A 57,671-nucleotide genomic window follows, 5' to 3' on the forward strand; every position below is an offset into this window, starting at 1 on the left:
GCCCCCCGCCGACCGGCCGCCCACCCACCGGCCGCCCCCCGACCGGGCTCCCGCCGACGACCTGCCGGCCGACGGGTCGACCGGCCGGCACGCCGTCGGCGCTCCCGGTGTGACGCAGCCGGGCGGCGCGTCTTCCGGTCCTCACCCGCCGCGGCAGAGCCGTGGCCGATAGTCTCGCGGCATGTCGGAGCACTCAGCGAACCCCTCAACGGCCGCCGCGACCGGTCGTTCCCGTGCGGTCAAGGCCGTGATCCCGGCCGCCGGCCTGGCCACCCGGTTCCTGCCGGCCACGAAGGCGGTGCCCAAGGAGCTGCTGCCGGTGATCGACCGGCCGGTGCTCCAGTACATCGTCGAGGAGGCCGCCCAGGCCGGCATCGGTGACGTGCTGCTGATCACCGGGCGGGGCAAGACGTCGATGGTGGACCACTTCGACCGTCGCCCCGACCTGGAGGCCCGGCTGGAGGCCAAGGGTGACGCGGAGCGGCTGGCCGCGGTGAAGCGCCCCAGCGAGCTGGCCGAGATCTACACCTGCCGGCAGCCGGAGCAGCTCGGCCTGGGCCACGCCGTCGGGTACGCCGAGTCGCACGTCGGCGACCAGCCCTTCGCGGTGCTCCTCGGCGACGAGTTCGTCAAGCCGTCCGAGCCGCTGCTGCCGGCCATGTTGGAACTCCAGGCCCGCACCGGCGGCGTGGTGCTGGCCTTCTTCGAGGTCGACCCGGCCGAGACCAAGCGGTACGGCATCGCCTCCGTCGAGCCGGCCGAGGCCGAGCTGACCGACATCGGCGAGGTCGTCAGGGTCACCGGCATGGTCGAGAAGCCCCGGCCGGAGGACGCCCCGAGCAACCTGGCCGTCCTCGGCCGGTACGTCCTGCCGGGGCGGATCTTCGACGCGATCCGGCGTACCGAGCCGGGCAGCGGTGGCGAGATCCAGCTCACCGACGCGATGGAGCTGCTGCGCAGCGAGGGCGTGCCGGTGCACGCGATCGTCTACCGGGGCACCCGCTACGACACCGGCATGCCGCTGGGCTACCTCCAGACAGTCGTGCAGATCGCCGCCGAGCGGGAGGACCTCGGCGGTGAGTTCCGCGCCTGGCTGACCGAGTTCGTCAACCACGGCGACCAGACCGTCACCGCGGCGATCCTCGACGGGGTACGTGACGCGGCGGGCGGCTCCCGTACATGACCTCGACGGCCGACGCCGAGGCGGCCGCGAACGAGTTGACGCCGCTCGCCGACTACCTGGGCAGCGTGCTGCGCAGGTTGCGCGCGCTGCCTCCGCTCGACCTCGACCTCACCCAGGCGTACGGCAACGTCCTCGCCTCGGACGTCGTCGCCCCGCACTCGTTCCCCGCCTTCGACCAGGCGGCGGTGGACGGGTACGCCGCGCGCTGGGAGGACCTCGTCGGGTACGGCCCGGTCCCCTCGCAGGGGCCGGGCCGTCCGGTACGCCTCAACGTGGTCGGCGACCTGGGCGCGGCGAGTTGGCGTCCGGTCCGGCTCACCCCCGGCTCGTGCTTCTCGGTGGCCGCCGGTGCGCCGATGCCGATCGCCGCCGACGTGGTGGTGCCGGTGGAGTGGACCGATCAGGGCATGGCCGCGGTGGAGATCTTCCGCACCCCCAAGCGCGGGTACGGCGTCCGCCGCGCCGGTGAGGAGTTGCCCGCCGGCACGGTGCTCGCCCGGGCCGGCACGTACGTCGCCCCGGCGCTGGTGGCCGTCTTCGCCGCCACCGGCATCGGGCACGTGGTGGTGCGGCCCAGCCCCCGGGTGGTCATCGTGGCCACCGGTGACGAACTGGTCGACGTGGGCCGGGGCAGCCAGCCCGGTCAGGTGGTGGACGCCAACTCGCACGCGTTGACCGCCGCCGCCGCCGAGGTGGGCGCGTTGGCGTACCGGGTGGGGATCTGCGACGACGACCCGGAGGGGTTGCGCGGCCTGCTGGAGGACCAGACCCTGCGGGCCGATCTGATCATCACCACCGGCGGCACCGGCACCGGCCCCGGCGACATGGTCCGGCGCATCCTCTCCCGCCGGGAGGGCGGCCGGGCCGGTCCGGTGACGTTCACCGATGTGGCGCTGTACCCCGGCACGGCCCTCGGGTTCGGTACCGTCGGCGCCGAGGAGGTGCCGGTGGTGTGTCTTCCCGGTGAGCCCGGTGCGGCGTTGATCGGTTTCGAGGTGCTGGCCCGGCCGGCGATCCAGTTGCTGGCCGGCGCGGAGCCGGTGTTCCGGCCGAGCGTCCGGGCGCACCTGCTGGAGACCATCTCGTCGCCCGGCGGGCTGCGGGAGTTCCGGCCCGCGCACGTGGCCGAGCGGCGCGGCGGGGGCTACACGGTGCAGCCGCTCAGCGGTGGGCCGTACACCCTGTCCGGGCTGGCCGAGGCGAACGGCCTGATGGTGCTGGGCGAGCGGGTGACCACCGCGGCGGCCGGCTCCACCGTGGACGTGCTGCTGCTGGACCGGCGGCGGTGAGCCGGTCCGGGCGTGCCGACGCCCCGGGCGCGGACGGGAGGTCGGCGCGGTGAGCTGGTTCGGGCGGGCACCGGGGTGGCCGGTGGTGCTGATGGACGGTGCGGTGGTGCTGCGGCCGTACCGTCGTTCCGACGCCGGCGCCTGGTCGTCGGTGCGCCAGGCGAACCGGGCCTGGCTGGCACCCTGGGAGTCGCACCTGCCCGGCAGTTGGGACGAGACGAACTCGCCTGCCGCGTTCCGCTACGTGCACGCCGACCAGCGGCGCTCGGCGCGTACCGGTGAGGGGATGCCGTTCGCGGTCTGCCTGCGTGAGGACGGCCAGGAGCGGCTGGTGGGGCACCTGAACGTGGGCAGCATCGTGCGGCGGGCGTTCTGCTCCGGGTACGTCGGCTACTGGGTGGACTCCCGGGTGGCCGGGCGCGGGGTGATCCCCACCGCGATGGCGCTCGCCGTCGACCACGCGTTCGGCCCGGGTGGGCTGCACCGGGTCGAGGTGAACATCCGGCCGGAGAACAAGCCGTCCCGGCGGGTGGTGGAGAAGCTGGGCTTCCGCGAGGAGGCGTACCACGTGCGCTACATGCACATCGACGGGGCCTGGCGGGACCACATCGGATACGCGATGACCAGCGAGGAGGTGGCCGCCGAGGGCGGCCTGCTGGCCCGCTGGCACCGGATGTGTCACGACCTCGGGTGAGCCGTCCCACGCATGGGATGCGGCGCGGCGTGTCGGCATCCCGGTCGGTGGCCCGTAACCTCAAGTAACTGCAAGCTGCGGCAAGCGCTGCCCGGCCGCAGGATCTGCGCCCAGGGCGAGATTTCGGGGAAGATCCTGCTGTCGACCGGCGGTTGCCCCGAATTCGGTGACGGGAGGGGTGAGGGTGCCGACCTCGGTGCTCCTCGCCGTCCTCGCCGCCGCCGGTCTGCTCGCCCTCGCGCCGGCCCTGGTCCGTCGGTACGACGCCACCGAGCGGCTGGTGGCGGAGCGGGCGCAGTCGACGGCGCGGGTGCTCCAGCGCCGCCGGCGGCGTCGTACTGTCCCCGGCCGGCGGCCGGTCAACCAGCCCCGGGCGCTCGTCGTCACCCTGGCCGAGGACGCCGCCACCGGGAACCTCGGTGTCCCCGTCGCCGCGCCGCCGGCCCCCGCCCGCCGCGCCGCCCCGTCCGCCAAACGCCGTTCGGGTCGCCTGCGGGCCGTGCCGCCCGCCGCCCGGCAGGCCCGCCGCCGCCCACCCCGGCACCACACCCCGGCCGTCTACCGGCGGCGTCGGGTGCTCGCCGCGCTGCTGCTGCTCAACTTCGTCGAGCTGGTCGGCGTGATCGTGGTCAGCCCCGGCTTCTGGATCAGCTTCTCGGTCACCGCCGCACTGCTGGTGGTGTACGTCGTACACCTGCGGCGGCGGGCGCTGGCCGAGCGGCGTCGGCGGCGGCTGCGCGCCCGGGAGGCCGCCTGGCTGGCCGCCCGACAGGCCGAGGTACGCCGGGAGCAGGCCCGTCGGGCGGCGGCCCGCCGGGAGGCGCAACGCCGTCTCGCCGCGCAACGCGAGGCGGTACGCCGTACCGCGATGGGCCTGGACCGGCCGTCCGACCTGCCGGCGGCGGCCAGCGGGGGCGGCTCGGTGTCCTACCGCCGCTCCGGCGGCCTGCGTGGCCGCCCCTACCAGTCCGGCCGCGATCCCCGCTGACCCTGGGTCCGCACCCTCCGCCCCGCCTGCCCGCCCGGCTCGGGTCGGTGGCGCTCCTTGATCGACTCATCGGGGCCGAAAGGGTGCCACCGGGGCGGTCGGACACCGCAACCCGGGTGCACCGGGGCGGCGGAGCAGGTGGCCCGCGCGGCGGGAGGGGTGATTCGCCCGGGGGGCGGATGGGCTGTTAGTCTTGGCGCCGGCCCGCCCGGTGAAAGCCGGGTGGGACCGAAGCCGGTTTCACCCGGCGGAGGGGCTGTGGCGCAGTCTGGTAGCGCACCTCGTTCGCATCGAGGGGGTCTGGGGTTCGAATCCCCACAGCTCCACACCGACAAGGCCCCGGCCGGCAACCTGCCGGCCGGGGCCTTGACTATCTCCCACGAGCATCCGGGGCGAGCACGCTCGCCGGATGGGACGGACCACTACGCCTGGGCGGTATGCCGGACGGACGGGTCGCCGCCGGCCAGCAGTTCGGCCGCCGCCGTCCACGCGCTGAGGTCCGCGCCTCTCGCGTCCGGCTGGGTCGGAGCCAGCAGCGGAACGACGAGGCTGCGCCCGTTCCGGACTGCCGGATGACGGCGGGCGGCGGCAGTCAGGCTGCGGTCCGAACTGCCGTCGAGCAGGACGAGGCCGGGACGATGACCCTGCTCGTCGAGCAGCGACTTGAGTGCGGGCCAGAAGAGGACCGGCAGCATGAGCTGATCTGCCCAGAAGGAGGGGTCGGCCGCCTGCGACGGGCTGACCGGCGCGGCCGTCCGGCTGGAGATCAGCGTGGAGTGCGGCGCGTTCAGCCGCAGCGCTCCCAGTTCGCGGCGGAACTGCGCCGCGGTATGCCTCATGACAGGGCTGTGGAAGGCATGACTGGATCGCAGGCGACGGAAGGAAAAATCGGCCGCAAGAAGTGACGACGCCGTTCTCCGCAGGGCCGGCTCGGGGCCGGCCAGTACGCAGTGCCGTGGCCCGTTGACCGCCGCGAGGGCGACACCGGGCTCGAACGGCTCGGGCAGCTCGTCGGGCGCCGCAGCGACCGCCAGCATGCCGCCGCGGCCGTCGGGGTGCAGAGTTCGCGAGCGTGCGGCCAGCAGCCGGACGAGATCCTCGGGTGGGAAGACGCCCGCCAGGCAGGCGGCTGCCAGTTCTCCCGCGCTGTGCCCGAGCAGCACGTCCGGACCACCGGCCAGGCCGCGCACCGCCGTGCCGAGGGCATATCCGACGATGAGCAGCAGCGCCTGGGCGACCCCCACGTCGTCCAGCGCCGGATTCGGGGCGGCGCGCTGCCATTCCACGGCGAGCCTGGCGCCTTCGGAGTCAAGCGACCGGAACAGGCCGTCCGTGCACGCGGTGAATGCCGGGTGCCGACCGTACAACTCGACGCCCATCCCCTCCCGTTGTGCCCCCTGACCGGGCAACAACAGAACTGTTCTGCGATCTGTCATGAGGACTCCCGAGTGATTGTTTCAGCGGTGCCGCCGGGCACTCCCGCGGAGCGGGGCGGTCGGCGGCGGGCCCGGCCTCCGCCCTGCGGCGCGGTGCGAAGGGCCGCGTCCGGGCAACGGTCAGGAGATCGACATGCCGCCATCGATGGACAGCACCTGGCCGGTCATGTAGTCGGCGTCCAGCAGCAGCGTGATGCCCTGGGCCACCTCGTCGGGGGTGGCCATGCGGCTGAACGCGGTCCGGGCCATGAGCGTGGCACGGGACCGCGCCGGGATGTCCTCGGTCATCGCGGTGGCCATCAGGCCCGGTGACAGCGCGTTGACGGTGATCTGGAATCGTCCGCACTCCAGGGCCAGACTCCGGGTCATGCCCAGCACCCCGGCCTTGGCCGCGGAGTACGCTGTCTGGCCCCGGCTGCCGATGAGGCCGGCGGGCGAGACGACGTTGATGATCCGGCCCCAGCGCGCGCGCATCATGTCCGGAAGCACCGCGCGGCAGGTGTGGAACGTGCCGAGCAGATTGACCGCAACGGTGCGGGTCCAGTCGTCGACGGCCTGGGTGGCCATGAAGCCGTCGTGACGGACCGCACCGGCGTTGACGAGCACGCTGATGCCGCCCAGTTCGGCGCGCACCCGGCCGGCCATGTCCTGCGTGACGGCCCAGTCGGCGACGTCCGCCTGTACGACGGTGCTGGGCCCGCTGAGCTCGGCCGCGAGCTTGTGTGCCCGGTCCGCGCCGGTGGTGTAGTGCAGGGCCAGCCGGTAGCCGCGGCGGTCGAGCACGTGCGCCACGGCGGCACCGAGCCCTCCCGAGGCGCCGATTATCAGGGCGACGCGGCCCTCGGTGCCCGGTTCGGCGGCGGGTTGGATGTCGTCGGCCATGTGCCGGTCCTCCTCAGCGTGAGCGGGCTGTCGTGCCCGCCGACCATCCGCAGCCGGTGCCGGCCGCCGCGCCCGGGGTCGGGGCACGGGTGCGGCGGCCGGCACCGCTCACCAGGTGAGCGGCATCTCGGCCGGACCGAACGCCTGGATCGAGTGGTACTTGTACGTCAGCTCCGACTCCGGTACCGCCAGCGCGAGGGTGGGAGCCCGCTCGAACAGCATCGTGATGACGATGTCCATCAGTTCCGGCACCAGGCGGTTCGCCGGGCACTGGTGCGGCCCGTGACCGAACGTCAGGTGCCGGGTCGTCTTCTCCCGCATGAGATCGAGCTTGTTGGGATACGGGCACAACTCCGGATCACGGTTGACGGGCAGGGTCGGCACCACGACGCCGTCGCCGGCCCTGACCAGGGTGTCGCCGATCCGCACGTCCTCCACGGCCAGCCGCATCGGCGTGCCGTCGTTGACCGAGTAGAACCGGAGCATCTCGTCGATCGCCAACCGCAACTTGTTCGGGTCGGCGAGCAGGGTCGCCCGCTCCTGCGGGTGGGTCAGCAGGGTCAGTACGCCCAGCGTGAGCATCGTGGACGTCGAGTTGTGGATGCCCTGGGCGTTGGACAGCATCAGCGGCGCGAGCCTGAACCAGTCGACCTCGCCGTGCTTGTCGAGCTCGCGCTGGATCAGGCGGCTCATCAGATCGTCGCCGAGGTTCTCGGCCTTCTCCTTCAGCACGTCCTCCGCGTGCTGGTTCAGGCGTGCGGCCGACGCCTTCTCCTCCTCCTCGGTGGCGGTCTGCATCAGCAGGTGCCAGACGTTCTCCCGCATCTTGCGCTGCTCGGCCTGGGGGATGCCCAGGAAGATCTCCTGTAGACGCCAGGCGATCGGGTACGCCAGCTCCGTGACCATGTCGACCGGTTTGTCGGTCCGGGCCAGGTACTCGTCGACCTTCTCGCTCACCGCCTCGCGCAGCCGTGGCAACAGCCGGGTGAGTCCTTCCGGCGAGAATTCCTGAATGACCGGCTTCTTCTGCTCCACGTGCTCCGGCCCGTCCAGGTTGATCATGAAGGGCGCGCAGTACTTCAGCTTGTTCAGCGAGTTCGGTGTCATCTTGGGGAAGTCGTCGCTCATCTTGTCCGAGCTGAATCGCGGATCGGACAGGACGAACCGCGCGTAGTCTGGCCGCACCACCATCCAGGCCAGCTTCCCGGTCGGCAGGGTGACCCGGCCGATTCCTCGTTCACGCAGCGTCTCGTACTCGGGCGGGAGTTCGCCCGGGAGCTTTCGCCGGATGGGGTGGGTCGGTAGTTCGGTCATTCTCACACCTCTGCAGCCCAGTAGTAGAAACGAGTGGCCAACGAGTTGCCTGTCGGGTCGTATGGCGGGATGAGCTGCGTGAGGTCGTCGACGAGCTGGAGGAAACGGGGATCCCCCTCCGTCCACACCGCACTGATCACCTTGACGGGATCGGGCTCCGCGAAGTCCTGGATGTGCAGGTAGATGCCACGCCACAGATAGATCTGGCGACGCAGCGTCCCCATGGTCAGGGGAATGTCAGTCGCATCGGACTCGGCGAACAGCCGTGCCACCTCGGCGTTGTGCTCCCGCCGCTGGGTGTTCACGATCACCGCGCTGTACGTCTTTTCGAGATTCTCCAGCTGCTCGGTCGGCCACACGTAGAAGCGCTCGGCCGTCGGCTGATCGATCGGGCCGTCCCAGTCCTCCGTCCCGGCATGGTCGCCGAAGTAGGCCGAGAGGCTCTCGTTCAGCCGGGCGCACTGCGGTTCGGTGGTCGCCACCTGGTACGCCTCGGCGGAGTCCGCGACATCCCAGTCCTGCATGTGTACGTAGATGTCGGAGTAGAAGAAGACCTGCCGCCGGCGTAGCCGGGGAAGCCCGATGGCCGCCTTGCCGTCGAACTCCTGAAGGATCTTGGTAACGGCGGCGACGTCATCACTATCGAATCTACCGACAGTGACAATGTTCGGCATATGCCTCTCCTCGCGGTAGGCGGGCTGAATGTCTTGCCGCGTCACGGACCCTCGCAGGGCTCGTACCGAGGTCGCGCCGAGCTTGCGCCACCGCCTTCGACGCCGAATCGACTTCTGGTCAACTCGACGGGTCCTCGAATCCCGGTCGAGCGGCGACGGACACCGTTGAGCTGATCGATCCGGACCCCTACGACGCTTGTGAGGTGTCTCGCCGTGTCAGACAACCAGCAGGAGATCGACTCTCGCGTGATTGTCGACGTCGCCCGTGAAACGGCATTCGACCTTGTCGCCGATGTCGGACGCTGGCCGCAGTTCCACCCGTCGGCGGTGCACGCGGAAGTGCTCCACAGCAACGACAAGGGCGACCTGATCCAGTACTGGGCGCTGGTCAGCGACTCCGCCGTCCGCACCTGGCGGGCGGTACGCCGAGTCGACCGGCCGGGACACCGCATCACGCTCACGCACCTGGACGCGGAGTCCCCCGCCAGCGGGATCCGCGCCGAATGGGTGTTCACCGAACTGGCACCGCATCGCACCGAGGTCGTGCTGCGCCACCACATCGACGCACAGGCCGAGGCCGATCTCGGCCCGCTCCTGGAGCAGATCACCAAGGACAGTGGTGAACAACTCGACACCCTGCGCGACACGGCGGCGCGGCTCACCGAGTTGGACGAACTGGTCGTGTCCTTCACCGATCCGTTGTTCGTCGCCGGTGCCGTCGAGGACGCGTACGACTATCTCTACCGGGCGGATCTGTGGCCCGAGCGCATCCCGCACGTCGTGGGACTCACCCTCACCGAGGAGGTCCCGGACGTCCAGTTCTTCGACATGGAGACGAAGGGCCCGGACGGCAGCACGCACACCGTCCGCTCGGTGCGGATCTGCCTGCCGCCGAAGCTCATCGTCTACAAGCAGATCTCGCTGCCTGCGATGCTCGACGCGCACACCGGCCACTGGAAGTTCACCGAGGTCCCCGAGGGCGTCATCGCCGAGGCCCGGCACACCAGCACGATCAAACCTTCGGCGCTGTCACTGCTCGGCGCGGGGACGACGATCGGTCACGCGCGCCGGTACCTGCGGCGGCTGCTGAGCGGCAACAGCATGAGCAACCTGACTCTCGCCAAGGCGTTCGCGGAGGGACGCGCCGGCTTCTGAAGCGGTCGCTCGTACGTGTCAACAGACAACCGTGTGTCGGGAGGGCCAATGGCCGAGAAGGTGACCGCCAGAGGCGGAGGAATATGGGCAGCGGCCGATCTGCTGACCCCGATGGCGATCCGGGTGGCCGCGACCCTGCGGCTGGCCGACCACATAGTCGCCGGCCTGCGGACGACCGAGGCGCTCGCCGAGGCGGTGCGAGCCGACCGGGATGTCCTGCGGCGGCTGCTGGACCACCTGTCGGTCGCCGGAGTGCTGTCGAGTACGGCGACCGGTGTCTACGACGTGACCGAGATGGGTCGGTACCTGTGTGACGGGCACCCCGAGGAGATGCGGTCCGTGCTCGATGTCGAGGGGGCCATCGGTCACGCCGAGCTGAGCCTCGTCCACCTGCTGCACACGGTCCGCACCGGCGAGCCCACCTTCCCCCAGCAGTACGGGCAGACGTTCTGGGACGACCTGTCGGTCAACGACGAGCGTGCCGAGTCGTTCGACGCGCAGATGGGCGCCAGGCTGGCGACCCACGCGCCGGCCGTCGCCGCAGGATACGACTGGGGCAGACTTCGTCGTCTCGTTGATGTCGGTGGCGGGGACGGCAGCATGTTGATGACCATCCTGCAGGCCCACCCGGGGCTCAGTGGGACAGTCGTCGATCTGCCCGGAGCCGCGCGTCGGGCCGCCAAGGCGATCGCCGCCGCTGGGCTCGACCATCGGGCCGACGTCGTGGCGGGCAGCTTCTTCGACGAGCTTCCGGCCGGCGCGGACGGCTATCTGCTGTCCAGCATCCTGCACAACTGGAACGACGAGGCGGCTGCCCGGATCGTGCGCCGGTGCGCCGAGGCGGCATCCTCTGCCGGCAGCGTGTTCGTGGTGGACTACTTCACCGGGCAGAACGAGCTGACGGCGGGCGATCTGCGCATGCTCTGCTACTTCGGCGGCAGACAGCACACCCTTGAGCAGTTGGGCGAGCTGGCGGCACCCACGGGCCTGGAGATCATCTCTGTTCTGCCGGCCGGCCGGATGTCGATCGTGGAGCTCCGGGCGGGGTCGTCGAACGCTCATGCCCGGTGACCCGCCCGCCGCGGTCATGCACCGTGCGACACCGGACGGGCTTCGTCAACCCTCGGCGGACGTCGAGTACCGGACCTCGATGCCACCCAGGATGATCGCCAATCCGGTCTCGAACTGTTCGTCGGCCTCGGCGATCTCCGTCGACTCGGTCATCCGGCTCAGATAGGGGAACTGGCCGGTCGCGAGCAGGGACACCAGATACGGCTTCATGCGCATCCGCCACCCGTGACGGTCGACGCCGGACTGGTGGGTGTTCGCCCGATCGGTCAGCTCGGCCTGGACGGTGCCGCTGACCCACGAGTAGATCAGGTTCATCACGTCGGTCGAGTCTTCGATGTTCAGACCGCAGCCGGCGAGAACACCGAGATCACGTTCCATGCCGCGCAGAAAGTTGGGGCCGATGATCGGGCGGGTGGCGAGGAGTGGGGCCAGCCAGGGGTGTCGCAGGAAGGTCTTCCGCCTGCGGCGGGCCAGCACGGTCAGGTCGGCGCGGAGGTCGCCGGTCGGCTCCTGCGGCTCGAAGATGGCCGCCTCGTCGATCATCACCGCCCACAGGTCTTCCCTGGTGGGAAGGTATCGATAGAGGGTCATCGCGCCGGTGCCGAGCTTCTTCGCGATGTTCCGCATCGAGGCGGCTTCCAGGCCTTCGGCATCCGCGATCGAGATCGCCACCATGGCGATCTCCTCACGGCTGTGCGACGGAGCCGGGCCACGCGTCGGTTTCTCCGGTCGCATCCAGACAATGGGTTTGGGGTCCGACACGGCACAAGGGTACGCGTGATCGTCGGCAGCCGCGTCATTGCCAGTTGCGTACGTCGTACCCAGTAGCTACTTTTATCCGCGTACGCCGTACTCGGTAGGGGAGAGGGGCCATGGAGGAAGCGATCATCCACACACAGGACCTCCGCAAGCGGTACGGGGATGTCGAGGCGCTGACCGGGCTCGACCTGGCGATCCCGCCGAACATGGTCTACGGCCTGCTCGGCCCGAACGGCGCCGGCAAGAGCACCTGCGTCCGCATCCTGAGCACACTGACCAGACCCACATCGGGAACGGCCGTGGTCGCGGGATTCGACGTGGCACAGGACCCGGGCAGCGTCCGGAAAGTGATCGGGCTGACCGGTCAGGACACCACGCTCGACGAGAAACTGACCGGCCGGGAGAACCTGCGGATCTTTGGCCGCCTGTCGCGGCTGGGCGTGCGGGGGGCGAGGAAACGCGCGGACGACCTGCTGGAACGATTCGGTCTCGCCGCTGCCGGTGACCGGCTGACCGCCAGTTACTCCGGTGGCATGCGTCGCCGGCTGGACCTGATCGCGAGCCTGTTGCGGGCTCCCGCGGTGCTGTTTCTCGACGAGCCCACCACCGGCCTCGACGTCCGGAGCCGCATGGAGATCTGGCAGACCGTGCGCGAGCTCGTCGTCGACGGCACCACGGTCCTGCTCACCAGCCAGTATCTGGAGGAGGTGGACCAGTTGGCCGCCTCCGTCGGCGTGATCGACCACGGTCACGTGGTGGCCGAAGGCACCCCGGCCGCGCTCAAGTCGCAGATCGGTAGCCACATCGAGGTCGTGGTGCAGTCCGAGGGCCACGTGGCGAATGCCATGGCGGTGCTGGAGCGGCTCACCGGCCGCCGGCCGGAGGCCGACGGATCGCACGTCGTGGTGGCCGCGGTGCATCCGGTGCCGACCCTGCCCCAGATCGTGCGGGAACTCGACAACGCCGGTGCGCTGGTACGCGACGTCGGGGTCCGCGAGCCGAGCCTCGACGACGTGTTCCTCGCCGTGACGGGCAAGCCCGTCAGCCCGGTGCAGCGGGCCGGTGACCTGGAGGCGGTGGCATGACCGTTCTCGCCGACGGCTGGGTGCTGACCCAGCGGAACCTGCTGCGGCTGCGGCACGAGCCCGGAACCCTGATCACCATCATGCTGATGCCGACGGTGTTCGTGCTGCTGTTCGGATTCGTGTTCGGCAGTTCGATCGGCATCACGGGCTCCTCGAACTACCGCGAGTACATGATGCCCGGGCTGTTCGTACTGGGCAGCGGAACCGCGTTGTCCTCGGCGATGGTGGATGTCGCGATGGACCAGGCACGCGGGGCGATGGACCGGCTCCGCTCCCTGCCGACCAACCGGGTGGCCATGCCGCTCGGGCAGAGCGGCGCCGAGGCCTTCATCGGCGCCTACGGCCTGGCGGTCATGATGTTGACCGGGTTGATCGTCGGCTGGAGGGCGCACGACGGCCTCGCGAAGGCGTTGCTCGCCATCGGCCTGCTGCTGCTGTTCCGATACACCCTGGCGTGGGTCGGCACCTATCTGGGACTGGCGATCCGTTCCGCAACGACGGCGGCGGCACTGGCGCCGCTGACGCTGCCGCTCACCATGGTTTCCAACGCGTTCGTACCCACCGCCAGGATGCCGGACTGGCTCCGGCTGATCTGTGAGTGGAACCCGCTCAGCGCACTGGCGACGGCGACCCGGACGTTGTTCGGCAATCCCGTTGCCGTGGATCCGGGTGCCGCGTGGCCACTGCACCATCCGGTCATCGCGAGCCTGCTGTGGGCCGGACTGCTGTTGGCGATCTTTGTGCCGCTCTCGGCGTTCCGTTTCGCCCGAGCGGGCCTGTAGACCAGTCGTCGGGTGCTGCCGACGCACGAAGTTAGCCCCACCAGTGGGATCAACGGACCGGTCCAATCGAAGAAGGGGACGTCATGCGTGTCACTATTGTCGGGGGCGGCACCGTCGGGCTCTGCACCGCGGTCTTTCTCGCCCGCCAGGGGGTCTCGGTCCACGTTCTGGAGCGCCGGGGCGAGGTCAACGACCATCCGAGGGCGTTCGGCCTCACCGACCGGTCGGCGGAGATCCTGCGGGAGGCCGGCTTCGAGCTGAACACGGCGGAATTCGCCCGGGGCCTGATGTCGGGGCCCAGCCTGGCCGCCCTCACCACCGTCACCACCAAGTTCGAGCGACCGGAGATCGGCCCGGCGAAGCTGGGCAGTTGTCCGCAGGACCTGGTCGACCGGGCCGCCGTGACGCTGCTGCGCGACCTGGGCAGCCAGGTGGACTTCGACAGCGAGGTGGTCGCTGTCACGCCGGACGCCGAGGTCACCACCGCGGACGGCCGGGTGATCACGGGAGACTACGTCATCGGCGCCGACGGCATCCGCAGCAAGGTCCGGGAGCTGCTCGGCATCGGCGTCACCGGCCCGGGAGCGATCAGCAAGTCGCACATGCTCAACGTGTTGTTCCGCGCCGACCTGCCTGTCCCGCCACTGTCCATGACGTTCCTGCGCAACGAGCGGGCGTCCGGGATCCTGTACCGGGTCGACGAACACGGCCGGTGGATCTTCCACATCCCCAACGGCGACCCCAAGACCCCCGCCGAGCAGATCCGGCAGCAGATCAGGGATGCGACCGGTGTGCCCGACATCGAGCCGGAGATCATCAGCCAGTTGCCGTGGTCGTCGACGGCGCACGTGGCCGACGTGTTCCGGCAGGGCAGGTACTTCCTCGTCGGGGATGCGGCCCACGCGGTGCCGCCGGTCGGTGGCTTCGGCCTCAACATGGGTATCGCCGACGGCCACAACCTGGCATGGAAGATGGCCGCCGGAGGCGACGCCCTGCTTGACACCTACGAAGCCGAGCGTCGGCCGGTCGCGCTCTTCAGCATGCGGCAGAGCGTGATCCGCTCGGAGAACCACAATCTGCACTGGAACAATGATCCGGCCCTGGCCGCCGAGCGTGCCGCCGTCGGTATGGCGGGGATCATGATCCCCGTGGTCGGCTATCGGTACGACTCCGCCGCGGTGATCGACCCGGAACCGTTGACGGACATGGAGAATCTCGTCCTCGACGGCGCTCCGGGCAGCCGCCTGCCACACATCTGGCTGCCCGACGGCCGGTCCACGGTCGATCTGGTGAACGGCTTCACCCTGCTGACCGGGACGGCGGCCGGCCACTGGCTCGACGCCGCATCGAAGCTGGGCATCACGGCCCACGCGGTCGAGGGGTGGGCCGCAGCCGCCTCCATCAAGGAGGACGGCGCCGTGCTGATCCGGCCCGACGGGTTCGTCGGCTGGCGCACGGTGACCACCCGGGCAGCCGCCTCCAGCGAACAGCAGCTGCGGGAGGCGCGCGACCGGATCCTGTGCCGGCCGGTTCCGAGCGACATCGCCCAGGGAGTCTGACCCCCGCAGCGCTCCCGGCACCTCGGACCCGGCCCGCGGCCGGCACCGGCCCAGCCGGTGCCGGCCGCATGCTGTCCGGCAGCGGGACGACCGCGGGCGACGGTCCCCTGGTTCTAACCGGACACGAACTCCTCTCGAACCGGCGACGCCAAGCTGAGCGCACTACATCGTCTTCCTGGCTGTCCGCGTGCCCCTCCGGCATCGCACGGCGGGCCGGACCGTCGCGGTGACGGACTGAGCAGGAAGCAGAGGGGACAAGTCATGGACTTCGGCGCGGATCCCTATCCCGAGTACGCAAAACTGCGCGCGGACGAGCCGGTCCGGCCTGTTCTGGAGGGCAAGGGCCTGTACGGATTGCTGGTCACCCGGTACGAGGACGTACGGATGCTGCTCGGCGATCCCCGGATGAGCAAGGACCCACGCAACGCGCCACTCGACTGGCAGGAAGCGGGCAGGGGACGTCCGTTGGAGGACCGGACCGGGCTGGGCACCCACCTGCTCACCACCGACGCTCCCGAGCACACGCGACTGCGCCGGTTGGTCTCGACCGCGTTCACCGCTCGCCGCGTCGAGGGTCTGCGGGGCCAGGTGCAGCAGATCGTCGACGGGCTGCTCGACGAGATCGAGCCACGCGGCCGGGTCGACCTGGTCACCGAGTTCGCGTTTCCCATGGCGATCACGGTGATCTGCGCCCTGCTGGGCGTGCCGGTGGCGGACCAGCAGATGTTCCGCCAGTGGACCAAGGATTTCCGCAAGTGGACGAACGACAAGGACACCGCTGCGACCGACGGCGGCAACGCGCGTCCGGTCGGACTGCGCGACCTCCTCGGGTACCTCACCGAGCTCGTCGAGAAGCGCCGCAGTGAGCCGGCCGACGGTCTGGTCGACGCGCTGATCGCCGCCCAGGACGACGGCGACCGGCTGAACGAGACCGAGTTGCTGTCGATGATGTCCCTGTTGCTGATCGGTGGCTTCGAGACGACCGTCAACCTGGTCGGGAACGGCATGCTGGCCCTGCTGCGCAACCCCGACCAGCTGGCGCTGCTGCGGGCGAAGCCGGAACTCGTGGACTCGGCCCTGGAGGAGATGCTCCGGTACGACGGTTCGTTCGAGACGGCGACCTGGCGGTTTCCCCTCGAGCCCATCGAGGTCGCCGGTACCCGCATCGAGAAGGGCTATCCGGTGCTGCTGTCCCTGGCCTCGGCGAACCGGGACCAGGCGAAGTTCGCCGGGGCGGACAACTTCGACGTGGCCCGCTCCGACACCGGGCACGTGGCGTTCGGACGCGGCGCGCACTTCTGCCTCGGCGCCCCGCTGGCCAGGCTGGAAGGCCGGATCGCGTTCGACGCGTTGTTGCGCCGGCTGCCCAACCTCGCCCTGGCCGTACCGCCCGAGCAGTTGCGGTGGCAGCGCAGCCTCACGATCCGGGGACTCGAATCACTGCCCGTGACCTTCGATGCCTGACCTCCGACATCAGGAAAGAGGCTCCCATGCCACATGCTGTGCGCGCGAACGGTGAGCGTACGACGAACCGACGGGTCGCCATCACCGGCATGGGCGTTCGTGCCCCGGGCGGCGGAAACAACAAGGAGTTCTGGCAGCTGATCTCGTCCGGCACGTCGGCCGTCCGTACCATCTCACTGTTCGACCCGTCCGGGTTCCGCTCCCGGATCGCGGGCGAGTGCGACTTCGACCCGGTGGCGGAGGGGTTGTCCGCGAAGGAGATCCGCCGGCTGGACCGCAGTGCGCAACTCGCCGTCGCCGCGACCCGGGAAGCGATCGCGGACGCCGACCTCGACGTCGGGACGATCGACCCGTACCGCACCGGAACCTCGATCGGCAGCGCCATCGGCGGCACGATGAGCCTGGACCGCGAGTACAACGTGATGTCCGACGGTGGCCGCGAGTGGCTTCTCGACCACGGGTACGCGATACCGCACCTGTTCAACTATCTCGTCCCGACCTCGATCGCTGCCGACGTGGCCCGTGAGGCCGGTGCCTGCGGTCCGGTCGCGCTGGTCTCCACGGGATGCACGGCGGGCATCGAGTCGGTGTCCCACGCGGCGCAACTGATCCGGGAGGGCGCGGCCGACGTGATGCTGGCCGGTGGCACGGACGCGCCCATCTCCCCGGTGTGTGTCGCCTCCTTCGATGCGATCAAGGCGACGACCCCGCGCAACGACGATCCCGCCACCGCGTCCCGGCCGTTCGACCGGACCCGCAACGGGTTCGTGCTTGCCGAGGGCTGCGCGATCCTGGTGCTGGAGGAGTGGGAGCACGCCACCGCGCGCGGCGCACACATCTACGCGGAGATCGCCGGCTGGGGTGTGCGGTCGAACGGGTTCCACATGACCGGGCTCCGGCCCGAGGGCACCGAGATGGCCGAGGCCATCGACGTGGCGCTGCGGATGGCCCGTCGCACTCCTGACCAGGTCGACTACGTGAACGCGCATGGCTCCAGCACGAAGCAGAACGACCGGCACGAGACCGACGCGTTCAAACGCAGCCTGGGCGACCACGTGTACCGGACCCCGGTGAGTTCGATCAAGTCGATGATCGGCCACTCGCTGGGCGCCATCGGGTCGGTCGAGATCGCCGTGTGCGCGATGGCCATCGAGACCGGGCTGATCCCGCCGACGGCCAACCTGCACGAGCCGGACCCGGAGCTGGGCCTCGACTACGTCCCGTTGCGAGCACGGCCGGCGGATCTGCGGACGGTGCTGAAGGTGGGCAGCGGGTTCGGCGGCTTCCAGAGCGCGATGGTGCTGACGAAGGCGGACGTCGGTGAGTGAGACGAGCCCGCTGCCGGAGCGCAGCCGCGCGGTGATCACCGGTATCGGCGTGGTCGCGCCGAACGGATTCGACACCGACGAGTACTGGGACGCCCTGCTGCACGGGCGGAGCGGCATCGAACGGGTGACCCGGTTCGATCCGGCGCAGTACCCGGTCCAGCTGGCGGGCGAAGTGGCCGGCTACGACGTGCGCGAGCACATCCCCGGGCGGCTCGTGCCGCAGACCGACCAGGCCACCCGGCTGGCGTTGATCGCGGCGGACGGCGCGATCAGCGACTCGGCCCTCGACCTGGCCGCCGTACGGGCCGACCGGGTCGGCATCGTCACCGGCATCTCCGCCGGTGGCCTCGAATTCAGCCAACGGGAGCTGGCGAAACTGTGGAACCTCGGCAGCGAGCACGTGAGCGCCTATCTCTCGTTCTCCTGGTTCTACGCGGTGAACACGGGACAACTCTCCATCCGGCACCGGATGCTCGGCTCCGGCGGCGTCCTGACCGGGCAGACGGCGGGGTTGGACTCCATCGCCCAGGCCCGCCGGTACGTGGCCGACGGCATGTCCGTCGTGATGTGCGGCGCGGCCGAGAGCACGCTGTGCCCGCTGGGCTGGGTGATCGAGCTGACCACCGGCCGGATGAGCACGGCGGTCGATCCGGCACGGGCCTACCTGCCGTTCGACGCCGCCGCATCGGGCTATCTGCTCGGTGAAGGGGGTGCCATGCTCCTCGTCGAGGAGGCCGGGCACGCCGCTGCCCGGGGTGCCCGGTCCTACGGCGAGATCGCCGGGTACGCCACCACCTTCGACCCTGATCCCGCGTCCGGACGAGAACCAGGACTGCGTCGGGCCATCGAGCTGGCGCTGTCGGACGCCGACATGAGCCCGGCCGACGTCGACGTGGTGTTCGCGGACGCGGCAGGCGTGGCCGACCTCGACCGTGCCGAGGCCGCCGCCGTCACCGGCGTGTTCGGTCCCCGGGCGGTTCCGGTCACCGCGCCCAAGACGATGACCGGCCGGTTGTATTCCGGGAGCCCGGCGCTCGACGTGGCCACCGCGTCGCTGAGCATCCGGCACGGCGTCATCCCACCCACGATCAACGTGACCGAACCGGTCGGGTCCGATCAACTCGACCTAGTGGTCGGGCAGCCGAGGGAGACGACGGTGACCAGTGCCGTGGTGCTGGCCCGAGGCGGGGGCATCAACTCCGTCATGGTGCTGACCGCACCCTGAGGGTGTCCCCTTCCGGATCCGGTCCCGGGTCCGGAAGGGGACGGGCCGCGGTCCGGCCCGCTCTGTCCGACGTCGTCTCGCTCACGGCCGGGCGACGATTTCCACGACCCCGGCGGTCCAGGTGAAGCCGACACCGACGCCGGCCAGCATGCAGGTCTGGCCGGGCTCGAGAACACCTTCGGCGACGAGGTGGGCCAGCCCGGCGAACTGGTCGCCCGCGCCCAGGTGTCCGACCCGCCGGCCCCAGGACCAGGTGGAGCGCTGCGGGTCGATGCCGAACGGCCCGAAGTACTGCGCTCGCATCCGGGTCCGGCCCAGGTTCGGCAGCAGGAACCAGTCGATGTCGCCGAACTTCACGTCCGCCTGCGCGCAGGCCCGGTCGAAGGCATCACGCTGACCCGCCGCGATGCGGTTGAGCAGGCCCTCCACCCCGAACTCGCGCGCCAGCGAGTCGTTGCTCAGGTCGACCGGCGACCGGTCGGCCAGCGGCGCGTCGCTGAACCGGTCCCCCCGGCTACCGTGCTCCAGGCCGCTGTCGGACACCGAGTCGAGCCCGCGGAGCCTGGCGAACCCGGTACGGGTGGACAGCACCACAGCGGTGGCGCCGTCACCGCAGACGGTCCCCGGATCGCTGTGCCACCGGTCGAAGCCGGGCAGGGAGAACCGGTCGGCCGTGGTGATCAGGGCAGCCGTCCGACCACCGGCCCCCAGGTATCCGGCCGCCAGTTGGAGAGCCATCATGCCGCCGTTGGACATCTGGCGTACCTCGACGGCCGGATACGAACCGCCGCCGCAGTGCCGCTGGATGTAGGACGCCGACGGCCACATGTCGTGACCCTGGTGGTACGCGCAGGCGTGCAGCAGCAGTTGGAGATCCTCCGGCCCCACCCCGGCCCGGTGGAGGGCATCCCGCGCGGCCAGCACGGCCATCTCCGGTGCGGACCTGTCCGTCGAGACACAGACCGACTCGATGCCGGTGTTCCACACCCGGGCCCGGTCGGCGAGGCCGGCCAGTTCCGCCTCGTCGAGCGTCATGCGCCCTGGCAGCCACGAACTCGCGGCGGCGATGTAGAGCTCGTCGCTCATCGTCGTCCTCCTCCGGATCGGATCAGTTGCCCGTATCCGACGAGGATCGTCATGGCCGGCCCAGGCTCGATCGAGGCCCAGGCGAAGCCCTGCCGGTCTGCCTGCGGTGTAGACGGTGTCCGTCGGGGCCGAACGTGCCCGCCGTCGATCGGAACTCGACCCGGTGTCTAAGTCCTCCGGCGATGTTGATTGCCACAGCATGAGCCGAAGGGGGCAATGATGGTGGCGTTCACCCAGGCGGACTTGGTCGAGTACTTGCGGCGGGCGGCGGGCGACGACGACGGGCTCGACCTGGACGGCGACATCGCCGAGACCACGCTCGCCGATCTCGGCTACGACTCGATCTCGATCGTCGAGATGACGCTCCTGATCGAGCGTGAGCTCAAGATCAGCCTGCCGGAGGACCGGGCCAACAAGGACACGACGCCCAGGGAGTTCGTCGAGCTGGTCAACGAGTTGCTGCCCGCGTCGATCTAGAGCGCTGCCGGTGCGTCACGACAGCGTCGGGGTGGCCTCCGGGTTCCGCGTCGTGCGTGGGCCGGGCGGTCCGCGCGGCGGGGCCGAAGCCGCGACCCGGCGCGGGCCGTCACGAGCCACCGGGCGCGCCGTAGCCGTGGGCCCGGTCGCGAACGAACCCGTAGGGAGAAGCTATGTACCGCACGGATCACGAGCAACGTTTCGACAACGACTCGGTGGCAGCTCCCGAGCAGCTGAGCCTGCTCGCCGAGATCCTCAACCGGGAGACGTTCTCCATCCTGGGCGAGGTGGTGGGGGTGGGCCACGGATGGCGCTGCTGGGAGGTGGGTGCCGGGGACGGCTCCGTCGCCCGCTGGCTGGCCGCCCGGGTGGGAACATCCGGACACGTGGTCGCCAGTGACCTCAAGCCCCAGCACGTGCCCCGCCATCCACGTATCGAGGCGATCAGTCACGACCTCACCAGGGACCCGTGGCCGGAGCCGAAGTTCGACCTGATCCACGCGCGGTTGGTGCTGATGCACGTCGCCGACAGGGACGCGGTCGCGACGAGGCTGGCCACGCAGCTGCGGCCCGGCGGAGCGCTGGTGCTCACCGACTGGTACTGCGGGTGCGCCACCGAGGGACTCTTCGCGTCACCCGTCGACGAGTACACGGCTCGTATCTTCCAGGCCTATCACGATGCCGTGCACAAGCTCGCCGACCAGACCGGCATGGACTTCGGCTGGGCGGCGCGCACGCCGGAGGTGCTGGCGGCCGCCGGCTACGAGGATGTCACCGTACGGGACTATCGGGCGCCGGGACAGGGCGGGTCGCCGACCGCCCGGCTCGCTCGGCTGCACAGCGACATGCTGGAGCCGTTCCTGTTGAGCCAGACCGCTCTGACGGCTGCCGACCTTGACGTGATCAAGGAGAGGCTGCTGGACCCGGCTTTCGAAATGATCACCAATCACACGTACACCACCGTCGTCCGGGTCCCGAAGTGAGAGCGGGACGGGACCGCCCGGATCGTCGGGACTCCGGGCGGATCTGCCGCTGAACGCCCGAGGCGTCGTACGACGCGACGCGTCATGCACCGCGATCCCGGCGAGCGTCGGCGGCACCCCCGGTGGCGGTCGTCGCTCCGGTGCCGTGTCCGGCGTGCCCGGCGGGGAGTGCGGCCCGGCGAGGCGGACGGCGACCCGCATCCCGCTCTCGACCGAGCCTCAGACGATCACCGATCCGGCCCGTCGCTTGCTCCAGTTGATGGGAGATCAATTCAGACTGATAAATTTAAGATTCCACGGCCAAGTGCTGTGCGGCGGCTTCTGCCTGTTCGCGGGCGGTGGGGGCCGGGATGGCCGGTCACCCCCGTTGCCTGCCGCCTTCTCCTTGTCCTATCCCGCCTTGTCAGGATGGCGGGCTACGTCTTACGGTGTTAATACGTCAGCCGGCATGCGGGGGTTTCAATGTCTCGTCTTGTGATGGCAAGTGGGGAACGTCGCTCAAGCCGGGATCAGGTCATGCGGCCCAACAGCAATTCCCAGCTACGTATAGTTCTGATCTTTGATCATGCGCTGTTGCGGGAGCTGGTGCGTGAGGCGCTCGAGGGTGAGCCGGATATAGCGGTGGTCGAGGACACCGCCAGCTGCCCCTCCGGCATCATGACCTGCAAGGTCGAGCAGCCTGACGTCGTGCTGCTGGACGTGCCCAGCAGGTTGGTGGCCGAGGCCGTGCGTGGCATCCGTTCGGCCTCGCCGGCCACCAGGATCCTGCTGGTCAGCCGGCGCGACGATCCCGTGCTCGTGCGCCAGATGCTCGACAGCGGTGTCCGCGGCTTCCTGACCGAGTCGGTGAGCCGGCGCGACCTGGTGGCCAGCATCCGTACGGTCTGCGCCGACGACATCCGGGTCGTGCTGCACGTGTCCGCGGGTGCGCTGACCTCCATAGCCTCGGCGCCGAGCTGCACGAAGGCGCTCACCAAGCGGGAGCTGGAGATCCTCTCCCTGGTGAGCATGGCCATGAGCAACCGGCAGATCTCCCGGCAGCTCGCCATCGCCGAGGGCACGGTGAAGCGCCACCTCGGGATCATCTTCACGAAGCTGGAGGCGCGTTCCCGGCTCGAAGCGGTCAACAAGGCAGTCTCCATCGGGCTCATCGCCGGTGCCGCATAAGCCCCGACCGGCCATGCGGCGCCGGCCCGGGCAATGCCCGAGGTCGCGTACATTAAATTCTCGCTAGTAGCGCATTAGTGGCTGCCAAGAGTCCCGGAAAGGCGGGGCGTCATCGGGTTGTAGCCCTTTGCGGGCGCTGGTCTAATTGCGGTGAGGGGAACATTCGTCTCCTTGTTCCGGGGTGATTTCCGGAAATAGCTGGGCCACACCAACGGAGGTTCACAGACTGTGGTAAGCCTGAATGGCAAGACTGCCCTCGTGACCGGCGCTCGGACCGGCATCGGCTTCGGCATCGCCACCGCGCTGGTCGAGCGGGGCGCGAATGTGGTCATCACCTCACGGAGTGAGGACAAGCTGCGTACGGCGGCCGCCGAGCTGGGCGACGACAGAGCCCTCGGCATCGCGGGCGACGCCCACGATCCCGAGCATCAGCGGGCCGCGGTGGCGGCGGCGATCGAGCGGTTCGGGTCGCTCGACCTCCTGGTGAACAACGTCGGCGGAACGGAGCGGGACGGTCGTCGTCTGGTCGACACCGACGTGGCGGCCTACCGGCGCACCATCGACCTCAACCTGACGACCGCGCTGACCTGGGTGCAGGCGGCCTGGCACGGCTGGCTCGGTGAGCACGGCGGCGCCATCGTCAACATCTCGTCGATCGCCAGCAAGCTCGCCGTTCCCGACGGCACCTCGTACGGGACGGCCAAGGCCGCGGTCAACCACTTCACCCGGCAGATGGCAAACGAACTCGCGCCCGGGGTGCGGGTGAACTGTGTCGAGGCCGGCACCGTGCTCACCGATTTCACCAGGCCGAACGTCGAGGGTCGCGAGGAGAAGGTGGTCGGCTCGGTCCCGCTGAAGCGCATCGGCAAGCCCGCTGACGTCGGTGCCGCCGTGGCCTTCCTGCTCTCCGACGACGCGTCCTGGGTCACCGGGCACACCCTGGTCGTCGACGGCGGCCGGCTGCTCCACAACAGGTAGTACGGGCGCACCTCCCCGTACCCGTAGCAGGGCGTCGGCGCCGGATCGACGACCGCCTCCCCGGCGGTCGGCGGTCCGGCGCTGACGTCCCCCACGCGGCTCACCGGCTGACCGGCTCCGCCCAGGCCCGCTCCAACGCCTCACCGTCCGACCAGGAGTCGCGTCCGGCAAGGATCTCCTGATGCAGCTGTTGCAACACGTCCGACGGTTCGAGGCCGAGTTCGGTCGACAACGTCTTGCGGAGATGCTGGTACGCGACAAGTGACTCGTTGCGTCGGCCACTCGAAGCCAGCGCCTTGATCAGCTGAGCGTGGTACCACTCGTTGAACGGGTTGGTGACCAGGATGGCCTTCAGCTCGCCGACGAGTTCCCGGTGCCGGCCCAGCATCGCGTCGGCCTGGATCCGCAGTTCGACGGTGTGCGTCCGCTGTTCCATGAGATGGACGATGTGCGCCTGGATCGACGGTCCGGGCTTCACGTCGGCGAGCGCGGGTCCCGACCAGAGGGCGAGCGCCTGCCGTAACAACCGCCCCGCCGTGGCCGGGTCGCCGGCGGCGAGCGCGGTGCGCCCCTCCGCGGACAGCCGGAGGAACGCCTCCAGGTCGAGCTGGTCCGGCGCCACCCGGAGGATGTAGCCGGCGCCGGACGTGGCGAGCAGCTGCTCGGGCGTGTCGTCTGGAACTCCGGGTTGGAACTGACGCCGCAGTTGATAGATGTACGTCTGCGCGGTGGGGACGGCGCTCTTGGGCGGCTTGTCACCCCACAGCTCGTCGATGATGGCGTCGAGCATGACGATGCTGTTCGCGCGCAGGAGTAGTTGCGCCAGCACGCGTCGCACCATCGGCGCGGTCGGCGTGCAGTCGCCCCGCTCGTTGGTGGCGGTGAGTCGGCCGAGTACCTGAAATCGCATCACGGACAAACGCCTCCACATGACAATTGGCGGAACGGCCTCGAACCAGACTCTGCCGACCCCCGTGAGCGTCGAGCAATGCTTCGACGCGAAGGTCCCATGTGGATGACCACTTCGGGTCGCGCCGAGTGCAACTTTCTGCGCATTGCCATGGACGCCGACACTGCGTACGGCGCTATCCAGTAAGTCCCCTGAAGCAGAGGAAGAGGCGCTGTCATGCCAGAGAAGTCCGAAGAATTGGCTGGTCAGGACCTCGTCGCGGTAGTTGGTCTGGCTTGCCGTCTGCCGGGGGCACGGTCACCCGAGGAGTACTGGGAGCTGCTTGCGGCCGGTCGGGAGGCCGTCGCCGAGGTCCCCGTGGACCGCGCCGCACAGGTGGACGCGTCGATCGACAGAGCTGGATTGATCGACGGCGTCGCGGACTTCGACGCGGGCTTCTTCGGAGTGTCACCCCGTGAGGCCACCGCGATGGACCCGCGGCAGCGACTCATGCTGGAGCTGGCATGGGAAGCCCTCGAACGAGCGGGGATCGACCCGTCGGCGGTGCGCGGGCACCGGGCGGGTGTCTTCCTCGGGGCGATGGGGGACGACTACGCGGGACTGGTGCACGACCAGGGCCCGGGGGCGATCGACAGCTTCACCCTCTCCGCGCTGCAACGCGGAATCCTCGCCAACCGGATCTCGTTCTTCCTCGGGCTGTCCGGCCCGAGTCTGGTCGTGGACTCGGCACAGTCCTCGGCCCTGGTCGCCGTGTACCAGGCATCCGAGAGCGTGCGTCGAGGCGAGTCGGCGTGGGCGCTCGCCGGCGGCGTGAACCTCATTCTCGCACCGCAGTCGACGGCGATCGCGGGCGAGTTCGGTGCGTTGTCGCCCGATGGCCGGTGCTACACCTTCGACGCGCGCGCCAACGGCTACGCACGCGGCGAGGGCGGCGGCATGGTGGTGCTCATGCGGCTGGCGGACGCCGTCGCGTACGGCCTCGACGTGGCGTGTGTGATTCGCGGCGGTGCCGTGAACAACGACGGCGGTGGCGAGCAGCTGACCACGCCGAGCCGTTCCGGGCAGGAGGAGGTGCTGCGGGCGGCCCTCACCGCCGCGGGAACGGACGCCGCCGAGGTGAGTTACGTGGAACTGCACGGCACCGGTACGCCGGTGGGGGACCGGGTGGAGGCGGCGGCGCTGTCCTCGGTCTTCGCCCCCCGTGAGCGGCCGCTCGTGGTGGGGTCGGCGAAGACGAACATCGGGCATCTGGAGGGGGCGGCGGGGATCGCCGGCCTCATCAAGGCGACGCTGTCCGTCCGACACGCCCAACTGCCGGCGAGTCTGAACTTCGTCACTCCGCCGGACGACCTCCCGCTCGGTGAGATGGGCATCGAGGTGGCCACCGAGCTGCGCGCGTGGCCGGGCGACGGGCCCCGGGTCGCCGGCGTGTCGTCGTTCGGCATGGGCGGGACCAACTGCCACCTGGTGCTCGCGCAGGCCCCCGATCCGTCGCCGGTCGTGGGTGACCGTCCCGGGGCGGCGGGCCTCATCCCGTGGTTGGTGTCCGGCGGATCCCCGGAGGCGTTGCGCGCCCAGGCGGAGAGCCTGGACGGTTACGTCGCGGAACCGGACGCCCCGACGCCGCTCGACGTCGGGTTCTCGCTGGCGACCACCCGCGCCGCACTCACACACCGCGCCGTCGTGATCGGTGCCGATGCGGCCGAGCTGCGCGCCGGTCTGAACGCGCTGGCAACGAACAGGCCGGCGTCCGACGTCGTGTCCGGCGTGGTGGTGGAGGGCGGCACGGCGTTCATGTTCACCGGCCAGGGTGCCCAACGTGCCGGTATGGGCCATGAGTTGCACGCCGGGTTCCCGGTGTTCGCCGAGTCCTTCGACGCGGTGTGCGCGGAGCTGGATCCGTTGCTGGGCCTCGGGCTGCGGGAACTCGTCTGGTCCGGCGCTGATCTGCTGGGGCAGACCAGGTACACCCAGGCAGCGCTGTTCGCACTGGAGACGGCGCTGGCCCGGCTGGTGGAGTCGTACGGAGTCCGCCCGACGCACCTGATCGGTCATTCGATCGGTGAGATCACCGCCGCGCACGTCGCGGGCGTGCTGTCGCTGTCCGATGCCTGCACGCTCGTCGCGGCTCGCGGACGGTTGATGCAGGCGGTGCCGTCCGGCGGGGTGATGGTGGCCGTCAACGCCGGCGAGGACGACGTACGGGCGCTGCTGTCGGGACCGGGCGTGAGCATCGCCGCGGTCAACGGGTCCGGCTCGGTCGTGATCTCCGGCGACCCCGGCCCGGTGCTCGCGTTGGCGGAAGCCCTGCGTGCCGCTGGTGTGAAGACCCGGCGGCTGAGGGTCAGCCATGCGTTCCACTCGCACCATCTCGACGGGATCCTGGACGAGTTCGCCGACGCCATCCGGGCGCTGGACTTCCGTGCCCCGCTGATCCCGGTCATCTCGAACCTCACCGGGCGGATCGCCACCACCGAGGAGCTGACCGACCCGGCCTACTGGGCACGTCAGATCCGTGGCACCGTCCGATTCGCCGACGGCATCCGCACCCTGCACGGGGCGGGAGTCTCCCGATACCTCGAACTCGGCCCCGACCCGGTGCTCACCGGAATGGCTCGGGAGAGCCTCGCCGGGCCGACGTCGGTTGCGGTGTCCACCCTGCGCGTCGGCCAGCCGGAGGCCCGCACCCTGCTGAGGGCGCTCGGCCGGATGCACGCCGCGGGAGCAAGGGTGGACTGGAACACCCTGCTGGCCGGTGGCCGCAGGGTCGCGCTGCCCACCTATGCCTTCCAGCGTCGCCGCTACTGGATCGGCGAAGCGCGCGACAACTCACCCGTCGCCGCGCCGGCACATGCCCGGGACGGCCTGCTCGACCTCGTCCGCACCCATCTCGCGGCCATTCTCGGGTACGCCGCCGCCGACGTGGTACCGCAGGCCTCGTTCAAGAACCTCGGGCTGACCTCGCTCACCGCCGTCGAGCTGTGCGCCGGGCTCTCCGGGGAACTGGGTCTCGTCCTGCCCGGCTCGCTGATCTTCGACCACCCCACGCCGGACCGGCTCGCGGCGTATCTGGAGTCGGAGCTCACCGGGCGCCGGGACACGGGTGACGCGACGCCGCTGCGGCGTCCGGATGGCGACGCCGACGATCCGGTCGTGGTGGTCGGGATGGGGTGCCGGTATCCGGGTGGTGTGGGGTCGACGGCGGATTTGTGGGAGTTGGTGCTTTCGGGTCGGGACGCGATTTCGGGGTTGCCGCGTGACCGGGGCTGGGACCTGGACGAACTGTTCGACGCGGACCCGTCGGCCTCCGGGCGGACCTACGTGCGGCACGGCGGTTTTCTGGACGACGTCGCCGCTTTCGACGCCGGTTTCTTCGGGATCTCGCCGCGTGAGGCGTTGGCGATGGATCCGCAGCAGCGGTTGCTGCTGGAGACCGCCTGGGAGGCGCTGGAGGATGCGGGAATCGAGTCCGGCTCACTGCGGGGCAGCAGTACCGGTGTGTTCATCGGAGCCATGCCCGGCGATTACGGTCCGCCTCTCGACAATCCGTACGGCGGCGTGGACGGATATGTGCTGACTGGGACGACGGGGAGTGTGGTGTCGGGTCGGTTGGCTTATTTTCTGGGTTTGGAGGGGCCTGCGGTGACGGTGGATACGGCGTGTTCGTCGTCGTTGGTGGCGTTGCATCAGGGTGTTGTGGCGTTGCGTGGTGGTGATTGTGGTTTGGCGGTTGTTGGTGGGGTGACGGTGATGTCGTCGCCGGGGGTGTTGGTGGAGTTTTCGCGTCAGCGTGGGTTGTCGGTTGATGGGCGTTGTAAGGCGTTTGCGGAGTCGGCGGATGGTACGGGGTGGGGTGAGGGTGTTGGTGTGGTGGTGTTGGAGCGTTTGTCTGATGCGCGGGTGAATGGTCATCGGGTGTTGGCGGTGGTGCGGGGTTCGGCGGTGAATCAGGATGGTGCGTCGAATGGTTTGACGGCGCCGAACGGGCCGTCGCAGCAGCGGGTTATTCGGCAGGCGTTGGCGGGTGCTGGGCTTTCTGGTGCTGATGTTGATGTGGTTGAGGCGCATGGTACGGGTACGAGGTTGGGTGATCCGATCGAGGCGCAGGCGTTGTTGGAGACGTATGGGAGGGAGCATTCGGCGGATCGGCCTTTGTGGCTTGGTTCGTTGAAGTCGAATATTGGTCACACGATGGCGGCTGCGGGGATCGGTGGTGTGATCAAGATGGTGGAGGCGATGCGTCGGGGGGTGTTGCCGTCGACGTTGCATGTGGATGCGCCGACGTCTTTTGTTGATTGGGGTGCTGGTGGGGTCCGGTTGTTGACCGAGTCGCGGCCGTGGCCGGAGACGGGTCGGCCGCGTCGGGCGGGGGTGTCGTCGTTCGGGATCAGCGGCACGAACGCTCACGTCGTTCTGGAACAGGCCCCGGAAACAGAACCGACCCCGGAAACGGATCTGGTGCCGGGTTCGAATTCGGTGCCAGGTTCGGAAAAGGATCTGGCGTCGGGTTCGGGTCCGGTGGGGTGGGTGGTGTCGGCGCGGTCGTCGGAGGCGTTGCGGGCGTATGCGGGCCGGATCGGGGCGGCTGTCGAATCTGGTGGGTCCGGAGTTGAGGCGGACGGTGGGCGTTCGTTGTCGGTTGTTGATGTTGCGGGGACGTTGGCGGGTCGTAGTGTTTTCGAGCATCGTGCTGTGGTGGTGGCCTCGACTCGTGAGCGGTTGGTGGCGGGGTTGGGTGCGGTTGCCGGTGGGGGTGGTGGTGGGGGTGTGGTGACGGGGGTGGCTGGTTTCGGTAAGACGGTGTTGGTGTTTCCGGGGCAGGGGTCGCAGTGGGAGGCGATGGCGCGTGAGTTGTATGTGGGTGCGCCGGTGTTCCGGTCGCGGCTTGAGGAGTGCGCGGAGGCTCTTTCGGTTTATGTCGAGTGGGATCTGTTGGAGGTTCTGCTGACCGATGACGGAGCTGCGCTGTTGTCGCGGGTGGATGTGGTGCAGCCGGCGTTGTTCGCGGTGATGGTGTCGTTGGCTGCGTTGTGGCAGTCGTATGGTTTGCGGCCGGAAGCGGTGGTGGGTCATTCGCAGGGTGAGATCGCGGCGGCGTGTGTGATTGGTGCGTTGTCGTTGTCGGACGCGGCGCGGGTGGTGGCGTTGCGGAGCAGGGCTATTCGCGTGTTGGCGGGGCAGGGCGGGATGGTTTCGGTCGGGTTGCCGGTCGAGGAGGTGCGGCCGCGTCTGCGGCGGTGGGACGGTGATATCGGTGTTGCGGTGATCAATGGTCCCGGGTCGACGGTGGTTTCGGGTAGTGCGTCGGCTCTGGACGAGTTGCAGGCTGTCTTCGCGGCGGACGACGTGCGGACACGTCGGGTCCCGGTTGATTACGCGTCACATTCGTGGCATGTCGACCGGATCCGTGACGAGGTGCTGGAAATGCTCGCGCCGATTCGCCCGCAGGCGAGTGACGTCAGTTTCTATTCCACGGTCACCGGGCAGCGGATAGACACGGCCGGCCTTGATGCCCAGTATTGGTTCCGTAATCTTCGGAGCACTGTCGAGTTCGAGGCCACGACCCGGTCACTGCTGGCCGACGGTTACGGCTTCTTCGTGGAGTCGAGTGCCCATCCGGTTCTGCTTCCCGGGCTGCAGGAGACTTTCGACAGCGTCGGCGCCTCGGCGCGTGGTATCGCCACGCTGCGGCGTGACGAAGGTGATCTGGAGAGTTTCCTGTGTTCGGTCGGTGAGGCTTTCGTCGCGGGAGCGTTGCCGCGATGGAACCCACCGGACCAGGACACAAACCGGTTGGTGACGCTGCCCACCTATCCGTTCCAACGGACACGTTACTGGCTCACCGCCGACAACGGCCGGCGTGACGTCGGCGCGGTAGGACTGACGGCAGCGGGGCACCCGTTGCTGGGCGCGGTCACCGAAGGCGCCGCGAGCACGGTATTCACCGGCCGGATCTCACTGTCCACCTATCCGTGGCTGGCCGATCACCAGGTCGCCGACAGCATCGTGCTACCCGGAGCGGCGTTCGTGGAACTGGCGGTGCACGCCGCCGACCGGGTCGGCTGCGCGAGCATCCGCGAACTGACCGTGCAAACGCCACTGATCCTGCCCGAACACGGCGCGGTGCGACTACGCGTCGAAATCGAACACGACACCCCCGGCGAACAACGAGCAATCCGTATCGACGCACGCCCCGACACCGGCACCGACCTACCCTGGACCTGCCACGCCACCGGAACCCTCGACACCCAAGCACCAACACCCGACTGGGACCTCACCACCTGGCCACCCACCGGAGCACAACCCCTCGACATCTCCTACGACACCCTCGCCAACAACGGATACCACTACGGACCCACATTCCAAGGACTACACAAACTCTGGCACCACAACAACCACACCTACGCCGAAATCACCCTCCCCACCGACCCCGACAACTACAACATCCACCCCGCACTCCTCGACGCCACCCTCCACGCCGGACTGATGAGCCGGATCCTGCCGGAGAGCGATCTGATCCGGCTGCCGTACTCCTGGGAAGGAGTCACGCTGCACGCGGGTGGCGCCCGCACGCTGCGGGTGTCGATGACGACCCTGGGAGGCAACGCACTGGTGTTGCGCGCTGCGGACGGCACCGGCACGCCGGTGATCGAAGTCCGATCACTCGCCATGCTCCCGGCCGACCTCGGGCGCTCGGCGGTGAATCGGGAGTCTCTGCTGCGCCTGGAATGGACACCCGCGCCGTCGGCGAGCACAGCGCCGCCCGCCGCGGTCGTACAGCTCGGCCCCGATGTGTTCGGCTTGGGCGCGGCATCAGGACCCGGCATCGACCCGCACCGGATCACCGAGCTTTCCGAACTGCCCGGCGGCCCGGCCGACGTGCTCGTGTGCATCGACGGTCACGACGGGCCGGACGTGGCGCAGACCGCACGCGCAGTGTTGCACCGTGCGCTCAAGCTGATCCAGGAGTGGACGTCCGGCGACCGGTTCGCGGATGCCCGGCTGGTCGTGGTGACCCGACGTGCGGTGGCGACCGGGGACCGCGAGCCGGTACCCGATCTTGCTGCCGCCCCCCTCTGGGGGCTGCTGCGTTCCGCGCAGAACGAGAATCCGGGCAGGCTGGTCCTCGTCGATGTGGACGAGGACGAACGCTCACTCGTCGCGCTGCCGTCCGCGTTGGCCGGTGGTGCCACCCAGTTCGCGCTGCGCGCCGGACAGGTGCTCGTGCCGAGACTGCTCCGGGTGCGTTCCGTGGACCGGCCGGAGGCACCGCCTCGGTGGAGCACCACCGGCACCGTACTGATCACCGGTGGCACGGGAACGCTCGGTGGGTTGTTCGCCCGGCATCTGGCGACGAAGCACGCGGTGCGGAACCTGTTGCTGGTCTCCCGGCGCGGGCCGAACCACCCGGGCGCTGCGGACCTGGTCGCCGAGCTGTCCGCACTGGGCGTCGAGGTGACGGTCGCCGCATGCGACGTCTCCGACCGGGCCGCACTGGCTGCGCTCCTGGACGGGATTCCGCAGAGCCGGCCGCTCGCCGGCGTCGTACACACGGCGGGGACCCTGGATGACGGTCTGCTCTCCGGGATGACGCCGGAGCGGCTCGACGTGGTGCTGGCCCCGAAGCTCGACGCGGCGTGGAACCTGCACGACCTCACCCAGGATCTCGGGCTGTCGGCGTTCGTGCTGTTCTCCTCGATCATGAGCACGATCGGCAATGCGGGCCAGGGGAACTACGCCGCCGCCAACGGGTTCCTCGACGCGCTCGCCCAGTATCGCCACGGCACCGGGCTACCCGCGACCTCGCTCGCCTGGGGCTTCTGGGACGAACGCAGCGAGATGACCGGTGATCTGGATGCCGCCGACGTCGCCCGCCTGGCCCGCACCGGGCTGCGGCCACTGCCCACGAACGAGGGGGTCGCGCTGTTCGATGCGGCGATGACTTCCGGAGTGGCCACCGCCGTCCTGGCCGCGTTCGACCTGGATCAGCTACGTGCGCAGGCTGCCCGGGCGAGTCTGCCGGAGGTGCTGCGCGGGCTGGTCCGATCGCGGCGTACGGCGAGTGCGGTCACGACCGCCTCGACCCTCGCCGATCAGCTGGCCGGCCGGCCAGCTGAGGACGTCGACCGCGAACTGCTCGACCTGGTGCGGTCGCACGCGGCCACCGTGCTCGGTTATGCCGACGCCGGCTCGGTGCCGCCGGGTGTCGCGTTCCGGGAGATGGGTTTCGACTCGCTGTCCGCCCTGGAACTCCGCAAGCGGCTCAGCGAAGTGGCCGGGCTGCGGATGCCGGCCACCGTGGTGTTCGACCATCCGACGCCGTCCACCCTGGCCGCTTTCCTGCGCGGACAACTGCTGGGGGAGGGCGCACAGGACGGTGCCGGGGTGGTGGCGTCGCCCGCTGCGGCGACGGACGACGATCCGGTCGTGGTGGTCGGGATGGGGTGCCGGTATCCGGGTGGTGTGGGGTCGGCGGCGGGTTTGTGGGAGTTGGTGGTGTCGGGTCGGGACGCGGTTTCGGGGTTGCCGCGTGACCGGGGCTGGGACCTGGACGAACTCTTCGACGCGGACCCGGGAAGAACCGGCAAGAGCTACGTCGACAGGGGCTACTTCCTCGACGACGCGGGGGAGTTCGACGCCGGTTTCTTCGGGATCTCGCCGCGGGAGGCGTTGGCGATGCACCCGCAGCAGCGGTTGCTGCTGGAGACCGCCTGGGAGGCGCTGGAGGACGCCGGTATCGAGTCCGGTTCCCTGCGGGGCACCAGGACGGGCGTGTTCATCGGTGCGATGTTCCAGGACTACGGACCACCAATGCACGAGGGGTCGCCGGAGACCGACGGGCTGCTGCTGACTGGGACGACGGGGAGTGTGGTGTCGGGTCGGTTGGCTTATTTTCTGGGTTTGGAGGGGCCTGCGGTGACGGTGGATACGGCGTGTTCGTCGTCGTTGGTGGCGTTGCATCAGGGTGTTGTGGCGTTGCGTGGTGGTGATTGTGGTTTGGCGGTTGTTGGTGGGGTGACGGTGATGTCGTCGCCGGGGGTGTTGGTGGAGTTTTCGCGTCAGCGTGGGTTGTCGGTTGATGGGCGTTGTAAGGCGTTTGCGGAGTCGGCGGATGGTACGGGGTGGGGTGAGGGTGTTGGTGTGGTGGTGTTGGAGCGTTTGTCTGATGCGCGGGTGAATGGTCATCGGGTGTTGGCGGTGGTGCGGGGTTCGGCGGTGAATCAGGATGGTGCGTCGAATGGTTTGACGGCGCCGAACGGGCCGTCGCAGCAGCGGGTTATTCGGCAGGCGTTGGCGGGTGCTGGGCTTTCTGGTGCTGATGTTGATGTGGTTGAGGCGCATGGTACGGGTACGAGGTTGGGTGATCCGATCGAGGCGCAGGCGTTGTTGGAGACGTATGGGAGGGAGCATTCGGCGGATCGGCCTTTGTGGCTTGGTTCGTTGAAGTCGAATATTGGTCACACGATGGCGGCTGCGGGGATCGGTGGTGTGATCAAGATGGTGGAGGCGATGCGTCGGGGGGTGTTGCCGTCGACGTTGCATGTGGATGCGCCGACGTCTTTTGTTGATTGGGGTGCTGGTGGGGTCCGGTTGTTGACCGAGTCGCGGCCGTGGCCGGAGACGGGTCGGCCGCGTCGGGCGGGGGTGTCGTCGTTCGGGATCAGCGGCACGAACGCTCACGTCGTTCTGGAACAGGCCCCGGAAACAGAACCGACCCCGGAAACGGATCTGGTGCCGGGTTCGAATTCGGTGCCAGGTTCGGAAAAGGATCTGGCGTCGGGTTCGGGTCCGGTGGGGTGGGTGGTGTCGGCGCGGTCGTCGGAGGCGTTGCGGGCGTATGCGGGCCGGATCGGGGCGGCTGTCGAATCTGGTGGGTCCGGAGTTGAGGCGGACGGTGGGCGTTCGTTGTCGGTTGTTGATGTTGCGGGGACGTTGGCGGGTCGTAGTGTTTTCGAGCATCGTGCTGTGGTGGTGGCCTCGACTCGTGAGCGGTTGGTGGCGGGGTTGGGTGCGGTTGCCGGTGGGGGTGGTGGTGGGGGTGTGGTGACGGGGGTGGCTGGTTTCGGTAAGACGGTGTTGGTGTTTCCGGGGCAGGGGTCGCAGTGGGAGGCGATGGCGCGTGAGTTGTATGTGGGTGCGCCGGTGTTCCGGTCGCGGCTTGAGGAGTGCGCGGAGGCTCTTTCGGTTTATGTCGAGTGGGATCTGTTGGAGGTTCTGCTGACCGATGACGGAGCTGCGCTGTTGTCGCGGGTGGATGTGGTGCAGCCGGCGTTGTTCGCGGTGATGGTGTCGTTGGCTGCGTTGTGGCAGTCGTATGGTTTGCGGCCGGAAGCGGTGGTGGGTCATTCGCAGGGTGAGATCGCGGCGGCGTGTGTGATTGGTGCGTTGTCGTTGTCGGACGCGGCGCGGGTGGTGGCGTTGCGGAGCAGGGCTATTCGCGTGTTGGCGGGGCAGGGCGGGATGGTTTCGGTCGGGTTGCCGGTCGAGGAGGTGCGGCCGCGTCTGCGGCGGTGGGACGGTGATATCGGTGTTGCGGTGATCAATGGTCCCGGGTCGACGGTGGTTTCGGGTAGTGCGTCGGCTCTGGACGAGTTGCAGGCTGTCTTCGCGGCGGACGACGTGCGGACACGTCGGGTCCCGGTTGATTACGCGTCACATTCGTGGCATGTCGACCGGATCCGTGACGAGGTGCTGGAAATGCTCGCGCCGATTCGCCCGCAGGCGAGTGACGTCAGTTTCTATTCCACGGTCACCGGGCAGCGGATAGACACGGCCGGCCTTGATGCCCAGTATTGGTTCCGTAATCTTCGGAGCACTGTCGAGTTCGAGGCCACGACCCGGTCACTGCTGGCCGACGGTTACGGCTTCTTCGTGGAGTCGAGTGCCCATCCGGTTCTGCTTCCCGGGCTGCAGGAGACTTTCGACAGCGTCGGCGCCTCGGCGCGTGGTATCGCCACGCTGCGGCGTGACGAAGGTGATCTGGAGAGTTTCCTGTGTTCGGTCGGTGAGGCTTTCGTCGCGGGAGCGTTGCCGCGATGGAACCCACCGGACCAGGACACAAACCGGTTGGTGACGCTGCCCACCTATCCGTTCCAACGGACACGTTACTGGCTCACCGCCGACAACGGCCGGCGTGACGTCGGCGCGGTAGGACTGACGGCAGCGGGGCACCCGTTGCTGGGCGCGGTCACCGAAGGCGCCGCGAGCACGGTATTCACCGGCCGGATCTCACTGTCCACCTATCCGTGGCTGGCCGATCACCAGGTCGCCGACAGCATCGTGCTACCCGGAGCGGCGTTCGTGGAACTGGCGGTGCACGCCGCCGACCGGGTCGGCTGCGCGAGCATCCGCGAACTGACCGTGCAAACGCCACTGATCCTGCCCGAACACGGCGCGGTGCGACTACGCGTCGAAATCGAACACGACACCCCCGGCGAACAACGAGCAATCCGTATCGACGCACGCCCCGACACCGGCACCGACCTACCCTGGACCTGCCACGCCACCGGAACCCTCGACACCCAAGCACCAACACCCGACTGGGACCTCACCACCTGGCCACCCACCGGAGCACAACCCCTCGACATCTCCTACGACACCCTCGCCAACAACGGATACCACTACGGACCCACATTCCAAGGACTACACAAACTCTGGCACCACAACAACCACACCTACGCCGAAATCACCCTCCCCACCGACCCCGACAACTACAACATCCACCCCGCACTCCTCGACGCCACCCTCCACGCCACGAATACCGGGGGCCCACGGCTGGCGACTTCGTGGCGTGGGGTCACCGTGTACGCGTTCGGCGCGTCCGCGCTGCGGGTCCGGATCAGCGAGAGCCGTACCGGCGCGATGTCGATGATGCTGGCCGACACCTTGGGCGATCCGGTCGCCGAGTTCACGGTCGGCACGACTCCTGTCGATCCCGGGGAACTCCGGGCCGTCGGGGCGGCGCAGCTCGGCGCCTTGTACCGGGAGGTGTGGGTCGACCACGTCGCGAAGTCGTTGCCCCGGCGGTCGAGCTGGGCGGTCCTGGGCGCAGATCCGCTGGGTGCCGTGGCGGGTTTGACGGCTGCGGGCACACCCGTCGTTGCGTACCGGGACCTCGGCGAGCTGGTCGGTGGTAGCGGTGACGGTCCGGACTACCTGGTGCTCACCGTGCCGGCGGACGCCGAGGTCGCCGGCACCGCGTGCGACGTGGCGCACCAGCTCGGCGTTCTGTCGGAGACCGAAGCGCTCGCCGCGACCACTGTGGTGTTCCTGACCACCTCCGCGATGCCGGCGTTCGACCCGGCCGCCGCCGACCTCGCCGGCGCGGCGGTGTGGGGGCTGGTCCGCGCCGCGCAGGCCGATCAGCCCGGACGCTTCGTCCTCGCCGACCTGGACGGCACCGAATCGTCCTGGCGTGTACTGCCCAGAGCCGTGACGTTCGGCGAGCCACAGCTGGCGCTGCGCGAAGGTCGGGTCAGGGTGCCACGGCTGGTGCCGAGCGAGCCCACGGGTGATCTTGGACAACCGGCCGGAGCCGGGGGTACGACACTGATCACCGGCGGCGACACGCCCATGCGGGCCTGGCTTGCGCGGCACCTCGTCGCGGCGCACGGAGTGCGGCGCCTGGTGCTCACCGGCACCGGGGACCCGGAGCTGACCGCAGATCTCACCGCGCGGGGAGCCGAAGTCACCGTCGCGGGGTGCGATCCGGGGGATCGCCGGGCGTGGCGGGAGCTGATCCACCGGCTGCCCGAGGAACATCCGCTGCGTACGGTCGTCTACGTACCGCAGGCGCTGCCGGGCGACGGGACGTCCTCGTCGGCTCCGGACGCGGTGGGCGAGGCGCTGCGTACGACGGTCGCCACCGCGGAGATCCTCGACGCGGAGTCCGGCGACGCCGACCTCATCCTGTGCTCGTCGCTCGCCGGGACGGTCGGCCGTCCCGGCACCACCGCCTCGGCCGCGTCGGCGGCCGCACTGGACGCGCTCGCCCGGCGGCGTCGGGCGCGTGACGCCTCGGGCCTGTCGCTGGTCTGGGGTCCGTGGTCGCTGGGCGACACGTCGTCCCGTACCGGCGCCGGGGGGATGGGTGTGCTGGGCCTGCGGGACGCCGCCGCTCTGTTCGACGCCGCCCGGGGCGGGAGTGAGGCCGTGCTGGTGCTCGCCAGACTGGACCTGGCCGAGCTGGACAGGCGGGCCAAGGCCGGGGAAGTGCTGCCGCCGGCGTTCAGATCGCTGGTCCGGAGCACGGGTAAACGGCCGGCGGGTGGCGGCGTCGTCTCGACGACATCGCTGCGAAAGCGACTCGCGTCGATGGCGGAGGTCGACCGGGGAAAGACACTGCTCGGCCTGATCTCCGCGCAGATCTCGGCCGTGCTCGGTCTCGAACCGGGCGACGCGGTGCCACCGCATCTGATGTTCCGCGAGCTCGGATTCGACTCGCTGTCCATCCTGGCCCTGCGGAACCGCCTGAACTCGACGACCGGTGTACGGCTCGACAACTCGTCGGTGTCGCACCAGTCGACACCGGACGACGTGGTCCAGCACCTCAGGCAAGCGTTGCTCGAGAACTGACGCGGCAGAGGGAGACGATGATGCACCCACCGTCCGTATCGTCCGAACGCGTCGTCAGCCCGACGGGGCGTGGCTATCTTCAGCTTGAATCGCATCCGGCTGGCTGTATCCGCAGCGTGGCGCTGATGCGTGCGCAAGTTGCGGCCCCCGAGCTGCCACCCGTACGGCGGCCCACGGCGCTGGTCATCGGATCGAGCGCGGGCTACGGCCTGGCGAGCACGATAACCGGGCTGGTGCGGTACGGCATCGACGGCGTGGGTATCGGCTTCGAGCGGCCGGCCGGGCAGCGCAGCGCGACTGCCGGGTGGTACCGCACCGTCGCCACCGCCGCGATCGCCCGCGAACTCGGGTCGGACTTCGTGTTCCGCAACGCCGATGCCTTCGCCGACGTCACGAAGGCCGAGACGCTGGATCTGCTGGGCGACCGGTTCGGCGGTGTGGACTACCTGATCTACAGCGTGGCCGCGCCCCGGCGCACCGATCCGAGGACCGGCGTCACCCATCACTCGGCACTCAAGCCGCTCGGCGCACCGCACACCACCCGGAACCTGGAGTTCGCCGACGACGGCACCGCGTCGTTGCGCGAGGTCACCGTCGAGCCGGCGAACGAGGCCGAGAAGGCCGCAACGGTGAGGGTCATGGGGGGTGAGGACTGGTCCCGCTGGGTCACCGCACTGGCGGAGCGCGGGCTGCTGCGTGACGGATTCCGTACGGTCGCCCTCAGCTACATCGGCTCGCCGCTGACCTCGGCGATCTATCGCGCCGGCACGATCGGAGCGGCCAAGGCCGATCTGGAGTCCACCGCGGTCGCCTTGACCGAGCAGCTGGCCGGTCGCGGCGGTCGCGCCCTGACCTCGGTGAACGGAGCAGTGATCAGTCAGGCGTTGACCGCCATCCCGGGCATCCCCCTCTATGTCTGCCTGCTCCGCGGCGTCCTCGGCGACCGCTTTCCGTCGCCCGTGGAGCAGTCGCTCCAGTTGTGGGAACAACTGACCGCCGACCGCCCCGACGTGGACGAACACGGCCGCATCCGCCTCGATCGCTGGGAGCTGTCCGCACCGGTCCAGGCCGCCGTGGCCGACCGCTGGCGGTCGATCACTCCTGAGACGATGACCGAGCTGGCCGACATCCCGTGGTTCCGTGCCCAGTTCCGAGGGCTGTACGGCTTCGACGTCCCCGGCGTCGACTACGCCGCCCCGGTCGAGACCGACCTGCCGTGGCCGGACCCGTCGGCGCGTTGACCGTGCACCGGACTCCATCACGGACGGTGGGATCGAATCCCGGGTCCCGTTCCGGTGCCGTCGACGGTGGCTCGAACGAGCCTCGGCCTCGCGAAGAGAGCCTCAATCATGGCTGATTCCCCGAAGAAGTACGGACACTGGATAGCTGGCGCTTGGCACCAGCCTGAGCAGGGCCATTACCAGATCACCGATCCGGCCACCGAGGAAGCCGTGGGCCACGCCTCCGAGGGTCACGCCGCCGAGGTGTGGATCGCGGCGAAGGCCGCCCGATCCGCCCTCCGCGAGTGGTCCCGCACCGATCCGGACGAGCGGGCCGCCGTCCTGGAACGTGTCGCCGCGCTGGTCACCGACCGGGCCGGCGGGTTGGTGCCGCTGGTACGGGCTGAGAGCGGTGCGACCACGTGGGTGGCCCAGTCCACCCAGGTGCTCGCCGCCGCCGCCTGTTTCCGCCTAGCCGCGCGGAGCGCTCGCGAGTCCGGTCCCGTGGCCCGCGCACCGCAGCCCGTTGCCGCGGGCCCGCTCGCGGCCGACGGGCTCATCGGCGCGGCGGCCGTGCGTCGTCCACTGGGCGTTGTGGGGTGCATCACCTCGCACAACTTCCCGCTCGCCCATCTCACCGGCATGGTCGCCCCGGCCCTCGCCATGGGCAACACCGTGGTCGCGAAGCCGGCACCACAGGACCCGCTCGGTTTCCTGGAACTGGGTCCGCTGTTGAAGGAGGCCGGTGTGCCCGACGGCGTGTTCAATGTCGTCACGGGATCGGGGCCCATCACCAACGAGGCGCTGGTCGCTCACTACGACATCGACATGATCAGCTTCTTCGGTGCCGCTGCGGTAGGCAAGCGGATCGCCAAATCCGCAAGCGACCAGCTGAAACGTACGAGTATGGAGCTCGGGGGCAAGGGCGTGGCCATCGTCCTCGAGGACGCCGACGAGCGGGCCCTCGAATCGGCGGTCCTGGCCGCCAGCCTGAACTTCTCGCTGCACACCGGTCAGGTCGGCCCGGCGCCGGCCCGGATGCTCGTCCACCGGTCGCTGTACGGGAAGGTCGTCGATGCCCTGGTGAGCCATGCCCGGTCGGTGCCGGTGGGCAGCTCCGCGGACCATCCCGTGGGCGTCGGTCCACTGATCTCGGAGGCCCAGCGCGACCGGGTGGAGGCGTCTGTCGAGGAGGCCAGACAGCAGGGCGCCCGCGTGGCCGCCGGCGATGTCCGCCCGTCGATCAAGCCGGGGTTCTGGGCCGCCGCCACTGTCCTCGCCGACGTCACCGAGGACATGACCGTCGCGCGTGAGGGGATTGCCGGCCCGGTGGTGGTGGTGATCCCCTTCGACGAGGTGGACGAGGCGGTGCGGATCGCCGGTGGTGCTCCGGCAGCCCTGCACGACTACGTCTTCGGGGACGCCGCTCACGCGTGGCAGGTGGCGGCCAAGCTCCGCAGCGGCTCCGTCGGCGTCAACGCCGTGATGCTGCACCCGGAGACGCAGGTGCTCCGCGGCGGCGGCCCCTTCGAGGCACGGGCATACAGCGACTTCCGGCCGGTTGTCTGGGCGGCCTGAAGCGGGACGGCAACGGGCACGTCGTAAGTGGCACATCGGGGAGGTGCGTTCTGTCGGGCCACGGGCCGACGAAGCGCACTCCCCGATCCCCTGCGGTGCACGGTGCCGTCGACGGGTCCGGCGGATCGACCACTGCCCGCCCGGCAGCGCCGGCTGGCGGGGCGCCGACGGTCGCAGCCTGATTACGAGGAGTCGTCCAGGGCCCGGGAGAGCAGGTCACGCAGCTGCGACCGGTCGGGGGCGGACAGGTTGAAGACGGCGGCGACCTTCGCCCTGTTGCGGGAGCCCAGCTCGGCGCGGTGGCGCTCGCCTTCTCCGGTGAGAGTCACGTGTTTGACCCGTCGGTCCGACGGATCGGGCTGGCGGGTGACCAGCCCGCGGCTCTCCAGCCCGTCGACGATCGCTGTCACGTTCGAGGGCTCGCACGACAGCCGATCGGCCAGTTCGCGCATCGGTGCCGGGGCGGACAGGTAGACCAGCGCGAGCGCCTGCGTGGGGGGAAGGCTCAGCTCGGCCGCGGATTCGTTGAAGTCGTCGCGCAACCGGCGGGTCATCTCGAAGACGAGGTTGCTCAACTCGTCCAGGACCGGATCGGCATCCGTGCTCATTCTCCCAGCGTACGCACTACTTCACCTCCTTCACTGTTCAGACTCTTGAGTACTGCCTATACTCGTTTTGTTCAGTCAATGAACTATCAAGCTGTATAAGGAGTATCCGTGGCGCTTCGGAACGATGTACGGGACGTCGGTGTGGGGACGCGTCGACGCCAACGGGGCCTCGCGGTGCTGGGGGCCGTCGTGGCGGCCGTCCTGGTCTGGGCGGTGGGCGAGCTGGTGCTCGGCTACGACATGGTCGTCAAGCCTGAGGGGCAGCAGGCGCTGGAGCTCGGGCCGGGTGCGATCGTCTCGTTCTCGCTGGTCATCTCCCTGATGGGATGGGCGCTGCTCGCCCTGTTGGAGCGCGTGACCACTCGCGGCCTGCTGATCTGGACGGTGGTGGCGCTGGTGGTCCTGGCCGCGTCGCTCGTGCCGCTGTTCGCCGTCGATGCGTCGGTCGGGACCAGGGTCACCCTTGCGTTCGTGCACCTCGCGGTCGCCGCCGTGCTCATTCCGGTGTTCCGGCTGAGCTCGAAGCAGGCCAACCCGTAGGGGCCGGTCACCTCGAAGGGTCGCATGTCGCCGACGCCCCGGCCGGGCAGCGGGAGGACCGTGGTCGGCGTTGCCGTCACGCGGGTGGGCCGGGGTGGCGGGATTGTGGTGGGGAGGCGCTTGCGGAGGGCGGGGCTCCTGGTCGGGCGCAGCCTTCCCGGCGCCTCACCCCATCCGCCCCCGGGTCGCCCGCGAAGCCCGGGCCCGCCCCGGGCCGAGCATTGACCGCCCCCCACGACGAGGTCCGGCCCGGGCGGACCGGTCGGTGGATCAGGCACTTCTCAGGCGTCTTCCGGGACCCGGTCGTGTGCCGGGAGGGCTGTGGCGATGCAGTCGAGAACACGGTGCAGCCCGTGCCGGAACTGATCGTCGCGGCTCAGGTGCGGCTGGCGCGCCTGCATGACGATCTTGGTGAAGATCGGGTACTTCCCGCTTCTCACCAGCTGGTCGACGTACGGGTAACTCCGCGCCATCCACTCCGATTCGCTGAGCCCGCTGCGGTGGAACTTTCTGGCTGAGCTGATCTCCTCGCGGACGGTGCCCTCGACGTAGCTGTTCAGCATGGCCGTGAGGGCGAGGTTCTCGTCGATGGGGACGAGGGGGTCGAGGATTCCCATCAGCCGTTCGATCAAGAGCAGCTGGTTCGGGCCGAAGCTGGGCAGTGACCGCTGCACGGTGGCGATCCACGGGTGCCTCAGCCACATGGTCCGCAGCTCGTCGGCATAGCGCGTCAGGTCTGCACGCCAGTCGCCCGAGGGCATGCCCGCAACGTCGATCTCGCCCATCACCCGGTCGGCCATGAGCTCGACCAGGTCGTCCCGGCTGGGGACGTACCGGTAGAGGGACATCGCGCCGGTGCCGATCTCGGCGGCGACCCGCCGCATGGTAGCGGCCTCCAGCCCTTCGGCGTCGGAGATCCGGATCGCCGTTTCGGTGATCTGGGTGCGGCTGTACGCCGGCTTGGGCCCGAAGGCCGGGCGCTCGGGCCGCATCCAGATGCTCACGTACTCGGTTTCGGTCATTGCTCCACCCTGTCAGTTGCGTACACCGTACCCAGTGTCTTACGCTGCCACCATGACCGCGTACAACGTACTCAGTGAGGGGACCATGGCGGAGCCGATCGTGGTCGCCGAAGGGCTGCGCAAGTCCTTCGGCGGCACCCACGCGTTACAGGGTCTGGACTTGGCCGTCCCGGAGGGGACGGTCTGCGGCGTGCTCGGGCCGAACGGGGCCGGGAAGACGACCGCAGTGCGCATCCTCGCGACCTTGTCGGACCCCGATGCCGGGCATGCCCGCGTCGCCGGTTACGACGTCGTCCGCGAGGCCGGCAGGGTGCGCGAGCGGATCGGGCTCGCGGGCCAGCACGCCGCCGTGGACGAGAAGCTCACCGGTCGCAGCAACCTGCGCATGTTCGGGCGTCTGTACCACCTGTCCCGCCGCGCGGCGCACCAGCGGGCCGACGAGCTGCTCGACCGCTTCGGTCTGATGGACGCCGCCGACCGCCCGGTCGCCGGCTACTCCGGCGGCATGCGTCGCCGGCTCGACCTGATCGCCAGCCTCATCCTGCGCCCCACGGTGCTCTTCCTGGACGAGCCCACCACCGGCCTCGACCCGCGCAGCCGCGGCGAAATCTGGGCGAGCATCCGCGAGTTGGTGGCTGACGGCACCACGGTGCTGCTCACCACCCAGTATCTGGACGAAGCCGACCAGCTGGCGGACGACATCGCCGTCATCGACCACGGACGGGTGATCGCCACCGGCACGCCCGACGAGCTGAAGTCCACCATCGGGGACCGCCTCGAACTCATCACCGAAACCCCCGCCATGCTGCCCCTGGCGGCGACCGTCCTGGGCAATCTGACCGGCTCCGAAGTCACGACGACCGAGACCGACCGGCTCAGCGTCGCCCTGCCCGCCACCGGCCTCCGGCTCGCCGACATCGTGCGCGAGCTCGACCAGGCCGGAATCGCCGCCGCCGACGTGAGCGTGCGCCGTCCCACCCTCGACGAGGTGTTCCTGCGCCTCACCGACCGCAAGGAGGCCGTCCGATGACCACCGCCACCTCACCGATGAGTCGTCTCGGCTGGACGTTCACCGACGGGATGACCCTGGTCGGCCGCGAGGTCGGTCGGCTGCGGCAGGAGCCGGGACAGATCGTCGCCGCACTGCTCTTCCCGGTCATCATGGTGGTGCTGTTCGGGTACGTCTTCGGCAGCGCGATCCGGGTGCCGAACGGCGGCAACTACCGCGAGTACCTCATGCCCGGCCTGTTCGCGATGGTGACCTTCTCCGCGTGGTTGGGCGTCACGACGCGGATGGCCACCGACGCCTCTCGCGGTGTGATGGACCGGTTCCGCTCCATGCCGATGGCCCGCCTGGCGGTGCCGTTCGGGCAGACCGGCGCGGACCTGCTGATCGGCCTGCTCATGCTGGCCATCATGGTGGGCGCGGGCCTGATAGTGGGCTGGCAGCCGCACCGCGGCCTGATGCCGACGGTTGAGGCGTTCCTGCTGATGATCGTGCTGCGGTACGCGCTGAGCTGGGTCGGCGTGTACGTGGGCCTGGCGGTCAAGAACGAGCAGGTGGCCGACTCGCTGGTGCCGCTGGGCCTGCCGTTCACGATGCTGTCGAACGCGTTCGTCCCTACCGGCGGCATGCCGGCATGGCTCCGCTTCCTGGCCGACTGGAACCCGGTGAGCGCCCTCACCGCCGCGTCGAGGGAGCTGTTCGGCAACCCGGGCGCCCCGACCGGGAACGTGGCCTGGCCACTGGAGCATCCGTCGACCGCCGTCCTGCTCTGGGCACTCGGGCTGCTGGTGGTCTTCGTCCCGCTGTCGCTGCGTGCCTACACGCGTCGGGGGCGCTGAACGCTCCAGGGCAGCTACCGCCCGCGCGCACGACGCCTTCGGCGGGAGAGGGCCGAGGTTCGCCTTCCGGCGGCTCCACCAGGAACAAGCGGTCAAGGGCGGGTCCCACCACGGGGCCCGCCCTTGGCCGTCGTCCGCCCGGTGGTCAGTTGACGTCGACCGGGGACGAGCCGGTGCCGGGTGGGCGGCAGCGGGGCCGCTCAGGGGAGGGTGACCCCGTAGGCGGCGAGGATCTCGGCGACCGGCTGGTAGTAGGTGCTGCCCCCGCTGGTGCAGTTGCCGCTGCCGCCGGAGAGGATGCCGATGATCACCCCGGTCGCGGCGACGTAGAGCGGACCACCGCTGTCGCCCGGCTCGGCGCAGATGTTGGTGCGGATCAGTCCGGTGACGCTGCCCTCGGCGTAGTTGACGGTCTGGTTGAGAGCGGTGACGGTGCCGCACCGCACGCCGGTGGTGGCGCCGCTGCGGCACACCGCCTGCCCGACGTACGCGGTGCCGACGGCGTTGACGGTGAGCAGGCCGGGATAGGTGTAGATGGCACTCGGGTGGCTGACCCTGCCGGTGTAGCGGACCAGGCCGTAGTCGTTGACCGGGAAGCTGCTGCCGGTACGGGTGCCCAGCACGGTCGTCTGACCGCTGTCGGCGTACCAGGTGGTCGCGGCGGCGGTGCAGTGGCCGGCGGTGAGGAAGTAGTAGGTGCTGCCGCTGTGCACGTTCGCGCCGAGCGAGCACCGCGCGCCGCCGCCGTAGACGCTCTGCCCGCCGGCGATGAGCAGGCGCAACCGGCCGGGTTCGCGGCGCAGGTCGGCGCCGGCCCGCGCGGCGAGGGCGCGCAGCGCGCGTAGCTGCTCCGGCGCGACGGTGCCGTCGACGGTGAGCGTCGGCCGGCCGGTCGTCGGGTCCGGACCCCAGGCGGTGCCGGCCGTCCGTACCTGCGCCAGCCCGACCGTCGGGCCGCTGGCGTCGGGTCGGGCGGCGGCGGGGTACGCGGCGACCGGGGTCGCCGGCAGCAGGGTGACGGCCAGGGCCAGGGCGACGAGCGAGAGACGACGCATCCCCCACCTCCAAGTCGATCGCTGGGGGTCGATGCGTCAAGCATCCGCCGGTACCGGACCCGATTCAAGGCACGGCAGCGATCCCGGCCCCCGTACGACGCCGACGGGCCGGCCCCCGGTCAGGGGACCGGCCCGCCGGAGGGGTCGGTGGTCAGGGCTTCCAGGAACCGGCCGCCTTGAACTTGTGCTGGTACTCGACCACGCCGTTCTTGTCGGCCACGTCGAACACCACCGAGCCGGAACGCTTGCTGCCGGCCGGGATGCCGCTGCCCGAGTCGAGCAGGTCGCCGCCGCAACCGGAGAACGCGCCGGCCAGGCCGTTCACCGTGGTCCCGTCGTCGGCCACCCACTGGAAGTAGAACGGGTTGATCGACGAGGTGCCCTTGGTCACCGTGGCGGTGACGTCGGCGATCAGATAGAAGCCCTTGTTCGGCGGCGGCGCGAACGAGCGGCAGCCCTTCGTCGAGGTGCTGAAGCTGCGGACGGTGATCTCGATGGTGCCGTCGTCGTCGCTGATCACCAGCGTCTGACCGGCCTTCAGGTTGAACGCCTCGTCGGTCGACGACGGGGCCGCCGACGGCGGGTCACCGGGCAGCCCCGGTGCCGCCGTGACGCCGGGCGTGGGCAGCGAGGGCTCGAACTCCCGGGCGGCCTCGTCGGCCTGTTTGCCGCCGGCCACGATCAGGGCGATGATGCCGCCGCAGCAGAGCAGCACCACGAGGGCGACCACGAGGCCGACGACGATCCAGACGTTCTTGTTCGACGAACCGGCCGACTTCGCCGGACCCAGCGGATAGCCGGGCCCGCCGGGCTGCGGCGGATAGCCCCCACCGGGTGGCGGGTAACCCCCGCCGGGTGGGGGATAGCCCCCACCGGGCGGCGGATAGCCCCCACCGGAGACCGGCGGGTAGCCCGCGCCCGACACCGGCGGGTAGCCCGCACCCGAGACCGGCGGCGTGCCCCCGGGCTCGTACGACGGCTGCGGCGCCCCCGACACCGGCGGCGGCGCGTACGGCGACGGCGGGGCGTACGGGTCGGAGTAGGGCGGGTCGGGGACCGGGGGCGGCGGGGCGGTCGGGTCGACCGGGTAGTACTGCCCTGGGGGCGGCTGGTGCGGGTCCTGCGGCCCGTAGGGGGGCTGGGGCTGGTTCACCGTACTCCTCGTTCGACGGTCGGCGCTGGAGGGAAGCTGGGTGGCGGCAACGGGTCAGGGCAGGTGCAGCACGGCCGCGGTGCGGACCAGGTCGTCCTCGACCGCGAACCGGCCGGTGACCACGGTGGGCGGGGCCGCCACGGTGGCCGCCGACACCCGGGCCGGGTCGATCCGGGCGGTGAAGACCCCCGCGTCCGGGTCCAGGTCGACGGTGGCGTCCAGGAAGTCCAACCAGGAGCCCACCACCGGATGCCAGACCTTGTAGATGGTCTCCTTGGCGCTGAACACCACGATCGGCCAGTTCACTCCGCCGGGGAGCCGGGCCAGCCGGTCCTCCTCCTCGGGGCGCAGGATCATCCGGCGTACCCCCGGGTTGAGGTCGCGCTGGCGTTCGGCGTCCATGCCGACCGCGCGCAGGTCGGCGCGGCGGGCGACCGCGGCGGCGCAGTAGTCCCGGGTGTGGGTGATGGTGCCGATCAGCCCGGCCGGCCAGACCGGGGCCCGGTTCGGCGCGGCGGGGACCGGCGTGGCCGGCAGGCCGAGGGCGGTCATCGCCCGTCGGGCGCAGACCCGACCGGCGGTGAAGTCCCGCCGCCGGCTCTCCACCGCCCGCTCGCCCAGCCCGGCCCGCTCCTCCGGGAGCAGCTCACCGACCCAGTCGGCGGTCCCGGCGACCGCCACCGAGACGGCCGCCGGCAGCAGGTCACGCATCAACCCACCCCTTTCCGGTACGACCACGCCCGGTCCGCCGGTGTGCGGACCAACGGCCATGGCTGGTGAACGTACCGCAACCGGGCGACACCGTAGGGTCCCCCGGCGGCCCGGTCCCCTCCGACGCGGCGGTGGCCACGCCCGACGGGGACCGGGCACCGGGTGGGTCAGGGGCGGCGGGGCCGGCGGGTCAGCGCGAAACCGACCACCCCGGCGACGGCGGCGAGCGCACCACCGACGGTGCTCCACGCCCAGCGTGAGCCGAGCGCGGGCAGCCAGTCGCCGTCGAACCAGTCGTCGTCGGCCTCGGCGGGCTCCGCCGCCGGGTCGCCGGTCAGCACCGCACCGGCCCGGGTGTTCGGCACCAGCGGCGCCTTCAACTCGCCGTCGTCGCGGGAACCCTCGCCGTCGGCTGCGAGCAGCAGCTCGACGTCGACCGGCTGCCCCAGGTCGGCCTCGGGCAGGTCGGTCACCGACAGCCGGACGTAGTAGGTGCCCGGCAGCGGGTCGGCCGACCACGGCTCCGCCCAGGAGCGCACCTGCCGCAGCGTGCAGCCCAGCGCCACGCTGCCCGCCGAGGCGGCCACCGTCGGGGTCTGCGCCCCGGCCGTGCACGCCTGCCGGCGGCGCAGCCCGTCGAACACCTCCACCGTCCAGGTGGACGCGCCGGTGCGGGCCCGGGGCAGCGACACCGTCGCGGCGATCTCGTGCCGTTGCCCGGCCGAGGCGGGGAACGACCAGTACAGGAAGTCGCCGGTGGAGGCGTCGACCCGGACCGGTTGGCCGGCCGTGATGCCGGTGGCGGTCAGGAACGACGTCCCGGCCCGGGTGACCGGGGTGGCACCGGGGGAGGGGGTGGGCGCGGCCGTGGCCGGGGCCGGGGCGGCGAGCAGGGTCAGGCCGACGGCGGCCAGCGCCGCGCCGCCCCGGATGATCGGGGTACGCATCAGTTCGTCCTCCACGTCGCCACCCACCAGCGGGTGAGCAGTCCGACGACCAGGCCGGTGACCAGGCCGGCCAGGGTGGGCAGGAGCAGCAGCACCCAGCCGCGCCCCAGGTCCGGCGCGGCCGGTGCGGGCGACGAGGCGACCACGTCGATGGTCAGCTCGACCGGCATGCCCGGCTCGGCCCGGGTCCCCGGGCGCGGCGCGAAGGCGTTGCTGACCACCAGGCAGACCGTGGTGGCTGGAACAGGTGCGTCGGTCGCCGACGGGCTGGGCGACGCCCCGTCCTCCGTCTGCGACCAGCGCAGCCCCGCCGACACCACGTCGGTACGGCCGCTGCCGGCGTCGACGCCCCGGACCAGTTCCCGCCCGTCGGTGGCGGTGGCCCGCAGCAGCACCGCGTGGTCGGGGTTCACCGGACGGTCCAACGCCACGCTGACCGACGCCCGCAACTCCTGCCCCGGCCGGACGGGCACCCGGTACCACCGGTGCTCAGAGAACGCCTCCCGGTCGGCGTAGACGCCGGGGGCGAGCAGTGGCGCGTCGGCGCACGCGCCCCGGCCGGCGACGACGGTCGGGGCGGCGGTGTAGGTGTCCTTCGCCCGTTCGACGAGCTGCTTGATCCGGCCGGTCAGCTCGTCGGCGCTCTGCGCCGCCGTGTAGGTGCCGCCGGTGGCGGTGGCGATGCAGAGCAGCTGCCGGCGGACCTTCTCGTCGGGGGCCAGGCCGAGCGTGTCGACCACCAGCTTGGTGCCCTGCGCGGCCAGTTCGCGGGCCACCTCGCACGGGTCGGGCGGGGCGCAGGTGTCCTCGCCGTCGGTGATCAGCACGATCCGACGGGCGGTGGTGCCGGTGCCGAGGTCCCGGGCGGCGGACCGCAGGGCCAGCCCGACCGGGGTGAAGCCGGTCGGTCGCAGCGTCGCCACGGCGGCCTTGGCGGCCGTCCGGTCCACTGGCCCGACCGGCACGATCTGCTGGGTGTCCAGGCAGCCCTGTTTCTTGTCCTTGCCCCGGTAGGTCGCGCCGAGCACCCGGATGCCGAGCTGGGTCTCCTCGGGCAGTGCGTCGACCACCTCGTTGAACGCCTGCTGGGCGACGGAGATCCGGCTGCGTCCGTCGATGTCGTTGGCCCGCATCGAACCGCTCACGTCGAGCACCAGCTCGACCTTGGGCGGCTCGGTGGGCTCCTCGCCTTCGGCGCGGGCGGGTGCGGGGCCGGTCAGCGCGGTCGCCGCCAACACTCCGATCAGGACGGCCGTTGATCGTCGTCTCGTGTTGATCACCGGGCGAAGTGTAGTGAGATCCATAGTGGAGCTTCACCGGGGTGCGCGGCGCGAGTCTCGACCACGGGATTGCCCGCCCGGTGGGCCGGGCGGGGCGGCGGGAGTGCGGGTGGTCGCCCGGACCCCGGTCGATGACCGTCCGTTAGATGCTAGATGTAAACCATTTGCCGCGCGACGCATCGGTCGGAAATCTGACCCAAGTCGACCCGTTGTGCCGGTGGCACAACGTGGTTAAGCTCTCCTTGCGCGCCCCAATCGCCCGCTTCCCCCGTGGCAGGCGATCGGGGCGCGCCCTTCTGTCCCGGCACACTCACGGGACACCTCCCGGCATCATCACTCCCCACCGCCCACGGTCGTGCCTCCGCCCCGTCGGCGCACCCGCTCCGTGCCGGCCCGCCCGGCGGGCCGGCGGCGCACCCGGCTCTCTCCCGGCCTTGCCGCGTCCGCCCTACCCGGGCACCCCCTCGTGGCTGTCGACCGCGTCTCTGGTCACCCCCGTCGCACGCGCCGTGTCCACTGGGGAGCCCCGACAGAGGTCCGCCCCACCGGCTCCTGCCGCCGGGCTCGGGGCCCGGGCGGGAGGGACGGTGGGGCGGGCGGAGGATAGGGGCCGGTCAGATCCAGCGGCCGTCCAGCCACATCCGGGCGGACCAGTCGTCGTACGGCAGGATGTTGCCCACGAAGATCGGGTAGAAGTAGGCGAAGCAGAGCGCCACCAGCAGCACGTACGCGCCGACGATGACCCCGCCGACCAGTCGCCGGTCGGCGAGCTGCTCCGCCGCCGCCGCGTCGGCCTCCGCGACGAGCACGGTGGCCTTCGGGTCGGCCGGTTCGCCGGTGTCCGGTGCGGTGCCGTCCGGTGCGGGGCCGGCCCGACCGACCGGGGTGACCCGTTCCCCGACGGTGGGGGTGGCGATCGTGCCGAGCACGTACACCACGCTCAGCACCAGGAACGGCAGCGCCGGGGCGGCGTAGAAGGAGAACATCGTCCGGCCGTCGAGGGCGTACCAGAACCAGGGCAGCAGACCGGCGGCCACGGCCACCAGGAACGCCCCGGCCCGCCAGTCACGGCGCGCGATGCCGAGCCAGAGCGTGGCGGCCAGGGCCGGTAGGAACGACCACCAGAGCAGCGGCGTGCCCAGCAGCAGGATCTCCGACGCGCAGGTGGGCGCGCCGCACGCGCCGTCGCCGGACCAGTGGAACGCCACCGGCCGGCCGAGCAGCAACCACTGCCAGGGCCAGGACTGGTACTTGTGTGCGGTCTCCAGGCCGGTATGGAACTCGAACGCCGCCTTGTGGTACTGGAACAGGTTGGTCAGCGCGCCGATGACCGGGGTGTCGCTGAGCCCGGGCACGTTCGGGTACCGGGACGCGAGCCGGTAGTAGCCCTCGTCGGAGAGCAGCCACCCCGACCAGGTGACCAGGTAGGTGCCGACCACCAGCAGCCCGGCGAGCACCAGCCAGGGCAGCTCGTCCAGGAGCGCGTCGCGCCACGGCCGGCGGACCCCGACCGACCGGCGCAGGCCGACCTCCCAGAGCAGGGCGAGCAGCCCGAAGGCCGGTACGAAGTAGATCCCGCTCCACTTCACCGCGCACGCGCACCCGAGCAGCACCCCGGCGAGCAGCCGCCACCAGGGCCAGTTCCGCCAGCCGCCGGCGGGGCGACCGGCCCGGCCGGGTGCGGTCGGGTCGAGGCCGGCGTCCAGCGCGCGGGCCCAGCGCCGTCGCCGGGCGTCCCGGTCGAGCACCAGCGCGCCGAAGGCGGCCAGGATGAACAGCGGCAGGAAGATGTCGAGCAGCGCGGTGCGGGAGAGCACCAGGTGGAAGCCGTCGAGGGCGAGCAGCAGGCCGGCGGCGCAGCCGAGCGTGGTGGAGCGGAACAGCCGGCGGGCGATGCGGGTGATCATCAGCACCGTGAGGATGCCGGCCACCGCCGAGCTGATCCGCCAGCCGAACTCCGGGGCGGTGGTCATCAGGTGGCCCGGCACGGAGATGTTGGTCTCCGCGTCCTGGTAGCCGAAGGCCCACTCGCCGAGCCCGATCAGCCACTTGCCCAGCGGCGGGTGGACCACGTACGACGGGCCGTTGTCCTTGTAGTTCCACTCGACGCCCTTGTCGATCAGGCCGTAGCCGTCACGGGCGTAGTAGATCTCGTCGAAGATCTTGCCCTTGGGGCTGCTCAGCCCGAGCAGCCGCAGGACGGCGGCGATCGTCACCACGACGGCGGTGGCGATCCACGAGTTCACGTCGAGCCGGGACTCGACGGTGGCGAGTCGTCGCCGGACGATCGCCGGCACGCCGCCCCCTCCGCCCTCGGGAGGGGGTGCCTCCGGGTCGGTCCGGTCCGCGCTCGCACCCTGTGCTGTCGACGCACTCGTCACCCGGCGATCGTAGGCTGCGAAGGTGCCCGGTGGCGCCCGTCGTCCCCGAGATTGGTACGAGTATCGATGAAGGAGCGCGCCACGTGGGTGAAATGTCCGAGATCGGGCGCCTGATTCTGCTCGGCGCGCCACTGGGCAACCCCGCCGACGCGTCCGCCCGGCTGCGTGACGTCCTCGCCACCGCCGACGTGGTCGCCGCCGAGGACACCCGCCGGCTCGCCCGGCTCGCCCGCGACCTCGACGTCACCGTCGAGGGGCGGATCGTCTCCTACTTCGAGGGCAACGAGGAACGGCGTACCCCGGAACTGGTCGACGTGCTCCGCGCCGGGCACCGGGTCGCGCTGGTCACCGACGGCGGCATGCCCAGCGTCTCCGACCCCGGGTACCGGCTGGTCACCGCCGCGCTCGACGCCGGGGTGCCGGTCACCGCCGCGCCCGGCCCGAGCGCCGTCACCACCGCCCTGGCCCTGTCCGGGCTGCCCTGCGACCGGTTCTGCTTCGAGGGCTTCCTGCCCCGCTCGCCCGGCGGCCGGCGGGCCCGGCTGCGGGCCCTCGCCACCGAACCCCGCACCCTCGTCTTCTTCGAGGCCCCGCACCGGATCGCCGCCGCGCTGACCGACCTGGCCGCCGCGTTCGACGCCGACCGGCCGGCCGCGCTGTGCCGGGAGCTGACCAAGACCTACGAGGAGGTCGTCCGCCGGCCGCTCGGCGAACTGGCCGACTGGGCCGCCCGGGAGGAACCACGCGGCGAGATCACCCTCGTCGTGGGGGGAGCGCCGCAGACCCCCGCCGAACGCCCCGACGACGACACCCTGCGGGCCCGGGTGGCCGACCGGGAGGCCGCCGGCATGTCCCGCCGGGACGCGATCAGCGACGTCGCCACCGGGTACGGGCTGCGCCGCCGGGACGTCTACGCCGTCGTGCACCGCTGAGCGGAGCCGGCGCTCACCAGGCGGCGACCAGGAAGCCCAGGGTGATCAGCACCGGCCCGGCGTAGCCGCCGCCGGTCGCCCAGCGGCGCTGCCGGGGGTCGGCCAACCGGGTCGCCCCGGTCCACCTGACGATCCCCGCCGCGCAGCCGGCCACCGCCAGCAGGCCGAGCAGCCACCGCAGGTGCCGGCCCACCCCGGTGTCGGCGTACGCGGTGTCCGCGTCCGGCCCGGTCACCCGCGCCGGCAGGGTCGAGCCGGCGGCGGTACGGTCGGCCGGCACCCCGCTGACCCGTGCCCCGTGGGTGCGGAACCGGGCGTCGTCGGCGGTGAAGATGCCCCGGCAGCGCTGGGTCAGCCCACCGCCCGAGCAGTCGGTGACCACCACCGTCCCGGCCGTGGAGTGCCCGACGGCCAGCCAGAGCGGCCCCGCGCTCACCCAGGCGAAGAACGCCGCGACCAGGCTCAACGCCAGCAGCACGGCGAGCCCCCGGATCGGGTCCGGCGGGGTGGGGGCGCGGGCGGGGCGACGTCGGCGCGGGGTCCGCAACCGCTGCTTCGGCTCCTTGCGCAGCGGGGTGCCGTCCCAGTGCACCTGTTCGATGGGCGCCCAGAAGAACCCGTCGTCGTCCGGCTGCTCCCCGTCCCGCCGGTGGGTCCGCGGCTGGCGGACCGGCACCCGCCGGGGCACCGCGTCGACCGGCGCGCCGGTGGTCGGCTCGACCTCCACGGTCGCGTCGTCCGGACCGGGACCGGGCCGTGGCTGCGGCGCGACGGCCGAGCCGCGCGCCACCGGGCCGTCCCCGGGGCCGGGGCGCGGCGGTCGCCGGGTGCCCGCCGTCGACTCGTCGTGCCCCGATCGTCTGCCCGTCACGTCAGCCATTGGACACCGGGTGGCGGTCGGTGCCCGTGAGCTGACTCCGCGTGTCGGTGGGCAATTCCCGCGAACGGCGATTCGACGTCGGCGTGGCGCGGTGACCCTATTGGTTCGCCGGCCGCCGACCCGGGTCACTAGGCTTGCTGGTCATGAGTCACGTTCTCGCCGCGGTCGCCTGGCCCTACGCCAACGGTCCGCGCCACATCGGCCACGTGTCCGGCTTCGGCGTACCCTCCGACGTCTTCGCCCGGTACATGCGGATGGCCGGTCACGACGTGCTCATGGTCTCGGGCACCGACGAGCACGGCACCCCGATCCAGGTGCAGGCCGACGCCGAGGGGGTCACCCCGCGCGAGCTGGCCGACCGGTACAACCGGGTGATCGCCGAGGACCTGCTGGCGCTGGGCCTGTCGTACGACCTGTTCACCCGCACCACCACCCGCAACCACTACGCGGTGGTGCAGGAGCTGTTCACCGGGCTGCACCGCAACGGCTACATCGTCCCCAAGGTCACCACCGGGGCGATCTCCCCGTCCACCGGGCGGACCCTGCCCGACCGCTACATCGAGGGCACCTGCCCGATCTGCGGCTACGACAGCGCCCGGGGCGACCAGTGCGACAACTGCGGCAACCAGCTCGACCCGATCGACCTGATCAACCCCAAGTCCAAGATCAACGGTGAGACGCCGGAGTTCGTGGAGACCGAGCACTTCTTCCTCGACCTCCCCGCCCTCGCCGACGCGCTGCGCCAGTGGCTGGACACCCGCGAGGGCTGGCGGCCCAACGTGCTGCGCTTCTCCCGCAACCTGCTCGACGACCTCCAGCCCCGGGCCATCACCCGGGACCTCGAATGGGGGGTGCCGATCCCCCTCGAAGGCTGGCAGGAGCGCGGCGACAAGCGGATCTACGTCTGGTTCGACGCGGTGATCGGCTACCTGTCCGCGTCCATCGAGTGGGCCCGGCGCACCGGCGACCCGGACGCGTGGCGGAAGTGGTGGTCGGCCGACGGGGAGGGCAAGGACTCCCCGGGCTACTACTTCATGGGCAAGGACAACATCGTCTTCCACTCGGTGATCTGGCCGGCCCTGCTCGGCGGCTACTCCGGGGCGGGCAGCCGCGACGGCCAGCCCGGCGAACTCGGCCGGCTCAACCTGCCCACCGAGGTCGTCTCCAGCGAGTACCTGACCATGGAGGGACGCAAGTTCTCCTCCTCCCGCAAGGTGGTCATCTACGTCCGGGACTTCCTGGAACGCTACGACGCCGACGCGCTGCGCTACTTCATCGCCGTCGCCGGCCCGGAGAGCAACGACACCGACTTCACCTGGGCCGAGTTCCTCCGCCGCAACAACGACGAACTCGTCGCCGGCTGGGGCAACCTGGTCAACCGGTCGGTCTCCATGGCGGCGAAGAACTTCGGCGCGATCCCGCCGGTCGACCCGGCCGGGCTCACCGAGGCCGACGAGGCGCTGCTCGCGGTGGCCCGCGCCGGCTTCGGCACGGTCGGCGACCTGATCGCCCGGCACCGGCAGAAGCAGGCCATCGGCGAGGCCATGAAGGTCGTCGCCGAGGCCAACAGGTACCTGTCCGAGCAGGCCCCCTGGAAGCTCAAGGCCGAGGCCGACAAGCCCCGGATGGGCACCATCCTGCACGTCGCCCTCCAGGTGGTCAGCGACGCCAACACCCTGCTCACCCCGTTCCTGCCGCACTCCGCGCAGCAGATCCACGAGCTGCTCGGCGGCACCGGCGTGCACGCCCCGATGCCGGTCCTCGAAGAGGTCGACGACCTCGACGGCGGGCCCGGCTACCCGGTGCTCACCGGGGACTACACCGTCGGCGCGCGCTGGGAGTCCGTACCGCTGCCGGCCGGTCGGCCGCTCGCCGCGCCGAAGCCGGTCTTCCGCAAGCTCGACCCGTCGATCGTCGACGAGGAACTCGCCCGGCTGGAGGGCTGACCGGCCGCCACCGGCGGGCAACGGCCCCGGGGGAACCCCCCGGGGCCGTGCCGGCACAGCGTCAGGCGCGGGCCATCGCCGGTGCGCCGATGAACTCCATCAGCGCCCGGTTCACCTCGGTCGGGTGCGTCCACGGGATACCGTGCGGCGCGCCCTTCAGGGTGACCAGCTTGCCGTCGGGCAGCATCGGCGCCAGCCGCTGACCCGTCTTCGGGTACGGCAGCACGTTGTCCTTGTCACCCTGGATGATCAGCACCGGGACGTCGATGTTCGGCACGTCGCCCCGGAAGTCGGTCTGCCAGGCGTCCACCGAGTCGTGGGTGCCCTTCGCCGACGCCTGCGCGCCGATCTGCCAGTGCGCCCGGTACGCCTCCTCGCTGACCCACTTGCCCTTGTTCTCCGAATAGTTGAAGAACGCGTCGCAGAACTGGCTCAGGTAGGCGAACCGGTCCGCGAGGATCGCCTGCTGGAACCCGTCGAAGAGGCTCTTCTCGACGCCCTCCGGGTTGTCCTTGGTCTGCAACAGGTACGGCGCCAGCGGCGCCATCAGCACCGCCCGGTCCACCCGGCTCGACCCGTACGTGCCGAGATAGCGGGTCACCTCACCGGTGCCCATCGAGTGGCCCACCAGGATCGCGTTGCGCAGGTCCAACTCGGTCATCAGCACGTCGAGGTCGGCGGCGAAGGTGTCGTAGTCGTAGCCCATGGCCGGCTGGGCCGAACTGCCGTACCCGCGCCGGTCGTAGGTGATCACCCGGTACCCCGCCGCGAGCAGCGGACCCGACATCTTCTCCCAGGTCGCCCCGTTGAACGGGAAGCCGTGGATCAGCACGATCGGCTGACCCTGGCCGTGATCCTCGTAGTACAGGTCGATGGGGGCGGAGTTCTCCGTACCCACGGTGATGAAGGGCATGCTCTTCTCCTGATCCGTCGGTGTCGGACGCCCCGCGCTTTCCCCGGCCGGCCACCGTCATGCCTTCACAGCGCGTACGGCAGGTCCACCACCCGGTCGTCGGTCACCTCGGCGGCCGGCGCCCACGTCTCGTACACGCCCCGTTCGTGACACTGTGCCCCGGTGTCGCGCACCGCGTCCGGATCGGGCTGCCGCAGGCGCAACCGCAGCCAGCCCGCCTCCTCCCGGAGCACCAGGCACGCCACGCCCCGCCACCGGGCGTGGCGCAGCCGCCGACCCACCGACTCCACCGGATAGCGGGCCGCCCGGGTCATCGCCAGCACCCGGAACCCGCCCGGCAGGTCCGCCACCGCCTCGTACTCGCCGCCGGCCAACCCGCCGACCAGCTGCGTCGACCGCGGCACCTCGCCGGTCGGCACGTACTCCTGGTCGGGGGAGAGCCCCGGCACCGCGGCCAGCAGGTGCCGCCACTGCGGCCCCACCATCCGCAACCAGCCCCGCTGCTCCGCCTGGTAGCTGTAGAGCACCACCTCGGCCCCGTCGGCGGTGTACGCCAGCAGGCTGGCGTTGGCGGGCATCGGCAGGTCGGCGAAGTC

At 70.5% G+C, this 57,671-nt stretch carries 42 protein-coding genes and 1 tRNA gene (1 of these 43 running past the window's edge); 25 read left to right on the forward strand and 18 right to left on the reverse strand.

Annotation, left to right across the window (positions count from 1 at the left end):
* Window positions 1-181 precede the first annotated feature (181 nt).
* The 5 genes from H1A17_RS06115 to H1A17_RS06135 all read left to right on the forward strand — a co-directional run bounded on the left by H1A17_RS06115 (window position 182) and on the right by H1A17_RS06135 (window position 4,480).
* Window positions 182-1,183 (forward strand): UTP--glucose-1-phosphate uridylyltransferase, encoded by a 1,002-nt coding sequence (locus H1A17_RS06115; RefSeq protein ID WP_145917776.1) that lies wholly within the window; start codon window positions 182-184, stop codon window positions 1,181-1,183.
* Window positions 1,180-2,472: a gephyrin-like molybdotransferase Glp gene (glp, locus tag H1A17_RS06120; protein ID WP_088647610.1), complete on the forward strand. Its 1,293-nt coding sequence runs from the start codon at window positions 1,180-1,182 to the stop codon at window positions 2,470-2,472. Before H1A17_RS06115 ends, glp begins: the two co-directional genes overlap by 4 nt.
* 91 nt (window positions 2,473-2,563) lie before the next feature.
* On the forward strand, window positions 2,564-3,166 hold the full coding sequence (locus H1A17_RS06125) for a GNAT family N-acetyltransferase (RefSeq protein WP_194821363.1): 603 nt from the start codon (window positions 2,564-2,566) through the stop codon (window positions 3,164-3,166).
* Window positions 3,167-3,344: 178 nt separating this feature from the next.
* Window positions 3,345-4,154 (forward strand): hypothetical protein, encoded by an 810-nt coding sequence (locus H1A17_RS06130; RefSeq protein ID WP_194821342.1) that lies wholly within the window; start codon window positions 3,345-3,347, stop codon window positions 4,152-4,154.
* Window positions 4,155-4,406: 252 nt separating this feature from the next.
* Window positions 4,407-4,480 (forward strand) — tRNA-Ala (locus H1A17_RS06135).
* A 96-nt stretch (window positions 4,481-4,576) separates the two neighbouring features.
* Here H1A17_RS06135 and H1A17_RS06140 read toward each other — a convergent pair.
* The 4 genes from H1A17_RS06140 to H1A17_RS06155 form a co-directional block, all read right to left on the reverse strand.
* Window positions 4,577-5,590: an acyltransferase domain-containing protein gene (locus H1A17_RS06140; protein ID WP_145917777.1), complete on the reverse strand. Its 1,014-nt coding sequence runs from the start codon at window positions 5,588-5,590 to the stop codon at window positions 4,577-4,579.
* 120 nt (window positions 5,591-5,710) lie between these two features.
* Window positions 5,711-6,472 (reverse strand): SDR family NAD(P)-dependent oxidoreductase, encoded by a 762-nt coding sequence (locus tag H1A17_RS06145; RefSeq protein ID WP_194821343.1) that lies wholly within the window; start codon window positions 6,470-6,472, stop codon window positions 5,711-5,713.
* 108 nt (window positions 6,473-6,580) lie between these two features.
* Window positions 6,581-7,786: a cytochrome P450 gene (locus H1A17_RS06150; protein WP_194821344.1), complete on the reverse strand. Its 1,206-nt coding sequence runs from the start codon at window positions 7,784-7,786 to the stop codon at window positions 6,581-6,583.
* Window positions 7,787-7,788: 2 nt separating this feature from the next.
* On the reverse strand, window positions 7,789-8,460 hold the full coding sequence (locus tag H1A17_RS06155; RefSeq protein WP_145917780.1) for a TcmI family type II polyketide cyclase: 672 nt from the start codon (window positions 8,458-8,460) through the stop codon (window positions 7,789-7,791).
* A gap of 213 nt (window positions 8,461-8,673) precedes the next feature.
* Here H1A17_RS06155 and H1A17_RS06160 point away from each other — a divergent pair, with 213 nt between their 5' ends.
* Together H1A17_RS06160 and H1A17_RS06165 are read left to right on the forward strand one after the other, a co-directional pair.
* Window positions 8,674-9,615: an aromatase/cyclase gene (locus H1A17_RS06160; protein ID WP_145917781.1), complete on the forward strand. Its 942-nt coding sequence runs from the start codon at window positions 8,674-8,676 to the stop codon at window positions 9,613-9,615.
* A 48-nt stretch (window positions 9,616-9,663) separates the two neighbouring features.
* Complete coding sequence (locus H1A17_RS06165) at window positions 9,664-10,686, forward strand: methyltransferase (RefSeq protein ID WP_168222378.1); 1,023 nt, start codon at window positions 9,664-9,666, stop codon at window positions 10,684-10,686.
* Between the two features lie 45 nt (window positions 10,687-10,731).
* Here H1A17_RS06165 and H1A17_RS06170 read toward each other — a convergent pair whose 3' ends face one another.
* Window positions 10,732-11,448, reverse strand: a complete 717-nt coding sequence (locus tag H1A17_RS06170) for a TetR/AcrR family transcriptional regulator (RefSeq protein WP_205789379.1) — start codon at window positions 11,446-11,448, stop codon at window positions 10,732-10,734.
* A gap of 110 nt (window positions 11,449-11,558) precedes the next feature.
* Between H1A17_RS06170 and H1A17_RS06175 the strand changes: the two genes are divergently transcribed.
* The 6 genes from H1A17_RS06175 to H1A17_RS06200 all read left to right on the forward strand — a co-directional run bounded on the left by H1A17_RS06175 (window position 11,559) and on the right by H1A17_RS06200 (window position 18,888).
* A complete protein-coding gene (locus H1A17_RS06175) occupies window positions 11,559-12,530 on the forward strand; it encodes an ATP-binding cassette domain-containing protein (protein ID WP_194821345.1) in 972 nt (323 codons plus the stop codon).
* Entirely contained in the window at window positions 12,527-13,312 is a 786-nt protein-coding gene (locus tag H1A17_RS06180) for an ABC transporter permease (RefSeq protein ID WP_145917783.1), read from the forward strand. The genes H1A17_RS06175 and H1A17_RS06180 overlap by 4 nt, the downstream gene beginning before the upstream one ends.
* 83 nt (window positions 13,313-13,395) lie before the next feature.
* Window positions 13,396-14,871 (forward strand): FAD-dependent oxidoreductase, encoded by a 1,476-nt coding sequence (locus tag H1A17_RS06185; protein ID WP_194821346.1) that lies wholly within the window; start codon window positions 13,396-13,398, stop codon window positions 14,869-14,871.
* Window positions 14,872-15,132: 261 nt separating this feature from the next.
* Complete coding sequence (locus tag H1A17_RS06190; protein ID WP_145917785.1) at window positions 15,133-16,335, forward strand: cytochrome P450; 1,203 nt, start codon at window positions 15,133-15,135, stop codon at window positions 16,333-16,335.
* Window positions 16,336-16,361: 26 nt separating this feature from the next.
* Window positions 16,362-17,663 carry a beta-ketoacyl synthase gene (locus H1A17_RS06195; protein WP_145917786.1) on the forward strand — a complete coding sequence of 434 codons (1,302 nt, stop codon included), beginning with the start codon at window positions 16,362-16,364 and terminating at the stop codon, window positions 17,661-17,663.
* Entirely contained in the window at window positions 17,656-18,888 is a 1,233-nt protein-coding gene (locus H1A17_RS06200) for a ketosynthase chain-length factor (RefSeq protein ID WP_309236712.1), read from the forward strand. Before H1A17_RS06195 ends, H1A17_RS06200 begins: the two co-directional genes overlap by 8 nt.
* A gap of 81 nt (window positions 18,889-18,969) precedes the next feature.
* Here the strand turns inward: H1A17_RS06200 and H1A17_RS06205 are convergent, their stop codons facing one another.
* Window positions 18,970-19,974, reverse strand: a complete 1,005-nt coding sequence (locus H1A17_RS06205; RefSeq protein WP_145917787.1) for a ketoacyl-ACP synthase III family protein — start codon at window positions 19,972-19,974, stop codon at window positions 18,970-18,972.
* A gap of 243 nt (window positions 19,975-20,217) precedes the next feature.
* On the opposite strand from H1A17_RS06205, the gene H1A17_RS06210 reads away from it, so the two are divergent.
* The 4 genes from H1A17_RS06210 (at window position 20,218) to H1A17_RS06225 (ending at window position 23,579) form a co-directional block, all read left to right on the forward strand.
* Window positions 20,218-20,451, forward strand: coding sequence for an acyl carrier protein (locus H1A17_RS06210; RefSeq protein WP_205789381.1), 234 nt, complete (start codon window positions 20,218-20,220; stop codon window positions 20,449-20,451).
* 173 nt (window positions 20,452-20,624) lie between these two features.
* Window positions 20,625-21,434, forward strand: a complete 810-nt coding sequence (locus tag H1A17_RS06215) for a class I SAM-dependent methyltransferase (protein ID WP_145917788.1) — start codon at window positions 20,625-20,627, stop codon at window positions 21,432-21,434.
* Window positions 21,435-21,950: 516 nt separating this feature from the next.
* Entirely contained in the window at window positions 21,951-22,601 is a 651-nt protein-coding gene (locus tag H1A17_RS06220) for a response regulator transcription factor (protein WP_145917789.1), read from the forward strand.
* Window positions 22,602-22,829: 228 nt separating this feature from the next.
* Window positions 22,830-23,579 (forward strand): SDR family oxidoreductase, encoded by a 750-nt coding sequence (locus H1A17_RS06225; RefSeq protein ID WP_145917790.1) that lies wholly within the window; start codon window positions 22,830-22,832, stop codon window positions 23,577-23,579.
* Window positions 23,580-23,679: 100 nt separating this feature from the next.
* Here the strand turns inward: H1A17_RS06225 and H1A17_RS06230 are convergent, their stop codons facing one another.
* Window positions 23,680-24,489, reverse strand: a complete 810-nt coding sequence (locus H1A17_RS06230; protein ID WP_228543011.1) for an AfsR/SARP family transcriptional regulator — start codon at window positions 24,487-24,489, stop codon at window positions 23,680-23,682.
* Window positions 24,490-24,705: 216 nt separating this feature from the next.
* Here H1A17_RS06230 and H1A17_RS06235 point away from each other — a divergent pair, with 216 nt between their 5' ends.
* From H1A17_RS06235 to H1A17_RS06245, 3 genes are all read left to right on the forward strand, one after another.
* A complete protein-coding gene (locus H1A17_RS06235; RefSeq protein WP_194821348.1) occupies window positions 24,706-38,064 on the forward strand; it encodes a type I polyketide synthase in 13,359 nt (4,452 codons plus the stop codon).
* A 20-nt stretch (window positions 38,065-38,084) separates the two neighbouring features.
* Window positions 38,085-39,305 carry an enoyl-[acyl-carrier-protein] reductase FabV gene (gene fabV / locus H1A17_RS06240; RefSeq protein WP_194821349.1) on the forward strand — a complete coding sequence of 407 codons (1,221 nt, stop codon included), beginning with the start codon at window positions 38,085-38,087 and terminating at the stop codon, window positions 39,303-39,305.
* Window positions 39,306-39,413: 108 nt separating this feature from the next.
* Window positions 39,414-40,862: an aldehyde dehydrogenase gene (locus tag H1A17_RS06245; protein ID WP_194821350.1), complete on the forward strand. Its 1,449-nt coding sequence runs from the start codon at window positions 39,414-39,416 to the stop codon at window positions 40,860-40,862.
* 182 nt (window positions 40,863-41,044) lie between these two features.
* On the opposite strand, the gene H1A17_RS06250 is transcribed toward H1A17_RS06245, so the two are convergent.
* Window positions 41,045-41,470 carry a MarR family winged helix-turn-helix transcriptional regulator gene (locus H1A17_RS06250; RefSeq protein ID WP_194821351.1) on the reverse strand — a complete coding sequence of 142 codons (426 nt, stop codon included), beginning with the start codon at window positions 41,468-41,470 and terminating at the stop codon, window positions 41,045-41,047.
* A gap of 108 nt (window positions 41,471-41,578) precedes the next feature.
* Between H1A17_RS06250 and H1A17_RS06255 the strand changes: the two genes are divergently transcribed.
* Window positions 41,579-42,010 (forward strand): DUF6069 family protein, encoded by a 432-nt coding sequence (locus H1A17_RS06255; protein WP_194821352.1) that lies wholly within the window; start codon window positions 41,579-41,581, stop codon window positions 42,008-42,010.
* Between the two features lie 281 nt (window positions 42,011-42,291).
* On the opposite strand, the gene H1A17_RS06260 is transcribed toward H1A17_RS06255, so the two are convergent.
* The gene (locus tag H1A17_RS06260) at window positions 42,292-43,032 is read right to left on the reverse strand and encodes a TetR/AcrR family transcriptional regulator (RefSeq protein WP_145917796.1); all 741 of its coding nucleotides are present in this window, start codon (window positions 43,030-43,032) and stop codon (window positions 42,292-42,294) included.
* Between the two features lie 52 nt (window positions 43,033-43,084).
* On the opposite strand from H1A17_RS06260, the gene H1A17_RS06265 reads away from it, so the two are divergent.
* Together H1A17_RS06265 and H1A17_RS06270 are read left to right on the forward strand one after the other, a co-directional pair.
* Entirely contained in the window at window positions 43,085-44,062 is a 978-nt protein-coding gene (locus H1A17_RS06265; protein WP_194821353.1) for an ATP-binding cassette domain-containing protein, read from the forward strand.
* Window positions 44,059-44,877: an ABC transporter permease gene (locus H1A17_RS06270; protein WP_145917798.1), complete on the forward strand. Its 819-nt coding sequence runs from the start codon at window positions 44,059-44,061 to the stop codon at window positions 44,875-44,877. The genes H1A17_RS06265 and H1A17_RS06270 overlap by 4 nt, the downstream gene beginning before the upstream one ends.
* Before the next feature lie 200 nt (window positions 44,878-45,077).
* On the opposite strand, the gene H1A17_RS06275 is transcribed toward H1A17_RS06270, so the two are convergent.
* The 6 genes from H1A17_RS06275 to H1A17_RS06300 all read right to left on the reverse strand — a co-directional run bounded on the left by H1A17_RS06275 (window position 45,078) and on the right by H1A17_RS06300 (window position 52,404).
* Entirely contained in the window at window positions 45,078-45,932 is an 855-nt protein-coding gene (locus tag H1A17_RS06275) for a S1 family peptidase (protein WP_194821354.1), read from the reverse strand.
* A 151-nt stretch (window positions 45,933-46,083) separates the two neighbouring features.
* A complete protein-coding gene (locus H1A17_RS06280; RefSeq protein ID WP_145917800.1) occupies window positions 46,084-47,085 on the reverse strand; it encodes a DUF4352 domain-containing protein in 1,002 nt (333 codons plus the stop codon).
* Between the two features lie 54 nt (window positions 47,086-47,139).
* The gene (locus tag H1A17_RS06285; protein ID WP_194821355.1) at window positions 47,140-47,796 is read right to left on the reverse strand and encodes a 4'-phosphopantetheinyl transferase; all 657 of its coding nucleotides are present in this window, start codon (window positions 47,794-47,796) and stop codon (window positions 47,140-47,142) included.
* 167 nt (window positions 47,797-47,963) lie between these two features.
* The gene (locus tag H1A17_RS06290) at window positions 47,964-48,743 is read right to left on the reverse strand and encodes a peptidase (RefSeq protein ID WP_194821365.1); all 780 of its coding nucleotides are present in this window, start codon (window positions 48,741-48,743) and stop codon (window positions 47,964-47,966) included.
* Entirely contained in the window at window positions 48,743-50,023 is a 1,281-nt protein-coding gene (locus tag H1A17_RS06295) for a VWA domain-containing protein (protein ID WP_194821356.1), read from the reverse strand. The genes H1A17_RS06290 and H1A17_RS06295 overlap by 1 nt, the downstream gene beginning before the upstream one ends.
* Window positions 50,024-50,637: 614 nt before the next feature.
* A complete protein-coding gene (locus H1A17_RS06300) occupies window positions 50,638-52,404 on the reverse strand; it encodes a dolichyl-phosphate-mannose--protein mannosyltransferase (protein WP_145917803.1) in 1,767 nt (588 codons plus the stop codon).
* Between the two features lie 92 nt (window positions 52,405-52,496).
* Between H1A17_RS06300 and rsmI the strand changes: the two genes are divergently transcribed.
* A complete protein-coding gene (gene rsmI, locus H1A17_RS06305) occupies window positions 52,497-53,336 on the forward strand; it encodes a 16S rRNA (cytidine(1402)-2'-O)-methyltransferase (RefSeq protein ID WP_228543020.1) in 840 nt (279 codons plus the stop codon).
* Window positions 53,337-53,349: 13 nt separating this feature from the next.
* On the opposite strand, the gene H1A17_RS06310 is transcribed toward rsmI, so the two are convergent.
* A complete protein-coding gene (locus tag H1A17_RS06310; protein WP_370516994.1) occupies window positions 53,350-54,216 on the reverse strand; it encodes a hypothetical protein in 867 nt (288 codons plus the stop codon).
* Window positions 54,217-54,359: 143 nt separating this feature from the next.
* On the opposite strand from H1A17_RS06310, the gene metG reads away from it, so the two are divergent.
* The gene (gene metG, locus H1A17_RS06315) at window positions 54,360-56,162 is read left to right on the forward strand and encodes a methionine--tRNA ligase (RefSeq protein WP_145917805.1); all 1,803 of its coding nucleotides are present in this window, start codon (window positions 54,360-54,362) and stop codon (window positions 56,160-56,162) included.
* A gap of 61 nt (window positions 56,163-56,223) precedes the next feature.
* On the opposite strand, the gene H1A17_RS06320 is transcribed toward metG, so the two are convergent.
* Together H1A17_RS06320 and H1A17_RS06325 are read right to left on the reverse strand one after the other, a co-directional pair.
* Window positions 56,224-57,075: an alpha/beta fold hydrolase gene (locus H1A17_RS06320; protein ID WP_145917806.1), complete on the reverse strand. Its 852-nt coding sequence runs from the start codon at window positions 57,073-57,075 to the stop codon at window positions 56,224-56,226.
* A gap of 65 nt (window positions 57,076-57,140) precedes the next feature.
* On the reverse strand, window positions 57,141-57,671 hold the 3' portion of the coding sequence (locus H1A17_RS06325; RefSeq protein ID WP_145917807.1) for a hypothetical protein. It continues 714 nt past the right edge of the window; only the last 531 of its 1,245 coding nucleotides appear in the window; its start codon lies beyond the right edge, outside the window — the gene reads right to left on this strand; the stop codon is at window positions 57,141-57,143.

It is taken from the genome of Micromonospora sp. S-DT3-3-22 (assembly GCF_015354745.1).
GTDB classification, from domain to species: Bacteria; Actinomycetota; Actinomycetes; order Mycobacteriales; family Micromonosporaceae; genus Micromonospora; species Micromonospora wenchangensis.

Bases quoted from the DNA above. Each gene is read 5' to 3' on its own strand.
- H1A17_RS06115 (WP_145917776.1), top strand. From the start codon at position 182: ATGTCGGAGCACTCAGCGAACCCCTCAACGGCCGCCGCGACCGGTCGT.
- glp (WP_088647610.1), top strand. From the start codon at position 1,180: ATGACCTCGACGGCCGACGCCGAGGCGGCCGCGAACGAGTTGACGCCG.
- H1A17_RS06125 (WP_194821363.1), top strand. From the start codon at position 2,564: ATGGACGGTGCGGTGGTGCTGCGGCCGTACCGTCGTTCCGACGCCGGC.
- H1A17_RS06140 (WP_145917777.1), bottom strand. From the start codon at position 5,590: ATGACAGATCGCAGAACAGTTCTGTTGTTGCCCGGTCAGGGGGCACAA.
- H1A17_RS06145 (WP_194821343.1), bottom strand. From the start codon at position 6,472: ATGGCCGACGACATCCAACCCGCCGCCGAACCGGGCACCGAGGGCCGC.
- H1A17_RS06150 (WP_194821344.1), bottom strand. From the start codon at position 7,786: ATGACCGAACTACCGACCCACCCCATCCGGCGAAAGCTCCCGGGCGAA.
- H1A17_RS06155 (WP_145917780.1), bottom strand. From the start codon at position 8,460: ATGCCGAACATTGTCACTGTCGGTAGATTCGATAGTGATGACGTCGCC.
- H1A17_RS06165 (WP_168222378.1), top strand. From the start codon at position 9,664: ATGGCCGAGAAGGTGACCGCCAGAGGCGGAGGAATATGGGCAGCGGCC.
- H1A17_RS06175 (WP_194821345.1), top strand. From the start codon at position 11,559: ATGGAGGAAGCGATCATCCACACACAGGACCTCCGCAAGCGGTACGGG.
- H1A17_RS06180 (WP_145917783.1), top strand. From the start codon at position 12,527: ATGACCGTTCTCGCCGACGGCTGGGTGCTGACCCAGCGGAACCTGCTG.
- H1A17_RS06185 (WP_194821346.1), top strand. From the start codon at position 13,396: ATGCGTGTCACTATTGTCGGGGGCGGCACCGTCGGGCTCTGCACCGCG.
- H1A17_RS06190 (WP_145917785.1), top strand. From the start codon at position 15,133: ATGGACTTCGGCGCGGATCCCTATCCCGAGTACGCAAAACTGCGCGCG.
- H1A17_RS06195 (WP_145917786.1), top strand. From the start codon at position 16,362: ATGCCACATGCTGTGCGCGCGAACGGTGAGCGTACGACGAACCGACGG.
- H1A17_RS06205 (WP_145917787.1), bottom strand. From the start codon at position 19,974: ATGAGCGACGAGCTCTACATCGCCGCCGCGAGTTCGTGGCTGCCAGGG.
- H1A17_RS06215 (WP_145917788.1), top strand. From the start codon at position 20,625: ATGTACCGCACGGATCACGAGCAACGTTTCGACAACGACTCGGTGGCA.
- H1A17_RS06220 (WP_145917789.1), top strand. From the start codon at position 21,951: ATGCGGCCCAACAGCAATTCCCAGCTACGTATAGTTCTGATCTTTGAT.
- H1A17_RS06230 (WP_228543011.1), bottom strand. From the start codon at position 24,489: ATGCGATTTCAGGTACTCGGCCGACTCACCGCCACCAACGAGCGGGGC.
- H1A17_RS06235 (WP_194821348.1), top strand. From the start codon at position 24,706: ATGCCAGAGAAGTCCGAAGAATTGGCTGGTCAGGACCTCGTCGCGGTA.
- fabV (WP_194821349.1), top strand. From the start codon at position 38,085: ATGCACCCACCGTCCGTATCGTCCGAACGCGTCGTCAGCCCGACGGGG.
- H1A17_RS06245 (WP_194821350.1), top strand. From the start codon at position 39,414: ATGGCTGATTCCCCGAAGAAGTACGGACACTGGATAGCTGGCGCTTGG.
- H1A17_RS06250 (WP_194821351.1), bottom strand. From the start codon at position 41,470: ATGAGCACGGATGCCGATCCGGTCCTGGACGAGTTGAGCAACCTCGTC.
- H1A17_RS06260 (WP_145917796.1), bottom strand. From the start codon at position 43,032: ATGACCGAAACCGAGTACGTGAGCATCTGGATGCGGCCCGAGCGCCCG.
- H1A17_RS06265 (WP_194821353.1), top strand. From the start codon at position 43,085: ATGACCGCGTACAACGTACTCAGTGAGGGGACCATGGCGGAGCCGATC.
- H1A17_RS06270 (WP_145917798.1), top strand. From the start codon at position 44,059: ATGACCACCGCCACCTCACCGATGAGTCGTCTCGGCTGGACGTTCACC.
- H1A17_RS06275 (WP_194821354.1), bottom strand. From the start codon at position 45,932: ATGCGTCGTCTCTCGCTCGTCGCCCTGGCCCTGGCCGTCACCCTGCTG.
- H1A17_RS06285 (WP_194821355.1), bottom strand. From the start codon at position 47,796: ATGCGTGACCTGCTGCCGGCGGCCGTCTCGGTGGCGGTCGCCGGGACC.
- H1A17_RS06290 (WP_194821365.1), bottom strand. From the start codon at position 48,743: ATGCGTACCCCGATCATCCGGGGCGGCGCGGCGCTGGCCGCCGTCGGC.
- rsmI (WP_228543020.1), top strand. From the start codon at position 52,497: ATGTCCGAGATCGGGCGCCTGATTCTGCTCGGCGCGCCACTGGGCAAC.
- H1A17_RS06310 (WP_370516994.1), bottom strand. From the start codon at position 54,216: ATGGCTGACGTGACGGGCAGACGATCGGGGCACGACGAGTCGACGGCG.
- metG (WP_145917805.1), top strand. From the start codon at position 54,360: ATGAGTCACGTTCTCGCCGCGGTCGCCTGGCCCTACGCCAACGGTCCG.
- H1A17_RS06320 (WP_145917806.1), bottom strand. From the start codon at position 57,075: ATGCCCTTCATCACCGTGGGTACGGAGAACTCCGCCCCCATCGACCTG.